This window comes from Shigella sp. FC1567, from assembly GCF_001743015.1.
Lineage (GTDB): Bacteria > Pseudomonadota > Gammaproteobacteria > Enterobacterales > Enterobacteriaceae > Escherichia > Escherichia coli.
In genome coordinates, this window is record NZ_MIIV01000444.1 from 1 (window position 1) to 57,671 (window position 57,671).

Here is a 57,671-nt window from a genome sequence, read left to right on the forward strand (position 1 = left end):
TAAAGCAACGTTATCATCCCTGGTGCCTGCGGTTAATTCCGCTACCTCTTCGATACCTTCATTGCTGAAGATTTCGGAGAATATGGTGCATCCGGGAGGATTCGAACCTCCGACCGCTCGGTTCGTAGCCGAGTACTCTATCCAGCTGAGCTACGGATGCATCGGGAAACTTACTTTACTGCAGATTTTTTGATACCGCTACTAAAGCCGTATCAAGTAAGAGATGGTGCATTCGGGAGGATTACTCGCCTTGCGGCTCGCCCTTCTGGCCGTTGCTAAAGCAACGTTATCCTCCCTGGTGCCTGCGGTTATACCGCCACCTCTTCCATACCTTCATCGCTGAAAGTACGTAGAATATGGTGCATCCGGGAGGATTCGAACCTCCGACCGCTCGGTTCGTAGCCGAGTACTCTATCCAGCTGAGCTACGGATGCAAATGGCGGTGAGGCGGGGATTCGAACCCCGGATGCAGCTTTTGACCGCATACTCCCTTAGCAGGGGAGCGCCTTCAGCCTCTCGGCCACCTCACCACACGCCTCTTACGAGTGCTTCGAAGAACTTGTTTATCGCTCATCGTCGCTGCGTGGCGCACATATTACTTTCTGAGACTTATAAGTCAAACAATTTTTCCCACACTTTTATCGTTTGCACACTTCACGCTCAATTAGTCTGTAAAAACGTCAAAAAGAGTGTTTTATCTACAGAAAAACGGAGGTCTGGCAGATAGCAGTAATGCAAAAAAATGGAGACTTAAGTTGAATGAACGGGAGTAAAGCGAAAAGACTATAGAGTGAAGGAGAAATTTTGAGGGTGCGTCTCACCGATAAAGATGAGACGCGGAAAGATTAGTAACTGGACTGCTGGGATTTTTCAGCCTGGATACGCTGGTAGATCTCTTCACGGTGAACAGAAACTTCCTTCGGGGCATTTACGCCAATACGTACCTGGTTGCCCTTCACCCCTAAAACTGTCACGGTGACCTCATCCCCAATCATGAGGGTCTCACCAACTCGACGAGTCAGAATCAGCATTCTTTGCTCCTTGAAAGATTAAAAGAGTCGGGTCTCTCTGTATCCCGGCATTATCCATCATATAACGCCAAAAAGTAAGCAATGACAAACACATTACATGTAAGCAGTCATGGCATTACATTCTGTTAAACCTAAGTTTAGCCGATATACACAACTTCAACCTGACTTTATCGTTGTCGATAGCGTTAATGCGAATGCCGTGAAGCGAGTCCACGGCATTGCCTGACGCTTATATTATTGCAATTTCGCGCTGACCCAGCCTTTCACACTGGCTAACGCTGCAGGTAAGGCCGCAGCATCCGTACCACCGGCTTGCGCCATGTCAGGACGTCCACCACCCTTGCCGCCCACCTGCTGAGCGACCATACCAATCAGTTCCCCTGCTTTCACACGATCTGTGACGTCCTTAGATACGCCTGCAATCAGAGAAACCTTACCTTCGGCTACCGTTGCCAGCACGATAATTGTCGACCCCAGCTGATTTTTTAAATCGTCAACCATGGTACGCAACATTTTCGGCTCAACACCGCTAAGCTCGCTAACCAACAGCTTAACACCATTAACATCAATTGCCTTACTGGAAATATTTGCGCTCTCCTGTGCGGCAGCTTGTTCTTTAAGCTGTTGTAGTTCTTTTTCTAACTGACGCGTACGTTCCAGTACTGAGCGCACTTTATCCGCCAGATTATTGCTATCGCCTTTCAGCAGATGCGCGACTTCGCTTAAGCGATCGCTGTCTGCATGAACGGTGGTGATAGCGCCTTCTCCGGTTACCGCTTCGATACGACGAACGCCTGCAGCAGTACCCGATTCAGAGATGATGCGGAACAGACCAATATCACCAGTGCGGCTGGCGTGAGTACCGCCACACAGCTCGGTGGAGAAATCGCCCATGCTCAGCACGCGTACACGCTCATCATACTTCTCGCCGAACAGCGCCATCGCACCTTTCGCTTTCGCCGCTTCGAGATCCATGATGTTGGTTTCGATCGGCAAATTGCGACGAATCTGTGCGTTCACCAGGTCTTCGACCGCACGAATCTCTTCCGGTTTCATCGCTTCGTTGTGTGAGAAGTCGAAGCGCAGCACCTTGTCGTTAACCAGTGAACCTTTCTGCGATACATGAGTCCCCAGAACCTGGCGCAGCGCAGCGTGCATCAGGTGCGTTGCGGAGTGATTCAGACGAATACGGGCGCGACGAGCCTCATCAACATCAGCCTGCACAGCGTCGCCCACTTTCAGAGAACCCGCAGCAAGTTTACCGATGTGACCAATCGCCTGGCCGTATTTCTGCGTATCTTCCACCGCGAAGGAGAAGTTAGCGTCTTTCAGTTCGCCTTTATCACCAACCTGACCGCCGGATTCCGCATAGAATGGTGTTTGATCTAGCACGACCACAGCTTCCTGGCCTGCATTGATGGCATCAACCGCTTTACCATCAACAAACAGCGCGGTCACTTTGCCGTTCAGTTCCAGATGGTCATAGCCTTTAAATTCAGATGCACTATCAACACGGATCATTGCGTTGTAATCGGCACCAAAGCCGCTGGCTTCGCGCGCGCGACGACGCTGCTCTTCCATTGCTGCTTCAAAACCAGCTTCGTCAACTTTGATGTTGCGCTCACGACAAACATCAGCCGTCAGGTCAACCGGGAAGCCATAGGTGTCGTACAGACGGAAAGCCGTTTCACCATCCAGCGTATCACCAGAAAGTTTTGCCAGCTCTTCATCCAGCAACGCCAGACCGCGCTCCAGAGTACGGGCAAACTGCTCTTCTTCAGTCTTCAGCACCTGCTCAACCTGCGCCTGCTGGCGTTTCAGGTCTTCACCCGCAGAGCCCATAACGTCGATCAGCGGACCAACCAGTTTGTAGAAGAAGGTTTCTTTCGCGCCGAGCATATTGCCGTGACGCACTGCGCGACGAATGATACGACGCAGTACATAACCACGGTTTTCATTGGACGGCATTACGCCATCCGCGATCAGGAACGCACAAGAACGAATGTGGTCAGCGATTACGCGCAGCGATTTATTGCTCAGATCGGTCGCGCCAGTGACTTTCGCTACCGCCTGGATCAACGTGCGGAACAGGTCGATGTCATAGTTAGAGTTAACGTGTTGCAGCACCGCAGCAATACGCTCCAGACCCATACCGGTATCTACAGACGGCTTCGGCAGCGGTTCCATCGTGCCATCTGCCTGGCGGTTGAACTGCATGAAGACGATGTTCCAGATCTCAATGTAGCGGTCGCCGTCTTCTTCCGGACTTCCCGGAGGGCCACCCCAAATGTGGTCGCCGTGATCGTAGAAGATTTCGGTGCACGGGCCGCACGGACCAGTGTCACCCATCTGCCAGAAGTTGTCAGATGCGTATGGCGCACCTTTGTTATCGCCGATGCGAATAATACGTTCGCGCGGGATCCCGACTTCTTTTTCCCAGATTTCGTAGGCTTCGTCGTCGCTTTCATAGACGGTAACCCACAGACGCTCTTTCGGCAGGGCAAACCATTTTTCGCTGGTCAGCAGTTCCCATGCAAACTGAATGGCATCGTGTTTGAAATAGTCGCCGAAGCTGAAGTTGCCCAGCATTTCGAAGAAGGTATGGTGACGCGCGGTGTAACCGACGTTTTCCAGGTCGTTGTGTTTACCACCCGCACGCACGCAGCGTTGGGAAGTGGTAGCGCGGGAATAATTACGCTTGTCGAGCCCAAGGAACACATCCTTGAACTGATTCATCCCGGCGTTGGTAAACAACAAAGTTGGGTCGTTATGGGGTACCAGGGAGCTGCTGGCAACTACCTGATGTCCCTTACTATGGAAAAAGTCGAGAAACGCCTGACGGATCTCAGCGGTGCTCTTGCTCATAATTATCCTGAAATCAAGCTAACGAAATATCGCCACCAGCTCCAGCGTGTCTTAACCGCCGGGCTGGTAACTGAAAAGTGGGAATAAGATAAGTTTTCTTGACTGGGAAGTAAAATACCGTATGCGTTCAGTCGGCAAAATTTCGCCAAATATCCTGGATATCTTCCATCAGATAGCCACGATAGAGCAGAAAACGCTGGATCTTAACTTTTTCTGAAAAGACAGTTGGCAAAGGTTCATCATATTTTCGCGTCGCCTGATCGCGCGCCAGTGCGCACCAGTCGATGTCACATTCACGCATCGCTTTTTCTGTCGCTTCGCGGGAAATACCTTTCTGATTCAGTTCCTGACGAATACGTGCAGGTCCATAACCTTTGCGGCTACGGCTGGCGATAAAGCGCGCAACAAATCGGCTGTCATCGAGATAGCCATGTTCATGGCACCATGCAATAACGCGCTCGTAATCTTCTGCCGTAGCATCAATCTCTTCTGGGCCATTTTTGCCCATAATCGGTGCCGCGAGTTTACGTCGCAGTTCTTGCTCACTGTGATCGCGCACCGCCAGAATGCGTACCGCACGATCCAACAGGCGAGCATATGCCGGGCGACGGGACGTTGATTCTGTCATGGCATATCCTTACAACTTAAAAAAGCAAAAGGGCCGCAGATGCGACCCAGGTTTTGCTGATAAACAGATTTAATAGTCAATGAGTGTGCAGAATGTTCCCGCAGGCCCAATTCGTTAGAGGATCGAGGTGAGAGTAATTTTTCACGCCAGTGCTGGCCTGTTCCCCTCACCCTAACCCTCTCCCCAAAGGGGCGAGGGGACCGTCCGTGCACACATTATCTATTATCATCAATAACGAACGATTAAAAATCTTCGTTAGTTTCTGCTACGCCTTCGCTGTCATCTACAGAGAAATCCGGCGTTGAGTTCGGGTTGCTCAGCAGCAACTCACGTACTTTCTTCTCGATCTCTTTCGCGGTTTCCGGGTTATCTTTCAGCCAGGCAGTTGCATTCGCTTTACCCTGACCGATCTTCTCACCTTTGTAGCTGTACCACGCGCCTGCTTTCTCGATCAGCTTCTCTTTTACGCCCAGGTCAACCAGTTCGCCGTAGAAGTTGATACCTTCGCCGTAGAGGATCTGAAATTCAGCCTGTTTAAACGGTGCAGCGATTTTGTTCTTCACCACTTTCACGCGGGTTTCGCTACCCACCACGTTTTCGCCCTCTTTCACCGCGCCGATACGACGGATGTCGAGACGAACAGAGGCGTAGAATTTCAGCGCGTTACCACCGGTAGTGGTTTCCGGGTTACCGAACATCACACCAATTTTCATACGGATCTGGTTGATGAAGATCAGCAGCGTGTTGGACTGCTTCAGGTTACCCGCCAGCTTACGCATCGCCTGGCTCATCATACGTGCCGCAAGGCCCATGTGAGAGTCGCCGATTTCGCCTTCGATTTCCGCTTTCGGCGTCAGTGCCGCCACGGAGTCAACGACGATAACGTCTACTGCACCAGAACGCGCCAGGGCGTCACAGATTTCCAGTGCCTGCTCGCCGGTGTCCGGCTGGGAGCACAGCAGGTTGTCGATATCGACGCCCAGTTTACGTGCGTAGATTGGGTCCAGCGCGTGTTCAGCATCGATAAACGCACAGGTTTTACCTTCACGCTGCGCTGCGGCGATCACCTGCAGCGTCAGCGTGGTTTTACCGGAAGATTCCGGTCCGTAGATTTCGACGATACGGCCCATCGGCAGACCACCTGCCCCAAGCGCGATATCCAGTGAAAGCGAACCGGTAGAGATGGTTTCCACATCCATGGAACGGTCTTCACCCAGGCGCATGATGGAGCCTTTACCAAATTGTTTCTCAATCTGGCCCAGTGCTGCCGCCAACGCTTTCTGTTTGTTTTCGTCGATAGCCATTTTTACTCCTGTCATGCCGGGTAATACCGGATAGTCAATATGTTCTGTTGAAGTAATTATACTGTATGTTCATACAGTATCAAGTGTTTTGTAGAAATTGTTGCCACAAGGTCTGCAATGCATACGCAGTAGCCTGACGACGCACCGCATCACGGTCGCCGCTGAAGCATTCCCGCCGGGTAATGCCTTCACCGCGGGCAGTGGCAAAAGCAAACCAGACGGTGCCGACAGGCTTCTCTTCACTGCCGCCATCCGGCCCGGCGATACCACTAATAGACACGGCATAATCAGCACGAGCCGCTTTCAGTGCGCCTATCACCATTTCCACCACGACGGGTTCACTCACCGCGCCATGCTGCGCCAGCGTCTCTTCGCGTACGCCGATCATCTGCGCTTTGGCTTCGTTACTGTAGGTGACAAATCCGCGTTCAAACCAGGCGGAGCTACCGGCAATATCGGTAATCACTTTCGCTACCCAACCACCGGTACAAGACTCGGCAGTTGTTACGGTTGCGCCACGGGCTTTCAGCGCCTGCCCAACCTGTTCACTTAACTGCATCAGTTCACTGTCAGTCATCACAACCTCTGTCAGTCAAAAATTTATGCCGGACAAGATAGCACTTTCGTCAGGAAGATGGTGTTGGCGTTGCAATTTTACGAGGAGGATTCAGAAAAAAGCTGATTAGCCAGAGGGAAGCTCACGCCCCCCTCTTGCAAATAGTTACTGCACGCGCGCCAGCGCCACGGCTTGTCCTAACTGCCAGACCGCCATTGCGTAATGGGTGCTGTGGTTATAACGGGTAATGGTGTAGAAGTTCGGCAGACCGTACCAGTACTGGTAACCGGTACCGACATCCAGACGCAGCAGGCTGGCTTGTTGATGGTTGCCCAGCGGCTGCTGTGGCGTTAAACCTGCCGTGGCAAGCTGCGAAATGCTGTACCTGGTTTTGAAGCCATTTGGCAAGCCTGGAGCCTGACCGTTTGCCATTACCGCGACCTGATCGCCTTTCACCCAGCCGTGCGCTTTGAAATAGTTCGCCACGCTACCGATCGCATCAACCGGATCCCACAGGTTGATATGCCCGTCGCCGCTGAAATCTACCGCATATTGTTTGTAAGACGACGGCATAAACTGTCCGTAGCCCATCGCCCCGGCAAAGGAACCTTTCAGATTGAGCGGATCGTCCTGCTCGTCGCGCGCCATCAGCAGGAAGGTTTCCAGCTCGCCAGAGAAATACTCCGCGCGGCGTGGGTAGTTAAATGACAGCGTTGCCAGCGCATCGAGGATGCGAGTTTTCCCCATCACGCGCCCCCAGCGGGTTTCAACGCCGATAATCCCGACGATAATTTCCGGCGGTACGCCATACACCTGCCACGCGCGATTCAACGCATCTTCATACTGATTCCAGAAAACCACACCGTTCTGCACGTTGTCCGGCGTAATAAATTTTTTGCGATAACGCAGCCATGCGCCGTTCGGACCTGATGGCGGTTTCACCGATGTGGTTGGTGCCTGGTTATCCATCAGCCGCAGTACCGAATCCAGACGCTTCGCCTGGGAGAGAATTTCCTGCAACTGCTGACGATCGAAACCGTGTTTGTTCACCATTTTGTCGATGAACTGCTGGGCATTCGGGTTATTAGCGAAATCGCCGCCCATCTGCATCACATTGTGCTGCGGCTCAAGCAGGAAGCCGCCAGACGGCGTTCCGGTGGTCGTTTCAGTCTCAGTAGGTTTTGGCTTGCTGCTACAGGCGGCAAGCAACACAAAAAGGGGAAGCAATGTTACATAACGACGCTTGAACATGAGGGGGCCATTTAACAGATTCAACCAGGGGCAAGTATGGTAAAGCATCACGCCCCGCACAAGGAAGCGGTAGTCACTGCCCGATACGGACTTTACATAACTCAACTCATTCCCCTCGCTATCCTTTTACTCAAACTTCCAAATTAAAATATTTATCTTTCATTTTTAGATTAAAATAACACTTTTAAATCTTTCAATCTGATTAGATTAGGTTGCCGTTTGGTAATAAAACAATAAATCCTGAAGGAGAGAACAATGATAGAAACCATTACTCATGGTGCAGAGTGGTTTATCGGGCTGTTCCAAAAGGGCGGAGAGGTGTTTACCGGGATGGTGACCGGCATTCTTCCGCTGTTGATTAGCCTGCTGGTTATCATGAACGCACTGATTAATTTTATCGGTCAGCATCGTATTGAACGTTTTGCTCAACGTTGCGCCGGTAACCCTGTTTCCCGTTACCTGCTGCTACCGTGCATTGGCACGTTTGTCTTTTGCAATCCGATGACCTTAAGCCAGGGTCGCTTTATGCCGGAAAAGTACAAACCCAGCTACTACGCGGCGGCCTCTTATAGCTGCCACTCAATGAATGGCCTCTTTCCCCATATCAACCCTGGCGAACTGTTTGTTTATCTTGGCATTGCCAGCGGTCTGACAACGCTGAACCTGCCACTTGGCCCACTGGCGGTGAGCTATCTGCTGGTTGGTCTGGTCACCAACTTCTTTCGCGGCTGGGTGACCGATCTGACCACCGCCATTTTTGAGAAAAAGATGGGCATTCAACTTGAACAAAAAGTTCACCTGGCAGGAGCAACATCATGACGCGTATTCGGATCGAAAAAGGAACGGGTGGCTGGGGCGGCCGCTTGAGCTGGAAGCCACGCCGGGCAAAAAAATCGTCTATATCACCGCCGGTACCCGGCCTGCGATTGTTGACAAACTGGCACAACTTACTGGCTGGCAGGCTATTGACGGATTTAAAGAAGGTGAACCCGCGGAGGCGGAAATTGGTGTCGCGGTAATCGACTGTGGCGGCACATTACGCTGCGGCATCTATCCGAAACGACGTATTCCCACCATTAATATCCACTCGACGGGCAAGTCCGGTCCGCTGGCGCAGTACATTGTGGAAGATATTTATGTCTCTGGCGTAAAAGAAGAAAACATCACTGTAGTGGGTGATGCGACACCACAACCCTCTTCCGTGGGCCGTGACTATGACACCAGTAAGAAAATCACCGAACAAAGCGATGGTTTACTGGCGAAGGTGGGAATGGGCATGGGCATGGGGTCCGCCGTTGCGGTGCTGTTTCAATCTGGTCGTGACACCATCGACACTGTATTAAAAACCATTCTGCCGTTTATGGCATTCGTCTCGGCGCTCATTGGCATCATTATGGCTTCTGGCCTTGGTGACTGGATTGCCCACGGTCTTGCTCCGCTGGCGAGCCATCCACTGGGTCTGGTCATGCTGGCGCTCATCTGCTCCTTCCCACTGCTTTCACCTTTCCTCGGCCCAGGCGCAGTTATCGCACAGGTTATCGGCGTATTGATTGGCGTGCAGATTGGTCTCGGCAATATTCCGCCGCATCTGGCTTTACCGGCACTGTTTGCCATCAACGCGCAGGCGGCCTGCGACTTCATCCCGGTCGGTTTGTCGCTGGCGGAAGCCCGTCAGGACACGGTTCGCGTCGGTGTCCCTTCTGTACTGGTGAGCCGCTTTTTAACCGGCGCACGACTGTACTGATCGCCTGGTTTGTCTCCGGTTTTATCTATCAATAGAGGCTGAAACATGACCGTTATTTATAAGACCACCATCACCCGTATCGGCGCGAGTGCCACTGACGCCCTCAGCGACCAGATGCTCATCACCTTTCGTGAAGGCGCGCCAGCGGACCTCGAAGAGTATTGCTTCATTCATTGCCACGGCGAGTTGAAAGGTGCACTCCATCCCGGTTTGCAATTTACGCTCGGGCAGCATCGCTATCCGGTGACCGCTGTTGGCAGCGTGGCGGAAGACAACCTTCGCGAACTGGGTCATGTCACCCTGCGCTTCGATGGTTTAAACGAAGCGGAATTTCCGGGCACTGTCCATGTGGCAGGCCCTGTACCCGACGATATCGCGCCGGGATCGGTTTTGAAGTTTGAATCTGTTAAGGAGTAAAAAATGAATCAGGTTGCCGTTGTCATCGGTGGTGGGCAAACCTTAGGCGCGTTCCTGTGCCACGGTCTGGTTGCCGAGGGGTATCGCGTCGCGGTTGTCGATATTCAGAGCGACAAAGCCGCAAATGTGGCACAAGAAATTAACGCCGAATATGGTGAAAGTATGGCGTACGGTTTTGGTGCTGACGCCACTAGCGAGCAAAGCGTTCTGGCGCTCTCTCGTGGGGTAGATGAAATCTTTGGTCGCGTGGATTTGCTGGTCTATAGCGCCGGAATAGCAAAAGCAGCCTTTATCAGCGACTTCCAGCTCGGCGATTTTGACCGTTCGCTACAAGTGAATCTGGTGGGTTATTTCCTGTGTGCCCGTGAATTTTCGCGTTTGATGATCCGCGACGGGATTCAGGGTCGCATTATTCAGATCAACTCGAAATCCGGCAAAGTGGGCAGCAAACACAACTCTGGCTACAGCGCAGCGAAATTTGGTGGCGTCGGGCTGACTCAATCACTGGCGCTGGATCTGGTGGAGTACGGCATTACGGTGCATTCACTGATGCTCGGTAACCTGCTGAAATCGCCGATGTTCCAGTCACTGTTGCCACAATACGCGACCAAGCTGGGTATCAAACCGGATCAAGTCGAGCAGTATTACATTGACAAAGTACCGCTCAAACGCGGCTGCGATTATCAAGATGTGCTGAATATGCTGCTGTTCTACGCCAGTCCTAAGGCGTCGTACTGCACCGGACAGTCGATCAATGTCACCGGCGGTCAGGTGATGTTCTGATCAACAGCGGAGATCCATTAAGGATCTCGTGAGACTATAGAATGCCTGATGCGCTACGCTCATCAGGCATACAGGACTTCCGCCACTACATTAAGGAAAAGTTATGGTATCCGCACTCATCACCGTCGCCGTTATCGCCTGGTGTGCGCAACTGGCCTTAGGCGGCTGGCAAATTTCTCGTTTTAACCGTGCCTTCGACACACTATGCCAGCAAGGGCGGGTTGGCGTGGGTCGTTCCAGCGGGCGCTTTAAACCGCGGGTCGTGGTCGCCATCGGCTGGACGATCAGCAGCGCATCGTCGACACCTTGTTTATGAAAGGACTGACCGTCTTCGCCCGACCGCAAAAAATTCCCGCAATTACCGGTATGCATGCGGGTGATTTACAGCCCGATGTGATCTTTCCCCATGATCCACTATCACAGAATGCTCTATCATTGGCGCTTAAACTGAAACGTGGATAATTTCGTTGTGAATGTTACTTGCTTGCGAAGTTATCATTTTGAAACCTAAATCAGGTAATCACGCCCATGAAACCTCGTCAGCGTCAGGCCGCCATTCTGGAGTATCTGCAAAAGCAGGGTAAATGCTCGGTTGAAGAATTGGCGCAATACTTTGACACCACAGGCACAACCATTCGCAAAGATCTGGTCATTCTGGAACATGCCGGAACCGTCATTCGTACTTATGGCGGAGTGGTGTTGAATAAAGAGGAATCCGATCCGCCTATCGATCATAAAACACTCATCAACACCCACAAGAAAGAGCTGATTGCAGAAGCTGCCGTTAGTTTTATCCATGATGGCGATTCGATCATTCTTGATGCTGGCAGTACCGTTTTGCAGATGGTTCCCCTGCTCTCGCGCTTTAATAACATCACGGTGATGACCAACAGCCTGCATATCGTCAATGCGCTATCCGAACTGGATAACGAACAAACTATCCTGATGCCAGGCGGAACGTTTCGTAAAAAATCGGCCTCATTTCACGGACAGCTGGCAGAGAATGCCTTCGAACATTTCAGTTTCGATAAATTGTTTATGGGCACCGACGGCATCGATCTCAATGCGGGCGTAACCACCTTCAACGAGGTTTATACCGTCAGTAAGGCAATGTGCAATGCCGCGCGCGAAGTGATTTTGATGGCGGACTCATCAAAGTTTGGCCGTAAAAGCCCCAACGTAGTTTGCAGTCTTGAAAGCGTCGATAAGCTGATTACCGACGCAGGTATCGATCCGGCGTTTCGTCAGGCGCTGGAAGAGAAAGGGATCGATGTGATCATAACCGGAGAGAGCAATGAGTGAAGCACTACTGAACGCGGGACGTCAGACGTTAATGCTGGAGTTGCAGGAAGCAAGCCGTTTACCGGAACGTCTGGGCGATGATTTTGTTCGCGCCGCCAATATCATCCTGCACTGCGAAGGCAAAGTGGTGGTTTCGGGAATTGGCAAATCGGGCCACATTGGTAAGAAAATCGCCGCAACACTTGCCAGTACCGGCACACCGGCTTTTTTTGTCCATCCGGCAGAAGCACTGCACGGCGATCTGGGGATGATTGAAAGCCGCGATGTGATGCTGTTTATCTCTTACTCCGGTGGCGCGAAGGAACTGGATCTGATTATTCCGCGTCTGGAAGATAAATCTATCGCGCTGCTGGCGATGACCGGCAAACCGACGTCACCGCTGGGCCTGGCGGCAAAAGCGGTGCTGGATATCTCCGTAGAACGCGAAGCCTGCCCGATGCACCTTGCGCCGACCTCCAGCACCGTCAATACCCTGATGATGGGTGACGCGCTGGCGATGGCGGTCATGCAGGCGCGCGGATTTAATGAAGAAGATTTTGCCCGCTCCCACCCAGCCGGGGCACTGGGCGCTCGCTTGCTGAATAAAGTGCATCATCTGATGCGCCGTGACGATGCCATCCCACAGGTGGCGTTAACCGCCAGCGTGATGGATGCGATGCTGGAACTCAGCCGCACCGGTCTGGGGCTGGTGGCGGTATGTGACGCTCAACAACAGGTACAAGGCGTCTTTACCGACGGCGATTTACGTCGCTGGCTGGTAGGCGGCGGCGCACTCACCACGCCAGTTAATGAAGCGATGACGACAGGCGGCACCACGTTACAGGCGCAAAGTCGCGCCATCGACGCCAAAGAGATCCTGATGAAGCGCAAAATCACTGCCGCACCGGTGGTGGATGAAAACGGCAAACTCACCGGCGCAATTAACCTGCAGGATTTCTATCAGGCCGGGATTATTTAATCCTTCATTCCCAGACGTTTCGCCAGCCGATGCAGGTTGGCGACGTCGGTTTCCAGCATCCGCGCGCAGGCAGCCCAGTTATGATGATTTTGTGCCAGTGCCTGGCGAATAGTTTCACGCTGGAACGCTTCTGTCGCTTCACGCAGGTTTTGCTTAACAACGGGCACCGCCGCCGCTTCTGGCGGCGGCAACGTCACCTCAGGAAAAGCAAAATGTTGCGCCTCAAGAATCACTTCATCGCCGTTGCGGGTGGCTCTCGCCAGCACTACCGCCCGATGAATAGCATGTTCCAGTTCGCGCACGTTCCCCGGAAAACGATAGTGTTGCAGTAAATTTCGCGCTCCGGCACTTAATACCACGCGGGAGAGCCCCAGCCGCAAACGACACTGTTCGCAGAAATACCCCGCCAGCAGAATGACATCATCGCCCCGCTCACGCAGCGGCGGCACCGAAAGTGGAAACACGCTCAGGCGATGAAACAAGTCAGCGCGAAATCGCCCTGCCAGCACCTCTTCGCGTAAGTCGCGGTTAGTCGCCGCCAGCACGCGCACATCGACCCGCAAACTACGGTCATCGCCAACGCGCTGAATATCGCCATACTGCAACACCCTCAGCAGCTTGGCCTGCAATGCCAACGACAACTCGCCGATCTCATCCAGAAACAGAGTGCCGTTATCCGCCATTTCAAACTTCCCGCTGCGGTTACTGATAGCGCCAGTAAACGCTCCTTTCACATGCCCGAACAACTCACTTTCCGCCACACTTTCCGGCAGTGCAGCACAGTTGAGATAGACCAGCGGATTCACCGCCCGTGGCGAGGCTTCATGAATCGCTTTCGCCACCAGCTCCTTACCGGTTCCCGTCTCACCGCTGATCAGGACGTTGAGATCGGACGCCGCCACAATCTCAATCTCTTTTTTCAGTTGCGTCATGCCAGGGGACAAGCCAATCATCTGCGTCTGTTTCACCGCTTCAAACGGCGTGGCATCGCCTGGCATCATATTCTGGCTTTCCAGTTGTTCAATCAGCAACGCATTGCTTAACGCTCCCGCCGCCAGCGCAGCAATCAGCCGTAGCTCTTCGTCGCTGAAAACATCGAACTGATCGGGCTGCATCCCGTCGAGCGTCAGTGCGCCGATCAGGTTTTGCCCGGCAAACAATGGCAGACCAACGCAGGCGTGAACCTTCAGACTCTCCTGCCCAGGAATCAAACCGTCATAGGGATCGGGCAATTCGCTGTCTGCGGGAAAGCGCACCACATCCCCGGCGCGGGCAATCGCTTCCAGCCGTGGATGCCCTTCCAGCGCAAAGCGTCTACCGAGTACACCCTTTGCCAGACCGTCGATGGCAAGCGGAATAAACTGCCGCGAATCGTAACGTAGCAACGCAGACGCATCGCACTCCAGCACCTGACGTAGCGTGGTGATCAGGCGCTGAAAACGATCCTGATGACCAATCCCACGCTGCAATTCGATGGCGATATTCGCCAGCACATCAACGGAAAAACTCATCTTTGCCTCACTGTCAATTTGACTATAGATATTGTCATATCGACCATTTGATTGATAGTCATTTTGACTACTCATTAATGAGCATAATTTTATTTATAGAGTAAAAACAATCAGATAAAAAACTGGCACGTAATCTGCAATTAGCAAGACATCTTTTTAGAACACGCTGAATAAATTGAGGTTGCTATGTCTATTGTGGTGAAAAATAACATTCATTGGGTTGGTCAACGTGACTGGGAAGTGCGTGATTTTCACGGTACGGAATATAAAACGCTGCGCGGCAGCAGTTACAACAGCTACCTCATCCGCGAAGAAAAAAACGTGCTGATCGACACCGTCGACCATAAATTCAGCCGCGAATTTGTGCAGAACCTGCGTAATGAAATCGATCTGGCGGATATCGATTACATCGTGATTAACCATGCAGAAGAGGACCACGCTGGGGCGCTGACCGAACTGATGGCGCAAATTCCCGATACGCCGATTTACTGTACTGCCAATGCTATCGACTCGATAAATGGTCATCACCATCATCCGGAGTGGAATTTTAATGTGGTGAAAACTGGTGACACGCTGGATATCGGCAACGGCAAACAGCTCATTTTTGTCGAAACGCCAATGCTGCACTGGCCGGACAGCATGATGACTTACCTGACAGGCGACGCGGTGCTGTTCAGTAACGATGCTTTCGGTCAGCACTACTGCGACGAGCATCTGTTCAACGATGAAGTGGATCAGACGGAGCTTTTCGAGCAGTGCCAGCGTTACTACGCCAATATCCTGACGCCGTTCAGCCGCCTGGTAACACCGAAAATTACCGAGATCCTGGGCTTTAACTTACCAGTCGATATGATAGCGACCTCTCACGGCGTGGTATGGCGCGATAACCCGACGCAAATTGTCGAGCTGTACCTGAAATGGGCGGCTGATTATCAGGAAGACAGAATCACCATTTTCTACGACACCATGTCGAATAACACCCGCATGATGGCTGACGCTATCGCCCAGGGGATTGCGGAAACCGACCCACGCGTGGCGGTGAAAATTTTCAACGTCGCCCGAAGCGATAAAAACGAAATCCTGACCAATGTCTTCCGCTCAAAAGGCGTGCTGGTCGGCACTTCGACGATGAATAACGTGATGATGCCGAAAATCGCCGGGCTGGTGGAGGAGATGACTGGTTTACGCTTCCGTAACAAACGCGCCAGTGCTTTCGGCTCTCACGGCTGGAGCGGCGGTGCGGTGGATCGTCTTTCCACGCGCCTGCAGGATGCGGGTTTCGAAATGTCGCTTAGCCTGAAAGCGAAATGGCGACCAGACCAGGACGCTCTGGAGTTATGCCGTGAACACGGTCGCGAAATCGCCCGTCAGTGGGCGCTCGCGCCGCTGCCGCAGAGCACGGTGAATAAGGTAGTCAAAGAAGAAACCTCTGCCACCACGACGGCTGACCTCGGCCCACGGATGCAGTGCAGCGTCTGCCAGTGGATTTACGATCCGGCAAAAGGCGAGCCAATGCAGGACGTTGCGCCAGGAACGCCGTGGAGTGAAGTCCCGGATAACTTCCTCTGCCCGGAATGCTCCCTCGGCAAAGACGTCTTTGAAGAACTGGCATCGGAGGCAAAATGAGTAACGGCATTGTGATCATCGGTTCGGGCTTCGCCGCCCGCCAACTGGTGAAAAATATTCGCAAACAGGACGCCACTATTCCATTAACCCTGATTGCCGCCGACAGCATGGATGAGTACAACAAACCTGACCTCAGCCATGTTATCAGTCAGGGGCAACGTGCCGATGACCTTACCCGCCAGACGGCGGGTGAATTTGCCGAGCAGTTTAATCTGCACCTGTTTCCACAAACCTGGGTGACGGATATCGATGCCGAAGCCCGTGTGGTGAAAAGCCAGAATAATCAGTGGCAATACGACAAGCTAGTACTGGCAACCGGTGCCAGTGCCTTTGTCCCGCCTGTGCCTGGGCGTGAGTTAATGCTGACGTTAAATAGTCAGCAAGAGTATCGCGCCTGTGAAACGCAACTGCGGGATGCCCGACGCGTGTTGATTGTTGGCGGTGGTTTGATTGGTAGCGAACTGGCGATGGATTTTTGTCGTGCAGGCAAAGCGGTCACGCTAATCGACAACGCTGCCAGTATTCTGGCGTCGTTAATGCCACCGGAAGTAAGCAGCCGCTTGCAGCATCGGTTGACGGAGATGGGCGTTCATCTGCTGTTGAAATCTCAGTTACAGGGGCTGGAAAAAACGGATTCTGGCATTCTGGCAACGCTGGACCACCAGCGTAGTATCGAAGTGGATGCGGTAATTGCCGCCACCGGACTGCGCCCGGAAACAGCCCTGGCACGACGCGCCGGGCTGACGATTAATCGCGGCGTTTGCGTCGATAGTTATCTGCAAACCAGTAATGACGATATTTATGCGCTGGGCGATTACGCGGAAATCAACGGTCAGGTACTGCCATTCCTGCAGCCGATTCAACTTAGCGCGATGGTGCTGGCAAAAAATCTTCTCGGCAATAACACGCCGCTGAAACTACCGACGATGCTGGTGAAAATCAAAACGCCGGAATTACCGCTGCATCTGGCAGGCGAAACCCAGCGTCAGGATTTACGCTGGCAAATTAATACCGAACGCTAGGGAATGGTGGCTCGCGGTGTTGACGATGCTGACCAGCTTCGCGCCTTTGTGGTCAGTGAGGATCGGATGAAAGAGGCATTTGGATTGTTGAAAACATTGCCGATGTAGGTGGGCTACTGTGCCTAAAATGTCGGATGCGACGCTAGCGCGTCTTATCCGACCTACGGGGACGCATGTGTAGGCCGGATAAGGCGTTTACGCCGCATCGGCAATGGTGTCCAAATGCAACACGTTTTATCCGTTCTGGACTTCACCCGCTAACCAACGCGCCGCAGCAATAACCCCCTGCCCCAGAGACAAACCGCCATCACCCGCCGGTAAACTCTGTGGAAAGAGCAATGTGAAATCAGCGAGATAATGCGCCAGACGTGCACGCAGCAAACGGTTATGAATAACCCCGCCGCTAAATACCAGCGTAGTGATACCACGCATCGTGGCCTGCTCACGCATCAACGCGGCAAAACCCTGCGCCAGCGCATCATGAAACGCCCACGCGCGTTGATTAACCTGTGCCTGCCAGTTCAGCCACTGCTGCCAGAAAGCGGCGAGATCCAGTTGATTGTCCACCAGCGGCATCGTCACCGGATGCGTCACTCCGTGGCATGAGGCTGCGAGCGCCTCCAGAGCACAAGCCGCTTCACCTTCATAACTTAACGTGGCTGGCGCACAGCCCAGTGCCGCCGCCACTGCATCGAACAACCGCCCACACGATGACGCCAGCGGCGCGTTAATTCCACGCTCAATGGCCCGCGCCAGCACGCTCCAGTTTTGCTGTTGCACACTTGCTGTTTCAGGGTAATTCTGCCACTCCGGCACAAAGCGCAGGCACTGCGCCAGCAGGTTTCGCCACGGCTGCTTCGCTGCCAAATCGCCACCCGGAAGCGCCACTGCAGGCAAGCCGCCCAGGTGCTCACATTCGCGATAGTTCACCCGCAGGCACTCGCCGCCCCACAAAGCGCCGTTCTCCCCCATACCGATACCGTCGAGCGTCAAAGCAATGACATCACCGCCATCCAGCGGCCACTGATGCTCTGCCAGACACGCCGCTGCATGGGCATGATGATGCAGTACCGTTTGCGTCGGCAGATTCATTTCACGCGCCCACTGGCTGGAGACATAGCCCGGATGCGCGTCATGCACAACGTATTTCGGGGTAAAATCGTAGATGTTTTGCATCAGGCGTAACGCTTCGCGCCACTGCATCTGGATGCCATCGTCACTTAAATCGCCCAGATGCTGACTCAACACCGCTTGTTCACCGCGCACCAGGCAGAAGGTATTTTTCAGATCCGCTCCGAGACACAGCACAGGCGGAACATTTTTAAAGCCCGGAGGCAAAGCCAGCGCATCCGGCACATACCCCCGCGAACGGCGCAGCATTTCGCCGCTTTCGCGCACCACCGAATCATCCATCCGCTGCACGATGTCGCGGTTATGTATCAAGAATCCGTCGGCAATGCCCTGCAAATCCGCCAGCGCCTGTTCGTTGCTGATAGCTGGTGGTTTACCGCTCAGGTTGCCGGAGGTCATCACCAGCGGGCATTGCAGTTCCTGTAACAGCAAATGCTGGAGCGGGTTCGCAGGCAACATTACCCCGACTTCGTTAAGGTCAGGGGCGATATCATCACAAAGCTCAGGAACGTATTTTTTATCCACCAGCACAATCGGCGCGGCGGGCGTGGTAAGCAACTGGCGCGCAGCGTCTGGTAAACCGTCAGCCACTGGCAACATGACCGCCAGCGGTTTCGCCGGGCGATGTTTGCGCGCCCGAAGTGTCGCCACCGCGTTACTGTTACGTGCATCGCAGGCAAGATGAAATCCGCCAATCCCTTTGATGGCGACAATGTTGCCCATTTTTAACTGTGCGATAGCCGCCTGTAATGCCGCCTCTTGTTCTGCATGTTCACCATGACTTACCCATTCAAGATGCGGGCCACACTCCGGGCAGGCCACCGGCTGGGCGTGGAAGCGACGATCGAGCGGGTCGCGGTACTCTTTGTCACAAGCCGGACACAACGGAAACGCCGCCATCACGGTAAACGGGCGGTCGTAAGGCATGGCGCGAATAATGGTGAAACGCGGGCCGCAGTGGGTACAGTTGATAAACGGATAACGATAACGCCGTTCGCCTGGGGTATTCATTTCGGCAAGGCAAGCAGGGCAAGTAGCGGCATCCGGGACAATTTGCGTATTCATGGCACCTCCCGCGCTCTGGCGGATGGTGAACTCAGTGGGCAGTTGTGACCAGATGTACGGCTCACGCTCGACGCTATCAATACGCGCCAGCGGCGGGCAGTGCTGATGCAATTGAACAAGAAACGTTTCCGGGTCTTCCCGCAGCCGGACTTCTACGCCATCGCCGTCATTACAGACATCGCCGTGAAGATTTAATTGCTGTGCCAGCTGCCAGACAAACGGACGAAAACCGACGCCCTGCACTTTGCCACGAATACGCAGTTGGACACCGCAAGATGTGTTTTTTGCCATTGAGTTATTCCCGCCATCATGAATTGCGTAACCCGCCCAGCCGGACACGACAGCGTCGCATCCGGCAGTCACAGGTCGGCGATACCGCCTGCTCCGTATTCTACGAATATTTCCGGGAATTCCTTTGATGCCAGAACAGTTCTGTAAGATTTTTAGAACATCAGCGCCGTACGGCGGCGTTTTTCTGCACTCAGTTGTTCAAGTTTATTACGATCGACACAAATCAGCGCATGAGTCGGGCAAGCCGCCATACACGCCGGGCCGTCTTCACGATGGTTGCACAGGTCACATTTATTGGCTTCGGCTTTGTCAGCCCGTACATTCAGCCCCGCGCCGCTGTTGCGAATCACCGGACGTACCACCACTTCCATCGCGCCATACGGGCAAGCCACAACGCAGGTTTTGCAACCAATGCAACGTTCCTGCATCACATGAACAAACCCTTTATCACGGCTGATAGCACCATTCGGGCAGACGTTAGCGCACGGTGCATCTTCACACTGACGGCAAACTGTCGCCGTGGAAATGTTCACACCTTTAATGACATGGATACGCGGTAAAAATGTTTCCGGGGTCAGCGATGCACAGTCCTGATTTTCCTGATGAGAAACCACGCACGCCACTTCACAGGTACGGCAACCAATACATTTACTCGCGTCAGCAATGATGAAACGGTTCATCAAATTCTCCAGCAATGACAGTTAATGCGCCGATACATTCACAAATCATGCCAGTTTTTAATTCACTGTTATTTAAGGAAATTAATTTCTGTAATGCAGGAAAAAAGATGTCATCGACACTAGTGACGATGACATGTGATGACAATGTTTATCGCGAAAGAGCAATGAGTGAGTCGCGGTGGATCAGTTTTCCGCTGAAGGTTTTCGGCGGTGAGAAATCCCCGCCATCGAGCATAAAAATCAGCCGTCCAATAATTTCCTGAATCATCTCAGTCACCGGAATTTTTACGCTGGAGAGCGCCGGAACGATATAGGGGGCAATTGCGATATCATCGAATCCGATAACTGACACCTGCTCTGGCACCGCTACGCCGCGCTCGTGCAACGCTTTCATCGCACCTATCGCCATATCGTCGTTACTGGCAACTAACGCGCTAAATTTAGCCCCACGTTCGAGCAACGTTTCTACCCCTTCGGCCCCGCTGGCGGGCGTCCATTTACCGTTAGCGATAAGTTTTTCATTGAGCGCAATACCATGCTGCGCCAGCGCGTCTTTATACCCAGCAAGACGTTCAATGCTGGTGGGGGAATCCATCGAGCCGGTAAGGAAAGCAATCTCCTGATGTCCGGCGTTTATCAACTCTGCCACGGCATTAAAGCTGGTCTGTTTATGATCGCACCAGACGCTATGGCTGCTGTTTTTGCGCAGGCGGCGATTAAGCACCATTATCGGCTGACTGTGCGCGTCAATGATGTCATCGATCTCATCCACGCTTAAAAAACGCGGGTAAATCATAATGGCGTTGCAGCGCAAATCCAGCAGATACTGAATCGCCTGGCGCTCTTCTTCGGCGCTGTGTTTACCATCTGCCAATAGCAACTGCCGCCCTTTCTCTTCCGCCATTCGCGCGGCATGAAAGAGTAATTCACTAAAATAAATGCCGTGGTAAAGCGTGTTGGTCACTACCAGCCCCAGCGTCTGAGTACTCTTCGCCGACAGATTGCGCGCCAGCAAGTTTGGGCGGTAACCGCTCTCTTCTACCGCCTGAAACACGCGATCTTTAGTCTCCTGGCTGACGTAGCCATTACCTGAAAGCACGCGGGAAACGGTCGCTTTTGAAACCCCGGCGCGCTTCGCCACTTCCAGCATCGTCGTCATCATTTTCATCCCTTTACACGCAATCAACGCAGTGTACTGCACCGTTTGCCGATTGTCCTTGCGCAATCGGCGGGAAAAATATTCAGGTGACCGGTTTCACAAATATAAAAAATGAATAATTAACTCTCTTGCTTATTTAGTGACAACTATTCATGATTTTGTGAAACCGGTTTCCTAATTCCGTTTCAGCATCGGCATTTTTCCGTTACGTCGACTGATAACAACTACATCTACCCTACTGATAACAGGATAAAATCCGATGGCCAAAAATTATGCGGCGCTGGCACGCTCGGAGATAGCGGCACTGGGCGGCGTTGATAACATCTCGGCGGTCACGCACTGTATGACGCGTTTGCGCTTTGTTATCAAAGATGACCAGCTTATCGACAGCCCGACGTTAAAAACCATCCCCGGCGTGCTCGGCGTGGTACGTAGTGACAACCAGTGTCAGGTGATTATCGGCAATACCGTTTCACAAGCCTTTCAGGAAGTCGTCAGCCTGCTGCCGGGAGATATGCAGCCCGCACAGCCCGTGGGTAAACCCAAACTCACGCCGCGTCGCATTGGTGTGGGGATCCTCGATGCGCTGATCGGCACCATGTCACCGCTGATCCCGGCGATTATCGGCGGATCGATGGTCAAACTGCTGGCGATGATCCTCGAGATGAGCGGCGTGCTGACAAAAGGATCGCCGACCTTAACCATTCTGAATGTGATTGGTGACGGTGCTTTCTTCTTCCTGCCGCTGATGGTCGCGGCATCTGCCGACATCAAATTTAAAACCAATATGTCGCTGGCGATTGCCATCGCGGGTGTGCTGGTACATCCGAGTTTTATTGAACTGATGGCGAAAGCGGCCCAGGGTGAACATGTCGAATTTGCCCTGATTCCGGTCACCGCGGTGAAATACACCTACACAGTGATCCCGGCGCTGGTGATGACCTGGTGCCTGTCATATATCGAACGCTGGGTGGATCGCATTACACCGGCGGTGACCAAAAACTTCCTCAAGCCAATGCTGATTGTGTTGATTGCCGCACCGCTGGCAATCCTGCTGATTGGCCCGATTGGTATCTGGATCGGTAGCGCCATTTCGGCGCTGGTTTACAGCATTCATGGTTATCTGGGCTGGCTTTCAGTCGCCATTATGGGCGCGCTGTGGCCTCTGCTGGTAATGACCGGGATGCACCGCGTCTTTACGCCAACCATCATTCAGACCATTGCCGAAACCGGCAAAGAAGGGATGGTCATGCCGTCAGAGATCGGCGCTAACCTGTCGCTGGGCGGTTCATCACTGGCGGTGGCGTGGAAAACGAAAAACCCGGAACTGCGCCAGACGGCGCTGGCTGCGGCGGCATCAGCCATTATGGCGGGGATTTCCGAACCGGCGTTATACGGCGTGGCGATCCGCCTGAAACGTCCGCTTATCGCCAGTCTTATCAGCGGTTTTATTTGCGGCGCGGTTGCCGGTATGGCGGGGCTTGCCAGCCACTCAATGGCAGCGCCGGGGCTATTTACCAGCGTGCAATTCTTCGATCCGGCGAATCCAATGAGCATCGTCTGGGTGTTCGCGGTCATGGCGCTGGCGGTGGTGCTGTCGTTTATCCTCACACTGTTGCTCGGCTTTGAGGATATTCCTGTTGAGGAAGCGGCTGCCCAGGCGCGAAAGCATCAGAGCGTACAACCGACCGTCGCCAAAGAAGTAAGTCTTAATTGAGGATGAAAATGTCAGTATTTCCAGAAGGTTTTTTATGGGGCGGCGCGCTTGCCGCCAACCAGTCTGAAGGTGCGTTCCGTGAAGGCGGAAAAGGGCTGACCACCGTCGATATGATCCCACACGGCGAGCATCGAATGGCGGTGAAACTGGGGCTGGAAAAACGTTTTCAGTTGCGCGATGACGAGTTTTATCCCAGCCATGAGGCGACGGATTTTTATCATCGTTATAAAGAAGATATCGCCCTGATGGCAGAGATGGGATTCAAGGTTTTCCGTACCTCAATTGCCTGGAGCCGTCTCTTTCCGCAGGGCGATGAAATCACGCCCAATCAGCAGGGCATTGCTTTTTATCGTTCTGTCTTTGAAGAGTGTAAAAAGTACGGTATCGAACCGCTGGTCACGTTGTGCCACTTCGATGTGCCGATGCATCTGGTCACCGAATATGGCTCCTGGCGTAACCGCAAGCTGGTGGAGTTTTTCAGCCGCTACGCCAGAACCTGCTTTGAAGCATTTGATGGTCTGGTGAAATACTGGCTAACCTTCAATGAAATCAACATTATGTTGCATAGCCCGTTCTCCGGCGCGGGTCTGGTGTTTGAAGAAGGTGAAAATCAGGATCAGGTGAAATATCAGGCCGCGCATCACCAGCTGGTTGCCAGTGCGCTAGCCGCCAAAATCGCCCATGAGGTTAACCCGCAAAATCAGGTGGGCTGTATGCTGGCGGGCGGCAACTTCTACCCTTACAGCTGCAAACCGGAAGATGTCTGGGCGGCGCTGGAGAAAGATCGGGAAAACCTGTTTTTTATCGATGTGCAGGCGCGCGGCGCGTATCCGGCTTACTCTGCCCGCGTATTTCGCGAAAAAGGGGTAACCATAGATAAAGCGCTGGGCGATGATGAGATCCTGAAAAACACCGTCGATTTTGTCTCTTTCAGCTATTACGCCTCGCGCTGCGCCTCGGCGGAGATGAACGCCAACAACAGCAGTGCGGCGAACGTGGTGAAATCGCTGCGTAACCCGTATCTGCAAGTGAGCGACTGGGGCTGGGGAATTGATCCACTCGGTCTGCGTATCACCATGAATATGATGTACGATCGTTATCAGAAGCCGCTGTTTCTGGTGGAAAACGGCCTCGGCGCAAAAGATGAACTTGCTGCCAATGGCGAGATTAACGATGACTATCGCATCAGCTATTTACGCGAACATATCCGCGCAATGGGCGAAGCGATTGCAGATGGCATTCCGCTGATGGGCTACACCACATGGGGCTGTATTGATTTAGTTTCCGCCTCTACGGGTGAAATGAGCAAACGCTACGGTTTTGTCTACGTAGACCGTGACGACGCAGGCAACGGCACGCTGACGCGCACACGTAAGAAATCGTTCTGGTGGTATAAAAAAGTGATTGCCAGTAATGGGGAAGATTTAGAGTAAGTAACAGTGCCGGATGCGGCGTGAACGCCTTATCCGGCCTACATGTCGCACGAACCAGGAAGGCCCGATAAGCGCAGCGCATCGGGCAATTTAGCATTTGGCATCAGAGCTGGTTCACCCCATCAAGAACATCCCTGTCCTGATTCCTTAATGAAAAACTACTCTTCTTCCACCGCTAACTGCGCGAAGCCGCCATTCCCTTCCCAGCCTTCCAGTCGTTGATAAACGGTTTCTACCGCATCTTTAATCGGCTGGGTCATCGGGTAGTAAAAGCCGACGATATCCGGCTGTATGCCGAGGAAAATCACTTCGCCAATATCTTCTTTCAACTGGTCGATAAGATAGTTCAGAGGCATGTTATGGGTAGTCATCATAAACATCTCGGCGATATCATCCGGGTCGATGATGCGGATCTCGCCGGGGTTTAGCCCCATATCCGTGGCGTCGACAATCAGTAACCGCGTAGGGCGCAGTTCACGGATGGCGACGATGTCGTTTTCCGGTGCACTACCGCCGTCAATCACCACCCAGTTACCTTTCGGCGCGGCGGCGCACTTTTCCGCCAGCAGCGGACCTGCGCCATCATCGCCCATCATGCTATTGCCAACACAGAGTAAAACGTCAGTCACGCAATCTCCTCACCATCAAATAGATGGCGTTTTCCTGATGAATATCATGCAGCATACTTAACAGCATTGTACTCCATTCCTGCTGCTGCGAAGTTTGCGCTGCCCGGGCTTTATCGAATGCGTTGGCCAGCATCGGCACATGGTTAATGTCGATGACGATCTCACCGTACTTCGGTACGCCTTCCATTTTGCGGCGGGCTTCACTGCCCGCCTCCAGAGTGGCAATCCATGCCAGATATTCATCCCACGGGCAGGTGAGCGCCGCTTCCAGGCAATCGATAACCCCAAGGTGGTGACCAATCGCCAGGCTGTAATAGACCACCTGCTGCGCCTCGGCGGGCGTGGCATCGTTCTCATCAATAAATTTACGGCTCAGTTGACTGAACACCACCTTTTCACTCATCGGATACGCACCTCTTCTACAACATGATTCAGATGGCTGACAATCTCGTTCAGACGCGGATCGTTTTCCGCTTCCAGCCAGCGTGCAACCTGTTCTTCGCCCTGCCCTAACTGTGTCAGGAAGTCATCGGCAATCTGACGACCGTAACGATAACCCGCCAGGCGGCGTGCTTCGCGATCCACTTTCACGCGCAGCGGCTGCACCATATCGCCATGCAGGATCTCCGCCGGTTGTTCATCCAGTTCACCCGGCCCACGGGCGTGAATTTTCTGCTCCAGCAGGCCGAGCGCCATTGCAAAGCCGTACAGCGTGGCGGCAGGCGTTGGCGGGCAGCCAGGGATATAAACATCCACAGGGACAATTTTATCCGTACCGCCCCACACGCAGTAGAGATCGTGGAAGATCCCGCCGCTGTTACCGCAGGCACCGTAGGAGATACAAATTTTCGGGTCCGGCGCGGACTGCCACGCACGCAGCGCAGGGGATCGCATTGCACGGGTGACCGCGCCGGTAAACAGTAAAATATCCGCATGACGCGGTGAAGGAACGACTTTAATGCCGAAGCGTTCTGCATCAAACAGCGGCGATAAAGTGGCGAAAATTTCGATTTCGCAGCCGTTGCAGCCGCCGCAGTCCACGCGGTAAACATAGGCAGAACGTTTGATTTTTTTCAGTAACGACGCCTTCATGCTGGCGATGGATTCATCCACCGTCATCGGGACCGGAATGCCGTTGGCGTCACGGGGGCCTAATAAATTGCTCATCAGATGGCCTCTTTCATATGGCGAGTCAGTTCAATACGGTCGGACGGCACCAGGCATTTCTGGCGCTTACATTCCGGGCAAGTCTCAAAGCTTTCGCGGTGGTTTTCCGCGCGGCTGTCGCCGTTGTGCTTAAGCAGCGCAATGGCGTAGTCGATCTCTTTCTGGACGGCGAAAGGACGATTGCAGACGCGACAGTTGCACAGCGCGAAGCGAGACTGTTGCAGGAAGTCTTCTTTCTTCCACACCGCCAGTTCGTACTCTTGCGACAGCTTAATCGCCGCCGTCGGGCAAACTTCTTCGCAGCGTCCACAGAAGATGCAGCGCCCGAGATTAAACTCCCAGGCCAGCTCTCCTGTGGCGAGGTCAGTTTCAACCGTTAAGGCGTTTGACGGGCAGGCATTGACGCAGGCCGCGCAGCCGATGCACTGCTGCGGGTTCTGCTCTGGCTTACCACGGAAGTTTTTATCAACCGCAATCGGCTCCAGCGGATAAGACGAGGTCGCCGTACCGGTTTTGATAACTTTTTTGATAAAGGTAAACATGGCGATTCCTTATTTCAGCGGCGAGTTTTTACGCTCAATGCTGTAGCGCTCGAGTTCTTTGTACGGCACCACTTTGCTCTTCTTCTTACGTACATCGACCACAGTCATGCGGTCGGTACAGGAGTAGCAAGGGTCCAGGCTACCGATAATCAGCGGCGCATCGGAAACAGTGTTGCCACGCAGCATGTAGCGCAGGGTCGGCCAGTTCGCGTAGGTCGCGGCACGGCAGCGCCAGCGGTACAGCTTCTGGTTGTCGCCAGTCATGCTCCAGTGGATATCATCACCGCGCGGCGCTTCGGCAAAGCCCAGCGCGAAACGGTGCGGAATGTAGGTAAAGCCTTCCACCATCAGCGGGCCACCCGGCAGGTTATCCAGACCGTAGTCGATCATGTTCAGCGCGGTATAGACTTCGTTGATACGCACTTTCAGACGCGAAATAACGTCGCAGCCCTGCTCGCTGTGGACTTCCATTGGCAGCAGGCCATAACCAACAAACGGGTGATCAGCGCGGGTATCGCGAGCGTGTCCGCTGGCGCGGACCATCGGGCCAACGTTACTGAAATCGCGGGCAATTTCCGGGTCCAGACGACCAATGCCGACGGTGCGCTGTTCCATGTTCGGTGTGCTCAGCAGCACATCCACCAGCTCCTGCACTTCACGACGCATCTGTTGCGCCAGCTGGCGGGTCTGGATCATGTCATCTTTCAACAGATCGCGACGAATCCCGCCGATCAGGTTCAGGCCGTAGGTTTTACGCGCACCGGTGAGGATCTCGGCCATTTTCATGGAGGTTTCACGCACGCGGAAGAATTGCATAAAGCCGGAGTCGAAGCCGGTAAAGTGGCAGGCGAGGCCGAGGTTGAGCAGATGCGAGTGCAGGCGTTCCACCTCCAGCAGAATGGCGCGGATCATCTGCGCACGTTCTGGCACCTGAATACCCATCGCGTTTTCCACCGACGTGGTGTAGGCGGTGCTGTGGGCGAAGCCGCAGATCCCGCACACACGGTCAGAGAGGAAGGTCACTTCGTTATAACCCATGCGGGTTTCCGCCAGTTTTTCCATACCGCGATGGACATAGAACAAGCGGTAGTCTGCGTCGATAATGTTTTCGCCATCGACGAACAGACGGAAGTGGCCCGGTTCGTCAGAAGTGACGTGCAGCGGACCAATCGGCACGACGTTGTTTTTCTTGTCGCCCAGTTCGTTGATGAACTCGTAGGTTTCAGCATCGGTGGTCGGTGCCGGACGCTGACGATAATCCATGCTGTCTTTACGCAGCGGATAAAGTTCATCCGGCCAGTCATCCGGCAGCACCAGACGGCGTTCATCCGGCAGACCAACCGGAATCAAACCGTACATATCGCGCACTTCGCGCTCGCCCCACACCGCCGCCGGAACGCGCGGCGTCACGGACGGATACTCCGGTTTGTTGGCATCAACTTCGACGCGAACCGTTACCCAGCACTTAGTCCCCTTCTCCATCGACAGCACGTAATAAACGGCGTAATGACCATTCAGTTTGCGTTCGTCGTTACCAAAAAGCACCGACAGCCAGCCCCCCTGCTTGTAGTAGAGAAACTCCACCACTTCCGGCAGATAGTTCACCTTTACGGTGACAGTCAGCTGATCTTTGGTCTGCCAGGCGTGGTCCAGCACGACGCCCGGAAATGCCTCATTCAGCGCGGCGAGATAATGTTGACCTAATTTTTCTTCAGACATGCTCAAACTCTCTTTAATCACGCCGCCAGCAAGGAGACGAACGCTAAAAATGCAAAGCCAAACCCAGCCCAGGTAATGCGCGGAGTAATATCAAGACGCAGACGGGCCATGCTGTTTTCGAACAGCGCGATAACCAGGACGCCGACCACCAGTTTTACGATCGCAATCACCAGCGCCAGCAGCAGTCCACCGGCGGTGAAGGTTTCCATTTGTCCCCACGGAATAAACACCCCGACGAACATCTGCAACACCACCAGCTGTTTCAGGCTGATACCCCATTTCATGACGCCAAAGCCGCTGCCGCTATACTCAGAGAGCGGACCTTCCTGCAACTCCTGCTCGGCTTCCGCCAGGTCGAACGGCAGTTTGCCCATTTCGATAAAAGTGGCGAACGCACAGGCGCAGAGCGCCAGCACCAGCGGGATGCTTTGGCTCAGCGGCCAGTGATAAACGGTGTCGGTAATGTTGCTGATGTTGGTGGAACCGGCAACCTGTGCGGCAACCCACAGACCAAGCAGCAACATCGGTTCGACCAGCACGCCAAGCATCGCTTCACGGCTCGCACCGATAGCGGTAAACGGGCTACCGGTATCCAGACCGGAAATGGCAAAGAAGAAACGCGCGATGGCGAAGAGATACAGTAAGGTGATCAAATCGCCCAGTTGCGGCAGCGGAGAACCGACGGTCACCACCGGCAGCGCAGTAGCGATAGTCAGCATGACGCCCACCATCACATACGGCGTCAGGCGGAACACCCAGCCAGAGGCATCCGGGCCAACGCTCTGGCGGCCCAGCAGTTTGATAATGTCGCGATACTCCTGCAACACGCCCGGCCCGCGACGGTTATGCAGACGGGCGCGCGCCACGCGGGTAATACCGGAGAGCAGCGGCGCAACGGCAAATAACACCAGCGCCTGAATTAACGGATATAAAACACTCATTCTCAGGCTCCTCGTGAAACAATAATCACCACCAGTACCGCCAGTTCAACCAGCGCCATCCGGCGGAACAGCAACGCACTACCTTCGCACTGCCAGCCCGGCACCAGCGACACCGGATTCAGCCATTTGCGCAGTTTCAGCACTGGCGCAAACGCCTGTTTAACCGGCATGGCAAAACCGTGAGCGGTAATCACCATTGATTTTTCATGGTCGTAGCCGCACACCCAGGCCGCACCGCGGGAACGTGACGGCAGGCGGTCGCCTTTGCAAATCGCCATAATGATGAATGGCAGCAGCGGGCAGGCAATCAGCAGCAATGTGATCATTGGTTGAGAAACGGTGGTGTTAGCAGGCTCCAGAGGCAGAGGTACGGCAGCAGAGAGCATCGGCAGCAGCCACGGCGCAGCAACACCGCCAATTACGCAGCAAATCGCCAGTGCCACTACGCTTACGCTCATCAGGAGCGGCGCACAGGTGGCGTTTTCGGCTTCTTTGGTACGCGGCGCGCCGAGGAACGTGACGCCATAGACTTCGCCATACACATCACCGCCAGCGCACCGGTAATTGCCAGACCCACAGCGAGCAGCGGCCCCAGCAGACGGGCAACAAACGCGCCACTATTGCTCAGTTTGAAAAAGGATTGATAGATAACCCATTCCCCGGCAAACCCGTTCAGCGGCGGCAGCGCAGCCATTGCCATCAACCCGACTAACATGGCGATGGAGATAACCGGCATTTTCTTGCCAATACCACCGAGTTTTTCGATATCGCGATGACCGGTACGGAACCAGACGCTCCCCGCCCCGAGGAACAGTACGCTTTTGAACAGGCTATGGTTAAGCAGATGGTACAGACCACCGACCAGGCCAAGAGCAATCAGCGCCGGTTGTTCGAGCGCGATACCCGTTACGCCAGCGCCCAGCCCCAGCAGGATAATGCCGATATTTTCCAGGGTGTGGTAAGCCAGCAGGCGCTGGATGTTGTGCTCCATCAGCGCATACAGACCACCGACAAACGCGGTGATCATGCCGAGCACCAGCAGCACGATCCCCCACCACAGCGGTGCATTACCGCCCAGCAGTGACAGGGTTAAAATGCCCAGCAGGCCAATTTTCATGACTACCGTAGAAAACAACGCGGCAGCTGGCGCAGAGGCGTTAGCATGTGCCTGCGGCACCCAGCCGTGCAGCGGAATAATCCCGGCGAGCAGGCCAAAGCCAATCACACCGAGCAGCCAGATATCGGAACCGAGCGGCAGCTGTTGCATACGCATATCCAGCAGGCGCAGATCCAGCGTGCCATAACGCTGCCACAGCAGCCAGCAAGCAATCGCCAGCAGCAGAGTGCCAAGACGCCCCAGCGCAAACCACAGTTTGCCCTCTTTTGTTTCGACGTAATACTCGATGGTGTGGCTGTTAAAGCCATCCGCCAGGGTGACGTAAATACGAAAATGTTCAAAAAGGACGAAACAGAGTTCTTTGTCCGGCGCGCAGCTCATGGCGTGATGCAGGCGCGCTTTCGATAACGTGATCCCCTGAACCAGCGAATTGCAGTAGATGTGCCACTGGTCCTGTAGGCGACGATGCCGCTGTGCGATGTAATCGGCTTTCTCGCTTATTTCCCAAATAGTCATTGTCAGGTTACCCGTTTAACAGAGATGCCAGCTTTAAGCATTTTCTGTGCCAATTTTTAATTTATTGTTATTAAAACGATTTTTAAGCTAAAGATGAATTTCGTCGCCGTGTCGACGTGTCATTTCGACATCATCGACATTATTCACCGCAGGGATAATCAACACTGGCACAATTATTGCTTGTAGCTGGCAATAGTTAATGGGAGGCGATATGCACGAAATAACCCTCTGCCAACGGGCACTGGAATTGATCGAACAGCAGGCCGCAAAACACGGCGCAAAACGCGTAACTGGGGTCTGGCTCAAAATTGGCGCATTTTCTTGTGTCGAAACCAGCTCTCTTGCCTTTTGTTTTGATCTGGTTTGCCGCGGCAGCGTGGCGGAAGGTTGTAAACTGCACCTCGAAGAACAAGAGGTCGAATGCTGGTGTGAAACATGCCAACAGTATGTGACGCTATTGACCCAGCGCGTCCGCCGCTGTCCACAGTGTCATGGTGACATGCTACAGATTGTGGCAGACGACGGTTTACAGATTCGGCGGATAGAAATAGACCAGGAGTGAGCGATGTGTACAACATGCGGTTGCGGTGAAGGCAACCTGTATATCGAGGGTGATGAACATAACCCTCATTCCGCGTTTCGTAGCGCGCCATTTGCCCCGGCGGCACGCCCGAAGATGAAAATCACCGGCATTAAAGCGCCTGAATTTACCCCCAGCCAGACTGAAGAAGGCGACCTGCATTACGGTCATGGCGAAGCGGGCACTCACGCACCGGGCATGAGCCAGCGTCGGATGCTGGAAGTCGAAATTGACGTGCTGGACAAAAACAACCGTCTGGCTGAACGCAACCGCGCGCGCTTTGCTGCCCGCAAGCAACTGGTGCTCAACCTGGTTTCCAGCCCAGGTTCCGGTAAAACCACCCTGCTGACGGAAACCCTAATGCGCCTGAAAGACAGCGTTCCGTGCGCGGTTATTGAAGGTGACCAGCAAACCGTGAACGATGCCGCACGCATTCGCGCTACCGGCACACCAGCGATTCAGGTGAACACAGGTAAAGGCTGCCATCTTGACGCACAGATGATTGCCGACGCCGCACCGCGTCTGCCACTGGACGATAACGGTATTCTGTTTATCGAAAACGTTGGCAACCTCGTATGCCCGGCCAGCTTCGATCTCGGTGAAAAACACAAAGTGGCGGTGCTTTCCGTTACCGAAGGTGAAGACAAACCGCTGAAATATCCGCATATGTTTGCCGCCGCCTCGCTGATGCTGCTCAACAAAGTTGACCTGTTGCCGTATCTCAACTTTGACGTTGAGAAGTGCATCGCCTGCGCCCGCGAAGTCAATCCAGAAATTGAAATCATCCTTATTTCCGCCACCAGCGGTGAAGGGATGGACCAGTGGCTGAACTGGCTGGAGACACAGCGATGTGCATAGGCGTTCCCGGCCAGATCCGCACCATTGACGGCAACCAGGCAAAAGTCGACGTCTGCGGCATTCAGCGCGATGTCGATTTAACGTTAGTCGGCAGCTGCGATGAAAACGGTCAGCCGCGCGTGGGCCAGTGGGTACTGGTACACGTTGGCTTTGCCATGAGCGTAATTACTGAAGCCGAAGCACGCGACACTCTCGACGCCTTACAAAACATGTTTGACGTTGAGCCGGATGTCGGCGCGCTGTTGTATGGCGAGGAAAAATAATGCGTTTTGTTGATGAATATCGCGCGCCGGAACAGGTGATGCAGTTAATTGAGCATCTGCGCGAACGTGCTTCACATCTCTCTTACACCGCCGAACGCCCTCTGCGGATTATGGAAGTGTGCGGTGGTCATACCCACGCTATTTTTAAATTCGGCCTCGACCAGTTACTGCCTGAAAACGTTGAGTTTATCCACGGTCCGGGTTGCCCTGTGTGCGTACTGCCGATGGGTAGAATCGACACCTGCGTGGAGATTGCCAGCCATCCGGAAGTCATCTTCTGTACCTTTGGCGATGCCATGCGCGTACCAGGGAAACAGGGATCGCTGTTGCAGGCAAAAGCACGCGGTGCCGATGTGCGCATCGTTTACTCGCCGATGGATGCGTTGAAACTGGCGCAGGAGAATCCAACCCGCAAAGTGGTGTTCTTCGGCTTAGGTTTTGAAACCACCATGCCGACCACCGCCATCACTCTGCAACAGGCGAAAGCGCGTGATGTGCAGAATTTTTACTTCTTCTGCCAGCACATTACGCTTATCCCGACGCTGCGCAGTTTGCTGGAACAGCCGGATAACGGTATCGACGCGTTCCTCGCGCCGGGCCACGTTAGTATGGTTATCGGCACTGATGCCTATAATTTTATCGCCAGCGATTTTCATCGTCCGCTGGTGGTCGCTGGTTTCGAACCCCTTGATCTACTGCAAGGCGTGGTGATGCTGGTGGAGCAGAAAATAGCGGCCCACAGCAAGGTAGAGAATCAGTATCGTCGGGTGGTACCGGATGCCGGTAACCTGCTGGCGCAACAGGCGATTGCCGATGTGTTCTGTGTCAACGGCGACAGCGAATGGCGCGGCTTAGGCGTGATTGAATCTTCTGGCGTGCACCTGACGCCGGATTATCAACGATTCGATGCCGAAGCACATTTCCGCCCGGCACCGCAGCAGGTCTGCGATGACCCGCGCGCGCGTTGTGGTGAGGTATTAACGGGCAAATGTAAGCCGCATCAATGCCCGCTGTTTGGTAACACCTGTAATCCTCAAACCGCATTTGGTGCACTGATGGTCTCCTCCGAAGGAGCGTGCGCCGCGTGGTATCAGTATCGTCAGCAGGAGAGTGAAGCGTGAATAATATCCAACTCGCCCACGGCAGCGGTGGCCAGGCGATGCAGCAATTAATCAACAGCCTGTTTATGGAAGCCTTTGCCAACCCGTGGCTGGCAGAGCAGGAAGACCAGGCACGTCTTGATCTGGCGCAGCTGGTAGCAGAAGGCGATCGTCTGGCGTTCTCCACCGACAGTTACGTCATTGACCCGCTGTTCTTTCCTGGCGGTAATATCGGCAAGCTGGCGATTTGCGGCACCGCGAATGACGTTGCGGTCAGTGGCGCTATTCCGTGCTATCTCTCCTGTGGCTTTATCCTCGAAGAAGGATTGCCGATGGAGACACTGAAAGCCGTAGTGACCAGCATGGCAGAAACCGCCCGCACGGCAGGCATTGCCATCGTTACTGGCGATACTAAAGTGGTGCAGCGCGGCGCGGCAGATAAACTGTTTATCAACACCGCTGGCATGGGCGCAATTCCGGCGAATATTCACTGGGGCGCACAGACGCTAACCGCAGGCGATGTATTGCTGGTTAGCGGTACACTCGGCGACCACGGGGCGACTATCCTTAACCTGCGTGAACAACTGGGGCTGGATGGTGAACTGGTCAGCGACTGCGCGGTGCTGACGCCGCTTATTCAGACGCTGCGTGACATTCCCGGCGTGAAAGCGCTGCGTGATGCCACCCGTGGTGGTGTAAACGCGGTGGTTCATGAGTTCGCGGCAGCCTGCGGTTGTGGTATTGAAATTTCTGAATCAGCACTGCCGGTTAAACCTGCTGTGCGCGGCGTTTGCGAACTGCTGGGACTGGACGCCCTTAACTTTGCCAACGAAGGCAAACTAGTAATAGCTGTTGAACGCAACGCAGCAGAGCAAGTGCTGGCAGCGTTACATTCCCATCCACTGGGGAAAGACGCGGCGCTAATTGGTGAAGTGGTGGAACGTAAAGGTGTTCGTCTTGCCGGTCTGTATGGTGTGAAACGAACCCTCGATTTACCACACGCCGAACCGCTTCCGCGTATATGCTAATAAAATTCTAAATCTCCTATAGTTAGTCAATGACCTTTTGCACCGCTTTGCGGTGCTTTCCTGGAAGAACAAAATGTCATATACACCGATGAGTGATCTCGGACAGCAAGGGTTGTTCGACATCACTCGGACACTATTGCAGCAGCCCGATCTGGCCTCGCTGTGTGAGGCTCTTTCGCAACTGGTAAAGCGTTCTGCGCTCGCCGACAACGCGGCTATTGTGTTGTGGCAAGCGCAGACTCAACGTGCGTCTTATTACGCATCGCGTGAAAAAGACACCCCCATTAAATATGAAGACGAAACTGTTCTGGCACACGGTCCGGTACGCCGCATTTTGTCGCGCCCTGATACGCTGCATTGCAGTTACGAAGAATTTTGTGAAACCTGGCCGCAGCTGGTCGCTGGTGGGCTATACCCCAAATTTGGTCACTATTGCCTGATGCCACTGGCGGCGGAAGGGCATATTTTTGGTGGCTGTGAATTTATTCGTTATGACGATCGTCCCTGGAGCGAAAAAGAGTTCAATCGTCTGCAAACATTTACGCAGATCGTTTCTGTCGTCACCGAACAAATCCAGAGCCGCGTCGTCAACAATGTCGACTATGAGTTGTTATGCCGGGAGCGCGATAACTTCCGCATCCTGGTTGCCATTACCAACGCGGTGCTTTCCCGCCTGGATATGGACGAACTGGTCAGCGAAGTCGCCAAAGAAATCCATTACTATTTCGACATTGACGATATCAGTATCGTCTTACGCAGCCACCGTAAAAACAAACTCAACATCTACTCCACTCACTATCTTGATAAACAACATCCCGCCCACGAACAGAGCGAAGTCGATGAAGCCGGAACCCTCACCGAACGCGTGTTCAAAAGTAAAGAGATGCTGCTGATCAATCTCCACGAGCGGGACGATTTAGCCCCCTATGAACGCATGTTGTTCGACACCTGGGGCAACCAGATTCAAACCTTGTGCCTGTTACCGCTGATGTCTGGCGACACCATGCTGGGCGTGCTGAAACTGGCGCAATGCGAAGAGAAAGTGTTTACCACTACCAATCTGAATTTGCTGCGCCAGATTGCCGAACGTGTGGCAATCGCTGTCGATAACGCCCTCGCCTATCAGGAAATCCATCGTCTGAAAGAACGGCTGGTTGATGAAAACCTCGCCCTGACCGAGCAGCTCAACAATGTTGATAGTGAATTTGGCGAGATTATTGGCCGCAGCGAAGCCATGTACAGCGTGCTTAAACAAGTTGAAATGGTGGCGCAAAGTGACAGTACCGTGCTGATCCTCGGTGAAACTGGCACGGGTAAAGAGCTGATTGCCCGCGCGATCCATAATCTCAGTGGGCGTAATAATCGCCGCATGGTCAAAATGAACTGCGCGGCGATGCCTGCCGGATTGCTGGAAAGCGATCTGTTTGGTCATGAGCGTGGGGCTTTTACCGGTGCCAGCGCCCAGCGCATTGGTCGTTTTGAACTGGCGGATAAAAGCTCCCTGTTCCTCGACGAAGTGGGCGATATGCCACTGGAGTTACAGCCGAAGTTGCTGCGTGTATTGCAGGAACAGGAGTTTGAACGTCTCGGCAGCAACAAAATCATTCAGACGGACGTACGTTTAATTGCCGCGACTAACCGCGATCTGAAAAAAATGGTCGCCGACCGAGAGTTCCGTAGCGATCTCTATTACCGCCTGAACGTATTCCCGATTCACCTGCCGCCACTACGCGAGCGTCCGGAAGATATTCCGCTGCTGGCGAAAGCCTTTACCTTCAAAATTGCCCGTCGTCTGGGGCGCAATATCGACAGCATTCCAGCCGAGACGCTGCGCACCTTGAGCAACATGGAGTGGCCGGGTAACGTACGCGAACTGGAAAACGTCATTGAGCGCGCAGTATTGCTAACACGCGGCAACGTGCTGCAGCTGTCATTGCCAGATATTGCTTTACCGGAGCCTGAAACGCCGCCTGCCGCAACGGTTGTCGCTCAGGAGGGCGAAGATGAATATCAGTTGATTGTTCGCGTGCTGAAAGAAACCAACGGCGTGGTTGCCGGGCCTAAAGGCGCTGCGCAACGTCTGGGGCTGAAACGCACGACCCTGCTGTCACGGATGAAGCGGCTGGGAATTGATAAATCGGCATTGATTTAACTGCAAATTGCCGGACAGATCTGCCTGTCCGGCATACTATTCACGAGGTTTTTTCGGACGATATTTTTCCGGCAGTTCTGGCACCGGACGCTTGTCATCGATGAGATGACGCACGGTTAAGATCGGATGACGCCACAGCATTCTCGGCCCGGCCCAACGCATAATCTGTTTCATCTCTTCACGCTTTGCAGGCTGGTAACAGTGCACCGGACACTGCTTACAGGCTGGTTTCTCTTCGCCGAACACACATTTATCCAGCCGCTTTTGCGCGTAAACAAACAACGCCTCGTAATGCTCCGGCTCCGCTGACGCCTGCGGGCATTTCGCTTGATAAAGATCGATCATTTTTTTAATCGTCAGTTTTTCACGAGAGATACGCTTGCCGGACATGCTGCCTCCATACTCTTAAGGTGTATTTATATTACAACTTAATTTGAAAGGGGACTATGGCTCTGAAGGAGGAGGTTTATTCAACCGACGCAATTTTGCGTACTTGCTTCATAAGCATCACGCAAAAGCTGCAAAACAGCATCTTTCCCGGAACCAGCATCAAGAACTCGCCGTTCGCTTCTTCCCCTGAAATGATTAACTCCGGTATCATGTGCGCCTTATGTGATTACAACGAAAATAAAAACCATCACACCCCATTTAATATCAGGGAACCGGACATAACCCCATGAGTGCAATAGAAAATTTCGACGCCCATACGCCCATGATGCAGCAGTATCTCAGGCTGAAAGCCCAGCATCCCGAGATCCTGCTGTTTTACCGGATGGGTGATTTTTATGAACTGTTTTATGACGACGCAAAACGCGCGTCGCAACTGCTGGATATTTCACTGACCAAACGCGGTGCTTCGGCGGGAGAGCCGATCCCGATGGCGGGGATTCCCTACCATGCGGTGGAAAACTATCTCGCCAAACTGGTGAATCAGGGAGAGTCCGTTGCCATCTGCGAACAAATTGGCGATCCGGCGACCAGCAAAGGTCCGGTTGAGCGCAAAGTTGTGCGTATCGTTACGCCAGGCACCATCAGCGATGAAGCCCTGTTACAGGAGCGTCAGGACAACCTGCTGGCGGCTATCTGGCAGGACAGCAAAGGTTTCGGCTACGCGACGCTGGATATCAGCTCCGGGCGTTTTCGCCTGAGCGAACCGGCCGACCGCGAAACGATGGCGGCAGAGCTGCAACGCACTAATCCGGCGGAACTGCTGTATGCAGAAGATTTCGCCGAGATGTCGCTGATTGAAGGCCGTCGCGGCCTGCGCCGTCGCCCGCTGTGGGAGTTTGAAATCGACACCGCGCGCCAGCAGTTGAATCTGCAATTTGGCACCCGCGATCTGGTCGGTTTTGGCGTCGAGAACGCGCCGCGCGGACTTTGTGCTGCCGGTTGTCTGTTGCAGTATGCGAAAGATACCCAACGCACGACCCTGCCGCATATTCGTTCTATCACCATGGAACGTGAGCAGGACAGCATCATTATGGATGCCGCGACACGTCGTAACCTGGAAATTACTCAGAACCTGGCGGGCGGTGCGGAAAATACGCTGGCTTCTGTGCTCGACTGCACCGTCACGCGATGGGTAGTCGTATGCTGAAACGCTGGCTGCATATGCCAGTGCGCGATACCCGCGTGTTGCTTGAGCGCCAGCAAACTATTGGCGCATTGCAGGATTTCACCGCCGGGCTACAGCCGGTACTGCGTCAGGTCGGCGACCTTGAACGTATTCTGGCACGTCTGGCTTTACGAACTGCTCGCCCACGCGATCTGGCCCGTATGCGCCACGCTTTCCAGCAACTGCCGGAGCTGCGTGCACAGTTAGAAACTGTCGATAGTGCACCGGTACAGGCGCTACGTGAGAAGATGGGCGAGTTTGCCGAGCTGCGCGATCTGCTGGAGCGAGCAATCATCGACACACCGCCGGTGCTGGTACGCGACGGTGGTGTTATCGCATCGGGCTATAACGAAGAGCTGGATGAGTGGCGCGCGCTGGCTGACGGCGCGACCGATTATCTGGAGCGTCTGGAAGTCCGCGAGCGTGAACGTACCGGCCTGGACACGCTGAAAGTTGGCTTTAATGCGGTGCACGGCTACTACATTCAAATCAGCCGTGGGCAAAGCCATCTGGCACCCATCAACTACATGCGTCGCCAGACGCTGAAAAACGCCGAGCGCTACATCATTCCAGAGCTAAAAGAGTACGAAGATAAAGTTCTCACCTCAAAAGGCAAAGCACTGGCACTGGAAAAACAGCTTTATGAAGAGCTGTTCGACCTGCTGTTGCCGCATCTGGAAGCGTTGCAACAGAGCGCGAGCGCGCTGGCGGAACTCGACGTGCTGGTTAACCTGGCGGAACGGGCCTATACCCTGAACTACACCTGCCCGACCTTCATTGATAAACCGGGCATTCGCATTACCGAAGGTCGCCATCCGGTAGTTGAACAAGTACTGAATGAGCCATTTATCGCTAACCCGCTGAATCTGTCGCCGCAGCGCCGTATGTTGATTATTACCGGCCCGAACATGGGCGGTAAAAGTACCTATATGCGCCAGACCGCACTGATTGCGCTGATGGCCTACATTGGCAGCTATGTACCGGCACAAAAAGTCGAGATTGGACCTATCGATCGCATCTTTACCCGCGTAGGCGCGGCAGATGACCTGGCTTCCGGGCGCTCAACCTTTATGGTGGAGATGACTGAAACCGCCAATATTTTACATAACGCCACCGAATACAGTCTGGTGTTAATGGATGAGATCGGGCGTGGAACGTCCACCTACGATGGTCTGTCGCTGGCGTGGGCGTGCGCAGAAAATCTGGCGAATAAGATTAAGGCATTGACGCTGTTTGCCACCCACTATTTCGAGCTGACCCAGCTACCGGAGAAAATGGAAGACGTCGCCAACGTGCATCTCGATGCGCTGGAGCACGGAGACACCATTGCCTTTATGCATAGCGTGCAGGATGGCGCGGCGAGCAAAAGCTACGGCCTGGCGGTTGCAGCTCTGGCAGGCGTGCCAAAAGAGGTGATTAAGCGCGCACGGCAAAAACTGCGTGAGCTGGAAAGCATTTCGCCGAACGCCGCCGCTACGCAAGTGGATGGTACGCAAATGTCTTTGCTGTCAGTACCGGAAGAAACCTCGCCAGCGGTCGAAGCTCTGGAAAACCTGGACCCGGATTCACTGACTCCGCGTCAGGCGCTGGAATGGATTTATCGCTTGAAGAGCCTGGTGTAATAACAATTCCCGATAGTCTTTTGCTATCGGGAATATTAACGACAACTGACGAATAAAATAAAAACCCCCTGTATAATAGGAAAGCTTATTTTACAGGGTAAAACCATGCCATCTACACGCTATCAAAAAATTAATGCCCATCACTATCGCCATATATGGGTCGTTGGTGATATACATGGTGAATATCAATTATTACAATCCCGCTTACATCAACTCTCTTTTTGCCCTGAAACCGACTTACTTATTTCTGTCGGCGATAATATTGATCGTGGGCCGGAGAGTCTTGACGTCCTGCGCCTGCTAAACCAGCCCTGGTTTATCTCCGTTAAAGGCAACCACGAAGCAATGGAGCTGGATGCGTTCGCGACCGGCGATGGCAATATGTGGCTTGCCAGCGGTGGTGACTGGTTTTTCGATTTAAATGATTCAGAGCAACAAGAGGCAATAGATCTGTTGCTGAAATTCCATCACCTTCCACATATTATTGAAATCACTAACGACATAATAAAATATGTCATCGCACATGCAGATTATCCGGGTGATGAATATCTCTTTGGCAAAGAAATAGCGGAGAGCGAATTACTCTGGCCTGTTTATCGTGTGCAGAAATCGCTTAATGGCGAGTTACAACAAATAAACGGCGCTGATTATTTTATATTTGGACATATGATGTTTGATAACATTCAGACGTTCGCTAACCAGATTTATATTGATACCGGATCGCCGAAAAGTGGGCGGCTGTCATTTTATAAAATAAGGTAGTCTCATGCTTCTTCTGTGAAGCATGAGTAACCAGATGTTATTGCAGGCCATTATTCATTTTTCGCTACCAGCAAAGAGAGATCCTGCTTCGCCAGCGCGCGACTGGCACTCTCCGGCAAACCGTCGTCTGTAATAATCTGATCAAACTCGCTTAATGGTAACGCCAGCCATGTCGCCACCTGACCATATTTCGTCGCATCACAGACCAAAACTCGCTGGCGGCTGGCACTAGCAATCGCCCGTTTCACCGTGACTTTATCTTCCGCTGGCGTAGAAATCCCCCGCACACTCCATGACGATGCAGAAATAAAAGCCTGATCAATCATCAGGCTGCGCAGCATGGTCGCAGCGGCTTCCCCGACACAGGAACGGTTTTCCCGACACACTGCACCGCCAGTGTGAATAATTGTGCAATTACTGTTGTCGAGCAAGTAGTTCGCAATAACGAAATCGTTTGTGACCACAGTCAGTGACTCCATGTGAATCAGATGCTGTGCTATCGCTAACGTGGTCGTTCCTGCATCCAGATAGATACAACTTCCCGGCTGAACAAGACTTGCCGCCAGCTTGCCAATAGCCGCTTTTTGCGTCATTGCTAGCGCAGTTTTTACCTGATGAGAAGGTTCATGCGCCACGCGTCCCGGAGACTGGACGCCTCCGGACACCAGCACAACGGCTCCCTGCTGCTCCAGTTTTTGTAAATCCCGACGAATGGTCATATGTGATACATTCATTCTGTCCGTTAGTTCAGCAATACTGACAATGCCTTTTTCAGCTACCATCTCAAGGATGATTTGGCGACGCTCTACGGGTATCAACTTTTGCTCCTTCCTTTGTCCTGCTGACATTCTACGCTATTTGCCTGCGAAACGTGCGCGGCGCAACTAACGCTTAGTTCACATAAAATAACACACAATGTTAATTTATGTGAATCGGCTCACCATATCGTTATCTTCCAGCGCTTATATTCACAATATCAAACAAAATATCACTTAAATTAACAAGGAGAGCAGATGAAAACGGGATCTGAGTTTCATGTCGGTATCGTTGGCTTAGGGTCAATGGGAATGGGAGCAGCACTGTCATGTGTCCGCGCAGGTCTTTCTACCTGGGGCGCAGACCTGAACAGCAATGCCTGCGCTACGTTGAAAGAGGCAGGTGCTTGCGGGGTTTCTGATAACGCCGCGACGTTTGCCGAAAAACTGGACGCTCTGCTGGTGCTGGTGGTCAATGCGGCCCAGGTTAAACAGGTGCTGTTTGGTGAAACAGGCGTTGCACAACATCTGAAACCCGGTACGGCAGTAATGGTTTCTTCCACTATCGCTAGTGCTGATGCGCAAGAAATTGCTACCGCTCTGGCTGGATTCGATCTGGAAATGCTGGATGCGCCAGTTTCTGGTGATGCAGTAAAAGCCGCTAACGGTGAAATGACTGTCATGGCCTCCGGTAGCGATATTGCCTTTGAACGACTGGCACCCGTGCTGGAAGCCGTTGCCGGAAAAGTTTATCGCATAGGTGCAGAACCGGGACTAGGTTCGACCGTAAAAATTATTCACCAGTTGTTAGCGGGCGTACATATTGCTGCCGGAGCCGAAGCGATGGCACTTGCAGCCCGTGCGGGGATCCCGCTGGATGTGATGTATGACGTCGTGACCAATGCCGCCGGAAATTCCTGGATGTTCGAAAACCGGATGCGTCATGTGGTGGATGGCGATTACACCCCGCATTCAGCCGTCGATATTTTTGTTAAGGATCTTGGTCTGGTTGCCGATACAGCCAAAGCCCTGCACTTCCCGCTGCCATTGGCCTCAACAGCATTGAATATGTTCACCAGCGCCAGTAACGCAGGTTACGGGAAAGAAGACGATAGCGCAGTTATCAAGATTTTCTCTGGCATCACTCTACCGGGAGCGAAATCATGATCAAGATTGGCGTTATCGCCGATGATTTTACCGGCGCGACGGATATCGCCAGTTTTCTGGTGGAAAACGGTCTACCAACGGTACAAATTAACGGTGTTCCAACAGGTAAAATGCCGGAAGCAATCGACGCACTGGTGATCAGCCTGAAAACGCGCTCCTGTCCGGTGGTTGAAGCCACACAGCAATCGCTGGCGGCTCTGAGCTGGTTGCAACAGCAAGGTTGCAAACAGATCTATTTCAAATACTGCTCTACTTTCGACAGTACGGCGAAAGGTAATATCGGCCCGGTTACCGATGCATTAATGGATGCTCTCGACACGCCGTTTACGGTCTTCTCTCCGGCCCTGTCGGTCAACGGACGTACGGTTTATCAGGGGTATTTGTTCGTAATGAATCAACTGCTGGCCGAATCCGGGATGCGCCATCACCCGGTAAATCCCATGACCGACAGCTATCTTCCCCGTCTGGTTGAAGCGCAATCCACAGGGCGCTGCGGCGTCGTTTCGGCACATGTTTTCGAACAAGGTGTGGATGCCGTTCGTCAAGAGCTGGCTCGCTTACAGCAAGAGGGCTACCGCTACGCGGTGCTTGATGCGCTGACCGAACACCATCTGGAAATTCAGGGAGAAGCCTTGCGCGATGCCCCACTGGTAACGGGCGGTTCTGGTCTGGCGATTGGCCTGGCCCGGCAGTGGGCGCAAGAAAACGGTAACCAGGCTCGCGAAGCAGGGCATCCGCTCGCTGGGCGCGGCGTAGTGCTCTCCGGTTCATGCTCTCAAATGACCAACCGCCAGGTGGCACATTACCGTCAAATTGCACCAGCCCGTGAAGTTGATGTGGCACGCTGCCTCTCAACCGAAACTCTGGCCGCTTATGCACACGAACTGGCAGAGTGGGTTCTGGGCCAGGAAAGTGTACTTGCTCCACTGGTTTTTGCCACCGCCAGCACTGACGCATTGGCAGCAATTCAACAGCAATACGGTGCACAAAAAGCCAGTCAGGCAGTAGAAACTCTGTTTTCTCAACTAGCGGCGCGGTTAGCAGCGGAAGGCGTGACACGCTTTATTGTCGCAGGCGGTGAGACCTCCGGCGTAGTCACACAGAGCCTGGGCATAAAAGGGTTTCATATTGGCCCAACCATTTCCCCCGGCGTGCCGTGGGTAAACGCACTGGATAAGCCTGTCTCACTCGCCCTTAAATCTGGCAACTTCGGTGATGAAGCCTTTTTTTCACGAGCCCAAAGAGAGTTTTTATCATGAGCGATTTCGCAAAAGTAGAGCAGTCTTTGCGAGAGGAGATGACGCGGATTGCCAGTTCATTCTTTCAGCGCGGCTATGCAACCGGTTCGGCTGGCAATCTGTCGCTGCTTTTACCTGACGGGAATTTACTGGCGACACCGACAGGTTCATGCCTGGGCAATCTCGATCCGCAGCGGCTTTCCAAAGTCGCCGCGGATGGCGAATGGTTAAGTGGTGACAAACCCTCGAAAGAGGTGCTCTTTCATCTGGCGCTGTATCGCAACAATCCGCGCTGTAAAGCGGTGGTGCATTTGCACAGCACATGGTCGACGGCGCTTTCCTGCCTGCAAGGGCTGGACAGCAGCAACGTTATTCGTCCGTTCACACCATACGTGGTGATGCGGATGGGAAATGTCCCGCTGGTGCCCTATTACCGACCGGGCGATAAACGCATCGCACAGGATCTGGCGGAACTGGCAGCAGACAATCAGGCTTTTTTACTGGCAAATCATGGCCCAGTGGTTTGCGGTGAAAGCCTGCAAGAAGCCGCCAACAATATGGAAGAGCTGGAGGAAACGGCAAAGCTGATTTTTATTCTCGGTGACCGCCCGATCCGTTATCTGACCGCAGGTGAAATTGCGGAATTAAGGAGTTAATGCAATGCCTCGTTTTGCAGCTAATTTATCCATGATGTTCACCGAAGTGCCTTTTATTGAACGCTTCGCCGCAGCGCGAAAAGCCGGGTTCGATGCTATGGAATTTCTGTTTCCCTATGACTACTCCACCCTGCAAATCCAAAAGCAACTGGAGCAAAACCATCTGACACTGGCGCTGTTCAATACCGCTCCCGGAGATATTAATGCGGGGGAATGGGGATTATCCGCCCTTCCCGGACGTGAGCACGAAGCACACGCAGACATCGACCTGGCACTGGAATATGCATTGGCGCTCAATTGTGAACAAGTCCATGTGATGGCAGGCGTCGTGCCCGCTGGCGAAGATGCTGAACGGTACCGGGCAGTATTTATCGATAATCTCCGCTACGCTGCCGACCGCTTTGCGCCACACGGCAAGCGAATATTAGTTGAAGCACTCAGCCCCGACGTTAAGCCTCATTATCTCTTCTCCAGCCAGTATCAGGCACTGGCTATTGTTGAAGAGGTTGCGCGAGATAACGTGTTTATTCAACTAGATACTTTTCATGCGCAAAAAGTAGATGGCAACCTGACGCATTTAATCCGCGACTACGCTGGGAAATATGCGCACGTACAAATTGCCGGACTACCTGATCGACATGAACCGGACGATGGAGAAATCAACTATCCGTGGCTGTTCCGCCTGTTCGATGAGGTGGGATATCAGGGCTGGATCGTTGTGAATATAAACCTCGTGGCCTCACCGAAGAAGGGCTTGGCTGGTTTGACGCCTGGCGCTAATTCGTTAAATCCCTAATTACAACGTACCCATACATCCCCCCATCTACGGATGGGGTAGGTTAACTATAACTTTCAGACAGGGTTTCCCATGTCCACAATTACATTGTTATGCATTGCGTTAGCTGGCGTAATCATGCTGTTGCTGCTGGTCATCAAGGCAAAGGTACAACCATTCGTTGCTCTGCTCCTCGTCAGCCTGTTAGTCGCACTTGCGGCGGGTATACCGGCGGGCGAAGTGGGTAAAGTGATGATCGCCGGGATGGGCGGTGTGCTTGGTTCCGTCACTATTATTATTGGTCTGGGCGCTATGCTGGGGCGTATGATCGAACACTCTGGTGGTGCAGAGTCACTGGCTAATTATTTCAGTCGCAAGTTAGGTGACAAACGAACTATCGCTGCGCTGACTCTGGCAGCGTTCTTCCTCGGTATTCCCGTCTTCTTTGATGTCAGCTTTATTATTCTTGCGCCAATCATTTACGGTTTTGCCAAGGTTGCCAAAATATCGCCACTCAAATTTGGCCTGCCTGTCGCTGGAATCATGCTAACTGTTCATGTGGCAGTACCGCCGCATCCAGGCCCTGTCGCCACAGCGGGGTTACTCCACGCAGACATCGGCTGGCTAACCATCATCGGTATTGCGATTTCTATTCCCGTAGGGATTGTTGGCTACTTTGCAGCGAAAATAATCAATAAGCGCCAATATGCGATGTCAGTAGAAGTACTGGAACAGATGCAACTGGCTCCGGCCAGTGAGGAAGGCGCGACAAAATTAAGCGATAAAATAAATCCACCGGGCGTCGCGCTGGTCACCTCGCTAATTGTTATTCCTATCGCGATTATCATGACGGGTACGGTTTCCGCAACACTGATGCCGCCTTCGCATCCCCTGCTTGGTACGCTACAGCTGATCGGCTCACCAATGGTAGCTCTAATGATTGCGCTGGTGCTGGCATTCTGGTTATTGGCTTTACGTCGCGGCTGGAGCTTACAACACACCAGCGACATTATGGGCTCAGCCCTTCCCACTGCGGCGGTAGTGATTTTGGTTACTGGTGCTGGAGGGGTATTTGGCAAAGTGCTGGTGGAATCGGGCGTCGGCAAAGCCCTTGCCAATATGCTACAAATGATTGACCTGCCTCTGTTACCAGCCGCATTTATTATTTCACTGGCTCTGCGTGCATCGCAGGGGTCAGCAACCGTAGCAATCCTGACAACCGGCGGGTTACTCTCAGAAGCGGTGATGGGATTGAATCCGATTCAGTGCGTATTGGTGACGCTGGCAGCCTGCTTTGGTGGGCTTGGCGCGTCACATATTAATGACTCAGGGTTCTGGATTGTGACCAAATATCTGGGGTTGTCGGTAGCAGACGGTCTGAAAACCTGGACAGTGTTAACGACCATTCTCGGTTTTACCGGATTCTTAATTACCTGGTGCGTATGGGCGGTAATTTGACCTTAATAAAAAGGTCCGATGGGCATCGGACCTTTTATTGTGCACAGAAAAGGCCAGCCTCGCTTGAGACTGGCCTTTCTGACAGATGCTTACTTACTCGCGGAACAGCGCTTCGATATTCAGCCCCTGCGTTTGCAGGATTTCACGCAAACGGCGCAGGCCTTCAACCTGAATCTGGCGAACACGTTCACGGGTGAGGCCAATTTCACGACCTACATCTTCCAGTGTTGCCGCTTCGTACCCCAGCAAACCGAATCGACGTGCCAGCACTTCACGCTGTTTGGCGTTCAGCTCGAACAGCCATTTGACGATGCTCTGCTTCATATCGTCATCTTGCGTGGTATCTTCCGGACCGTTCTCTTTTTCATCGGCCAGGATGTCCAGCAACGCTTTTTCGGAATCACCACCCAGCGGGGTGTCTACCGAGGTAATGCGCTCGTTAAGACGAAGCATACGGCTGACGTCATCAACTGGCTTATCCAGTTGCTCTGCGATCTCTTCCGCACTTGGTTCATGGTCCAGCTTATGGGACAACTCACGTGCGGTTCGCAGGTAAACGTTCAGCTCCTTTACGATGTGAATCGGCAAACGAATAGTACGGGTTTGGTTCATAATCGCCCGTTCAATCGTCTGGCGAATTCACCAGGTTGCGTATGTTGAGAAGCGGAAACCACGTTCCGGGTCAAACTTCTCTACCGCGCGGATCAGCCCCAGGTTGCCCTCTTCGATAAGGTCCAGCAACGCCAGACCACGATTGCCATAACGGCGGGCAATTTTTACCACCAGACGCAAGTTACTCTCGATCATCCGGCGGCGAGAGGCGACATCTCCACGCAGTGCGCGACGCGCAAAATAAACTTCTTCTTCGGCCGTTAACAGTGGTGAATAACCAATCTCACCAAGGTAAAGCTGAGTCGCGTCCAACACTCGCTGTGTGGCTCCCTGCGATAACAGTTCCTCTTCGGCCAAATCGTTATCACTGGGTTCCTCTTCTACTAAGGCCTTTTCGTCAAAAACCTCAACTCCGTTCTCATCAAATTCCGCATCTTCATTTAAATCATGAACTTTCAGCGTATTCTGACTCATAAGGTGGCTCCTACCCGTGATCCCTTGACGGAACATTCAAGCAAAAGCCTGGTTCCGCCGATTTATCGCTGCGGCAAATAACGCAGCGGGTTTACGGATTTCCCCTTGTAACGAATTTCAAAATGCAAGCGTGTTGAACTGGTTCCGGTGCTACCCATGGTTGCTATTTTTTGCCCCGCCTTCACTTCTTGTTGTTCCCGGACCAGCATTGTGTCGTTATGGGCGTAGGCACTCAGGTAATCATCATTATGTTTGATGATAATCAGATTACCGTAGCCGCGCAGCGCGTTACCGGCATAAACAACGCGGCCATCTGCGGTCGCGATAATTGCCTGTCCTTTGCTGCCTGCGATATCAATCCCCTTGTTGCCCCCCTCAGAAGCGCCAAAGGTTTCGATCACTTTGCCCTCAGTCGGCCAGCGCCAGGTGGAGATAGGCGTACTGGTTGATGTACTGCTGACAGTTGGCTCGGTTGTGCTTGCTGTTGGTACCGTTACAGGCGCTGTGACCGTGGTCGCAGCTGGCTTGTTGTTCGGCAACATTTTGTTAGCACTCTGTTCACCCGAAGATTCAGAATACGTAATTGTCGGTTGCGACGCAACAGCAACGGTGGAATTTTGTGCAGGCTTGATCACAACTCCTTGCTCTGCTGCGTCGGCCTGGGTAATGGCATTTCCGCCAGTGATTGGCGTACCGGAAGCATTACCCACCTGCAAGGTCTGACCAACGTTCAGCGCGTATGGTGCCTGAATATTGTTGCGCTGAGCAAGGTCACGGAAATCGTTGCCAGTAATCCAGGCGATATAGAAAAGTGTGTCGCCTTTTTTCACGGTATAGGTACTGCCGCTATAACTGCCTTTCGGAATGTTCCCATACTGACGGTTATAGACGATGCGTCCGTTTTCCATCTGTACCGGCTGCTGAGCTACTGGCTGCACTGGCTGGATTTGCGGTTGCTGGGCTGTAGACGTCGTCCCCATTTTCGGCGGCGGCGTAATCAACATACCAGAATTGGTATTTGCAGGCGCATTGCCATTAACGGAGCTGACCGGTGCCGGTGGATTTGAAGTGTCAGAACAGCCTGCCAGCCATAGCGAAACCAGTGACAAAGCCGCAATGCGGCGAACGGTGAATTTTGGGCTTCCCGCGCTCATTTATCCCCCAGGAAAAATTGGTTAATAACCAGTGACATAATTACCGTGCAAGGCACCCTACTGAACACTGGAAAAGATGTTCACGATACGCTGACCTGCGGCAAAATAACCAGGAAAAATCCAGGTATTTCCTCACGTTTTAAGCCAGCTCCCCCTTCACTAAAGGGACAAAGCGCACGGCCTCCACGGTATCGATAATAAATTCGCCTCCCCGACGACGCACCCGTTTCAAATACTGGTGCTCCTCCCCTACGGGTAAGACGAGAATCCCGCCTTCGTCCAGCTGCGTCATTAGCGCAGTTGGAATTTCCGGCGGTGCCGCCGTAACAATGATAGCGTCAAACGGCGCGCGTGCCTGCCAACCTTGCCATCCATCGCCATGACGGGTTGAAACATTATGTAAATCAAGATTTTTCAGGCGGCGACGCGCCTGCCACTGCAAACCTTTAATCCGTTCGACCGAGCAAACATGCTGGACAAGATGCGCCAGGATTGCCGTTTGATATCCCGAACCGGTGCCAATTTCCAGCACCCGCGACTGCGGCGTCAGCTCGAGTAATTCGGTCATTCGCGCCACCATATACGGCTGCGAAATTGTCTGCCCCTGACCTATCGGCAAGGCGATATTGTCCCAGGCTTTTTGTTCAAACGCTTCATCAACGAATTTTTCACGCGGCACGGCAGCAAGTGCATTCAGCACCTGCTCATCCTGAATACCTTGCGCACGTAATTGATCCAGAAGTGCTTGTACGCGTCTGCTTACCATTGCGTGCCAACTCCCACGCTGTTTAACCAGTCTGAAACCACATCTTGCGCGCTATGCGCAGTTAAATCCACATGCAGCGGCGTGATGGAGACATAGCCCTCATCTACCGCAGCAAAATCGGTCCCCGGACCGGCATCACATTTACCGCCCGGCGGGCCAATCCAGTACAGCGTATTGCCGCGCGGATCTTGCTGCGGGATCACCTGATCTGCCGGATGTCGTGTACCGCAGCGCGTCACGCGAATACCTTTGATTTGATCCAAGGGTAAATCCGGAACGTTAATATTAAGAATACGTCCGGTGCGCAGCGGCTCTTTACACAGTGCGCGCAAAATTGAACAGGTTACCGCCGCGGCAGTGTCGTAATGTTTATGCCCGTCAAGCGAGACGGCCAGCGCCGGAAAACCTAAATGACGGCCTTCCATCGCGGCGGCTACCGTACCGGAATAAATAACGTCATCCCCCAGATTCGGCCCGGCGTTAATGCCGGACACAACAATGTCCGGGCGCGGACGCATCAGAGCATTCACGCCAAGATAGACGCAATCGGTCGGGGTTCCCATTTGCACAGCAATATCACCATTTTCAAAGGTAAACGTGCGCAGGGAGGATTCCAGTGTCAGAGAATTTGAAGCGCCGCTGCGGTTACGATCGGGGGCGACCACCTGAACGTCAGCAAACTCACGCAAGGCTTTCGCCAGCGTTTGTATACCGGGTGCATGTACCCCGTCATCATTACTCAGCAATATGCGCATAATCACCTGTTGTGTTGATAAGTTCCCTGACAACGCTGGTTGCAAAACTACCCGCCGGAAGCCAGAAACGGATCTCTACGGTGACGTCATCCCACCAATTCCAGCTTAATTGTTGCGGATACAGCAGCATCGCTCTGCGCGCGGCTTCAACTTTTTCGCGCACCAGTAAAGCTTGTAATTCAGTTTCTGCGGCGACAGCTGCTTGTTCGAATGCCAGCGCTTTACGCTGAGTTCCCCATTCGCCACTGCCCGGCAATGCGGCGGTTATCATCAGCTCTTTATCGTTGACGCGATGCTGTAATTCCGCCAGTTCTTCGGTGGTTGCTACAAACCAGCTACCACGTCCGGCTAATTGTAGCGCATCGCCGTCAACAACTTGATTAACGTCTGCTTTTTTGAGGCGCTCAGCAACAATCTGATTAAACAACGCACTGCGGGCTGCCGACAACCAAAAACTCCGTTTATTGCGATCGCGCACCGGAGTATTGGTTTGCGCCCAGCGCAGCGCGCCCTGCAAGTTGCTACCGCCAATCCCAAAACGTTGGGCACCGAAGTAGTTCGGTACACCTTTTACGCAAATATCGATCAGACGTTGTTCAACGTCATCGCGATTGCTCACTTCGCGCAGAACCAGGGTAAAGGCGTTACCTTTCAGCGCGCCTAAACGCAGCTTGCGCTTGTGCCGCGCATACTCCAGCACCTGGCAGCCTTCCAGTTGAAAGGCGCTCAGATCGGGCATTTCCTTGCCTGGCACGCGAGCGCATAACCACTGTTCCGTAACAGCATGTTTGTCTTTTTGCCCAGCGAAGCTGACTTCACGGGCATGAATTTTCAGGAATTTCGCCAGTGCATCCGCCACAAAACGGGTATTGCAGCCGTTTTTGAGGATTCTAACCAGAATATGCTCACCTTCACCATCAGGCTCAAAGCCCAAATCTTCCACCACCACAAAGTCTTCCGGATTGGCTTTCAGCAGCCCGGTGCCTTGCGGTTTACCGTGGAGGTAAGTGAGATTATCAAACTCAATCATTTTGTTGCCTTAATGAGTAGCGCCACCGCTTCACAGGCAATCCCTTCCCCACGTCCGGTAAATCCAAGTTTTTCCGTAGTAGTGGCTTTCACGTTAACATCATCCATATGGCAGCCGAGATCTTCGGCAATAAACACGCGCATTTGTGGAATGTGCGGCAACATCTTCGGTGCCTGAGCGATGATAGTGACATCGACGTTGCCCAGGGTATAACCCTTCGCCTGAATACGACGCCAGGCTTCGCGTAGCAGCTCGCGGCTGTCGGCACCTTTAAATGCCGGATCGGTATCCGGGAACAGCTTGCCGATATCCCCCAGCGCCGCCGCGCCAAGCAATGCATCGGTCAACGCATGGAGCGCCACGTCGCCATCAGAATGCGCCAGCAATCCTTTTTCGTAAGGAATGCGTACGCCACCAATGATAATTGGGCCTTCACCGCCAAAGGCATGTACGTCAAAACCGTGTCCAATTCGCATTATGTATTCTCCTGATGGATGGTTCGGGTGAGGTAAAACTCGGCCAGTGCCAAATCTTCCGGGCGCGTGACTTTAATGTTATCCGCACGGCCTTCGACCAACTGAGGATGGAATCCGCAATATTCCAGCGCCGAGGCTTCGTCGGTAATAGTCGCGCCTTCATTTAGAGCGCGCGTCAGACAGTCATGTAACAGCTCACGAGGGAAAAATTGCGGCGTCAGCGCGTGCCATAAGCCGTTGCGATCAACGGTATGAGCAATGGCATTTTTGCCCGGTTCGGCACGTTTCATCGTATCGCGCACTGGTGCGGCTAGGATCCCTCCCGTGCGGCTGGTTTCGCTCAACGCCAACAATCGCGCGAGGTCATCCTGATGCAGACAAGGACGAGCGGCGTCATGCACCAATACCCACTGCGCGTCGCCAGCGGCTTTCAAACCTGCCAGCACGGAATCGGCACGCTCATCACCGCCATCTACAACGGTGATTTGCGGATGATTCGCCAGAGGAAGTTGTGCAAAACGGCTATCGCCAGGACTTATGGCAATGACGACACGTTTCACCCGGGGATGCGCCAGCAGCGCATGCACCGAGTGTTCAAGAATGGTTTGATTACCGATTGAGAGATATTGCTTAGGACATTCCGTTTGCATTCGACGGCCAAATCCGGCCGCCGGAACCACGGCGCAAACATCCAAATGAGTGGTTGCCATGTTAATTCCCGGGCTGATTTATCGATTGTTTTGCCCCGCAGACTGTGCGCGCTTCGACGCGTCAGGCACCAGACGATAAAAAGTTTCGCCCGGCCTGGTCATGCTGAGTTCATTACGCGCACGCTCTTCGAGCGCCTCCTGGCCGCCATTGAGATCGTCAATTTCGGCAAAAAGTTGATCGTTTCGCGCTTTAAGTTTCGCGTTTGTAGCTTGCTGTGCCGCCACATCATCATTGACGCGGGTATAGTCATGTATACCGTTCTTACCGAACCACAGCGAATACTGTAGCCAGACCAGAATAGCCAGCAACAGCAGCGTTAGTTTACCCATCCTGCCCCCTGAAAAACGGCATCATCATCCCATGCATCCGAAGACGACTCTACATCCTCTGTTGGGGATACCGCGACAACGCGGGCAAATGTACCACATTTGTCCATTGTTACGTATACCTAGGGCGTGCAGAACATAATCTCATTATTAGTTACGGTTTGAATTATGAACAGAGGAGACAAGAAAGTACAAATTAGCCCAGTAGCCACATAAACAGTGCGCCAAACATAATGCCTACTGTCACCAGGGTGAAAACAATACTGTAGCGTAGCTTTCCGTCCATCAATGAATGCAGCGCAATCCCCACCACTACCGCGACAGGCATCAGTGCCAGAAAGAAAGGCCAGGTGTAGATAAAGAAGAACAGCGTGTTAGAGCCATAAATCAACATCGGCATCGCCAGCGCAAATAACCAGGAGATAAAACCGACCACGGCACCAGGTAGTGACCATGTGGTTTCTTCATCCTCAGTAAGGCTGTCGTTATTTGTTAGTGTAATGTTATGGCTATTACGCATATTTGATCCTGTTACTTTGACGAACCGGGCATGGAAACCCGGTGGTGTCTCAGGATCTGATAATATCGTTCTGTCTCAACAGATCTAATAATTGCTGTACCAAATTTGTTACTAATTGTTCACCATTGAGATGAATTTCTGCCGATTCAGGCGCTTCGTAAACGGAATCTATTCCCGTAAAGTTGCGCAGTTCACCGGCACGCGCTTTCTTATATAAGCCTTTGGGATCGCGGGCTTCGCAAATCGCCAGCGGCGTATCGACAAACACTTCGATAAAGCGCCCTTCTCCTACGCGTTCGCGAACCATCTGGCGTTCGGCGCGGTGTGGCGAGATAAATGCGGTCAGCACCACCAGTCCGGCTTCAACCATCAAATTCGCCACTTCACCGACGCGACGGATATTCTCTTTACGATCGGCATCGCTAAAACCGAGATCGCTGCATAATCCGTGGCGAACATTGTCGCCATCCAGCAGATACGTACTGACGCCGAGTTTATGTAACGCCTCCTCCAGCGCCCCGGCGACCGTTGATTTACCGGACCCAGAGAGGCCGGTAAACCACAGCACTACACCACGATGACCGTGGTGTAGCTCGCGTTGTTGCACAGTGACCGGATGGCTATGCCAGACGACGTTTTCGTCATGCAGCGCCATTATTTATCCCCCAGCAAATCGCGCGCGCCCCAGTGCGGAAAGTGGCGACGAACCAGGGCATTCAATTCCAGTTCGAATGCACTGAATTCAGATGACGCAACGGCGGCCTCGTTTTTCGGCTCATGCACCATACCGGCACCAACAGTCACGTTGCTCAGGCGATCGATAAAAATCAGCCCACCCGTCACCGGATTTTGTTGATAACGATCTAACACCAGCGGCTCGTCAAAAGTGAGATCCACGAGGCCGATCCCATTCAGTGGCAGGTTTTCAACTTCACGCTGGGTAAGGTTATTAATATCAACCGGATAGCGAATGCCATCAACACGCGCGCGCGTCTTCTTACCGGCAATTTTGATGTCGTAACTCTGGCCCGGGGAAAGCGGCTGTTCCGCCATCCATACCACATCCACCGACGCGCTCGGCACCGCCGGTAACGCTTCGTCTGCCGCCAGCAGCAGATCGCCACGGCTGATGTCGATCTCATCCGTCAGCACCAGGGTGATCGCTTCTCCGGCAAAGGCTTCTTCGCGATCACCATCAAAAGTCACGATCCGCGCGACGTTTGATTCCACACCAGAGGGCAGCGCTTTGACACGTTGCCCGACTTCCACGCGACCGGATGCCAGCGTTCCGGCGTAGCCACGAAAATCGAGATTCGGGCGATTAACGTACTGCACCGGGAAGCGCATTGGCTGGGCATCCACCACTCGCTGGATCTCCACGGTTTCCAGCACTTCGAGCAGTGTCGGACCGCTGTACCACGACATACTTTCACTTTGCGATGCCACGTTGTCGCCTTCCAGTGCAGAGAGCGGCACAAAGCGGATATCCAGATTACCCGGCAGCTGCCCGGCAAAGGTCAAATAATCTTCACGAATATGGGTGAACGTCTCTTCACTGTAATCCACCAGATCCATTTTGTTGATCGCCACGACCAGATGTTTGATCCCCAACAGTGTGGAGATAAAACTGTGACGACGGGTTTGATCGAGCACGCCTTTACGGGCATCGATCAGTAAGATCGCCAGTTCACATGTCGATGCGCCAGTTGCCATATTGCGAGTGTACTGCTCGTGCCCTGGGGTGTCGGCGATAATAAATTTACGCTTCTCGGTAGAGAAATAACGGTAAGCCACGTCAATGGTGATGCCCTGTTCGCGCTCAGCTTGCAGGCCGTCCACCAGCAGTGCCAGATCCAGCTTTTCGCCCTGGGTGCCGTGACGCTTACTGTCGTTATGCAGCGATGAGAGCTGATCTTCGTAGATTTGGCGGGTATCATGCAGCAGGCGACCAATCAGGGTACTTTTGCCGTCATCGACGCTACCACAGGTCAGAAAACGCAGCAGGCTTTTATGTTGTTGCGCAATCATCCAGGCTTCGACGCCGCCTTCATTGGCGATTTGTTGTGCAAGTGCGGTGTTCATCTTAAAAATACCCCTGACGTTTTTTCAGCTCCATAGACCCCGCCTGGTCGCGGTCAATCACGCGGCCCTGACGTTCACTGGTGGTAGAAACCAGCATCTCTTCGATGATCTCCGGCAGTGTTTGTGCATTTGACTCCACCGCACCGGTCAGCGGCCAGCAGCCCAGCGTACGGAAACGCACCATCCGTTTTTTAATCACTTCGCCCGGTTGCAGGTCGATACGGTTGTCATCAATCATCATCAACATACCGTCGCGTTCCAGAACCGGACGTTCCGCAGCGAGATACAGTGGCACAATGTCGATATTTTCCAGCCAGATGTATTGCCAGATATCCTGCTCGGTCCAGTTAGAGAGCGGGAAGACGCGGATGCTTTCACCTTTGTTAATTTGCCCGTTGTAGTTGTGCCACAGCTCCGGGCGCTGATTTTTCGGATCCCAGCGATGGAAGCGGTCACGGAAAGAGTAGATTCGCTCTTTAGCGCGGGATTTCTCTTCATCACGGCGCGCACCACCGAAGGCGGCATCAAAACCGTATTTGTTCAGCGCCTGTTTCAGGCCTTCAGTTTTCATAATATCGGTATGTTTCGCGCTGCCGTGTACGAATGGATTAATCCCCATCGCCACGCCTTCCGGGTTTTTATGCACCAGCAGCTCGCAGCCGTAGGCTTTAGCAGTACGATCGCGGAACTCATACATCTCGCGGAATTTCCAGCCGGTATCGACATGCAGCAACGGGAAAGGCAGCGTACCTGGATAAAACGCCTTGCGCGCCAGATGCAGCATGACGCTGGAATCTTTACCGATAGAGTAGAGCATCACCGGATTTGAGAATTCTGCCGCCACCTCGCGAATAATGTGGATGCTTTCCGCCTCCAGTTGCCGCAGGTGAGTAAGTCGTTTTTGAGCCATAACCGTTCCTTTGCAATACCGCTATTTTCTTGCCATCAGATGTTTCGACTATAGGGAGCGTAAGAGAACGAATGAAATTACCAATTAGAATGAGTAGTTCCTTAACGGAATAACGATTTGGCAAAGCTAATATCAAAAAGTGCTTAAGGCACCGGATTTCGGGCGTTTAGGAAGATTTGAAATTGTTTTAGCGCAGCGGCAGTTTCATACTATGGCGGTAAAAAAATTTGCATGGTATTTAAGGACTCACTATGTTTTCCGCATTGCGCCACCGTACCGCTGCCCTGGCGCTCGGCGTATGCTTTATTCTCCCCGTACACGCCTCGTCACCTAAACCTGGCGATTTTGCTAATACTCAGGCACGACATATTGCTACTTTCTTTCCGGGACGCATGACCGGAACTCCTGCAGAAATGTTATCTGCCGATTATATTCGCCAACAGTTTCAGCAAATGGGTTATCGCAGTGATATTCGGACATTTAATAGTCGGTATATTTATACCGCCCGCGATAATCGTAAGAGCTGGCATAACGTGACGGGAAGTACGGTGATTGCCGCTCATGAAGGCAAAGCGCCGCAGCAGATCATCATTATGGCGCATCTGGATACTTACGCCCCGCTGAGCGATGCTGACGCCGATGCCAATCTCGGCGGGCTGACGTTACAAGGAATGGATGATAACGCCGCAGGTTTAGGTGTCATGCTGGAATTGGCAGAACG

The 57,671-nt window shown here is 53.2% G+C and carries 50 protein-coding genes, 3 tRNA genes and 8 pseudogenes (1 of these 61 running past the window's edge); 25 read left to right on the forward strand and 36 right to left on the reverse strand.

The genetic code is table 11. The features are described from left to right. Nucleotides 1–83 precede the first annotated feature (83 nt). The 9 genes from BHE85_RS19525 to mltB form a co-directional block, all read right to left on the reverse strand. Nucleotides 84–160, reverse strand: a tRNA-Arg gene (locus BHE85_RS19525). A gap of 197 nt (nucleotides 161–357) precedes the next feature. Continuing rightward, nucleotides 358–434: transfer RNA gene (locus BHE85_RS19530), tRNA-Arg, on the reverse strand. Between the two features lie 3 nt (nucleotides 435–437). Beyond that, nucleotides 438–530: transfer RNA gene (locus tag BHE85_RS19535), tRNA-Ser, on the reverse strand. Between the two features lie 315 nt (nucleotides 531–845). Beyond that, entirely contained in the window at nucleotides 846–1,031 is a 186-nt protein-coding gene (csrA, locus tag BHE85_RS19540; RefSeq protein WP_000906486.1) for a carbon storage regulator CsrA, read from the reverse strand. A 234-nt stretch (nucleotides 1,032–1,265) separates the two neighbouring features. After that, complete coding sequence (alaS, locus tag BHE85_RS19545) at nucleotides 1,266–3,896, reverse strand: alanine--tRNA ligase (protein ID WP_039064238.1); 2,631 nt, start codon at nucleotides 3,894–3,896, stop codon at nucleotides 1,266–1,268. 127 nt (nucleotides 3,897–4,023) lie between these two features. Beyond that, on the reverse strand, nucleotides 4,024–4,524 hold the full coding sequence (gene recX / locus BHE85_RS19550) for a recombination regulator RecX (protein WP_000140504.1): 501 nt from the start codon (nucleotides 4,522–4,524) through the stop codon (nucleotides 4,024–4,026). Between the two features lie 242 nt (nucleotides 4,525–4,766). Beyond that, a complete protein-coding gene (recA, locus tag BHE85_RS19555; protein WP_000963143.1) occupies nucleotides 4,767–5,828 on the reverse strand; it encodes a recombinase RecA in 1,062 nt (353 codons plus the stop codon). A 79-nt stretch (nucleotides 5,829–5,907) separates the two neighbouring features. Then, complete coding sequence (gene pncC, locus BHE85_RS19560) at nucleotides 5,908–6,405, reverse strand: nicotinamide-nucleotide amidase (protein ID WP_000132235.1); 498 nt, start codon at nucleotides 6,403–6,405, stop codon at nucleotides 5,908–5,910. A gap of 144 nt (nucleotides 6,406–6,549) precedes the next feature. Next, complete coding sequence (mltB, locus tag BHE85_RS19565) at nucleotides 6,550–7,635, reverse strand: lytic murein transglycosylase B (protein ID WP_001299653.1); 1,086 nt, start codon at nucleotides 7,633–7,635, stop codon at nucleotides 6,550–6,552. A gap of 255 nt (nucleotides 7,636–7,890) precedes the next feature. On the opposite strand from mltB, the gene srlA reads away from it, so the two are divergent. The 7 genes and pseudogenes from srlA (at nucleotide 7,891) to gutQ (ending at nucleotide 12,839) form a co-directional block, all read left to right on the forward strand. Then, nucleotides 7,891–8,454 carry a PTS glucitol/sorbitol transporter subunit IIC gene (gene srlA / locus BHE85_RS19570; RefSeq protein WP_000573328.1) on the forward strand — a complete coding sequence of 188 codons (564 nt, stop codon included), beginning with the start codon at nucleotides 7,891–7,893 and terminating at the stop codon, nucleotides 8,452–8,454. Next, a pseudogene (srlE, locus tag BHE85_RS19575) lies at nucleotides 8,451–9,414 on the forward strand (PTS glucitol/sorbitol transporter subunit IIB). The gene srlA and the pseudogene srlE overlap by 4 nt, the downstream one beginning before the upstream one ends. A 10-nt stretch (nucleotides 9,415–9,424) precedes the next feature. Beyond that, the gene (srlB, locus tag BHE85_RS19580) at nucleotides 9,425–9,796 is read left to right on the forward strand and encodes a PTS glucitol/sorbitol transporter subunit IIA (protein ID WP_000216190.1); all 372 of its coding nucleotides are present in this window, start codon (nucleotides 9,425–9,427) and stop codon (nucleotides 9,794–9,796) included. Between the two features lie 3 nt (nucleotides 9,797–9,799). Continuing rightward, on the forward strand, nucleotides 9,800–10,579 hold the full coding sequence (gene srlD / locus BHE85_RS19585) for a sorbitol-6-phosphate dehydrogenase (RefSeq protein ID WP_001077366.1): 780 nt from the start codon (nucleotides 9,800–9,802) through the stop codon (nucleotides 10,577–10,579). Nucleotides 10,580–10,682: 103 nt separating this feature from the next. Beyond that, a pseudogene (gene gutM / locus BHE85_RS19590) lies at nucleotides 10,683–11,041 on the forward strand (transcriptional regulator GutM). A gap of 66 nt (nucleotides 11,042–11,107) precedes the next feature. Continuing rightward, nucleotides 11,108–11,881, forward strand: a complete 774-nt coding sequence (srlR, locus tag BHE85_RS19595) for a glucitol operon DNA-binding transcriptional repressor SrlR (protein ID WP_000804546.1) — start codon at nucleotides 11,108–11,110, stop codon at nucleotides 11,879–11,881. Then, entirely contained in the window at nucleotides 11,874–12,839 is a 966-nt protein-coding gene (gene gutQ / locus BHE85_RS19600) for an arabinose-5-phosphate isomerase GutQ (RefSeq protein WP_001287415.1), read from the forward strand. Before srlR ends, gutQ begins: the two co-directional genes overlap by 8 nt. Here the strand turns inward: gutQ and norR are convergent. Beyond that, nucleotides 12,836–14,350 (reverse strand): nitric oxide reductase transcriptional regulator NorR, encoded by a 1,515-nt coding sequence (norR, locus tag BHE85_RS19605; protein ID WP_000010791.1) that lies wholly within the window; start codon nucleotides 14,348–14,350, stop codon nucleotides 12,836–12,838. The genes gutQ and norR overlap by 4 nt on opposite strands. 186 nt (nucleotides 14,351–14,536) lie before the next feature. Between norR and norV the strand changes: the two genes are divergently transcribed. Together norV and norW are read left to right on the forward strand one after the other, a co-directional pair. After that, the gene (norV, locus tag BHE85_RS19610; protein ID WP_000029610.1) at nucleotides 14,537–15,976 is read left to right on the forward strand and encodes an anaerobic nitric oxide reductase flavorubredoxin; all 1,440 of its coding nucleotides are present in this window, start codon (nucleotides 14,537–14,539) and stop codon (nucleotides 15,974–15,976) included. Next, nucleotides 15,973–17,106 (forward strand): annotated as a pseudogene (gene norW, locus BHE85_RS19615) (NADH:flavorubredoxin reductase NorW). Before norV ends, norW begins: the two are co-directional and overlap by 4 nt. 126 nt (nucleotides 17,107–17,232) lie before the next feature. Here the strand turns inward: norW and hypF are convergent. The 3 genes from hypF to ascG all read right to left on the reverse strand — a co-directional run bounded on the left by hypF (nucleotide 17,233) and on the right by ascG (nucleotide 21,324). Beyond that, nucleotides 17,233–19,485, reverse strand: a complete 2,253-nt coding sequence (hypF, locus tag BHE85_RS19620; protein WP_001107695.1) for a carbamoyltransferase HypF — start codon at nucleotides 19,483–19,485, stop codon at nucleotides 17,233–17,235. 152 nt (nucleotides 19,486–19,637) lie between these two features. Then, entirely contained in the window at nucleotides 19,638–20,165 is a 528-nt protein-coding gene (gene hydN / locus BHE85_RS19625; RefSeq protein WP_001078777.1) for an electron transport protein HydN, read from the reverse strand. Nucleotides 20,166–20,313: 148 nt separating this feature from the next. Then, nucleotides 20,314–21,324, reverse strand: a complete 1,011-nt coding sequence (gene ascG, locus BHE85_RS19630; protein ID WP_005008249.1) for a DNA-binding transcriptional regulator AscG — start codon at nucleotides 21,322–21,324, stop codon at nucleotides 20,314–20,316. A gap of 259 nt (nucleotides 21,325–21,583) precedes the next feature. On the opposite strand from ascG, the gene ascF reads away from it, so the two are divergent. After that, nucleotides 21,584–23,041 carry a PTS cellobiose/arbutin/salicin transporter subunit IIBC gene (ascF, locus tag BHE85_RS19635; protein ID WP_039064235.1) on the forward strand — a complete coding sequence of 486 codons (1,458 nt, stop codon included), beginning with the start codon at nucleotides 21,584–21,586 and terminating at the stop codon, nucleotides 23,039–23,041. Nucleotides 23,042–23,049: 8 nt separating this feature from the next. Beyond that, a complete protein-coding gene (gene ascB, locus BHE85_RS19640) occupies nucleotides 23,050–24,474 on the forward strand; it encodes a 6-phospho-beta-glucosidase AscB (protein WP_000110311.1) in 1,425 nt (474 codons plus the stop codon). Between the two features lie 158 nt (nucleotides 24,475–24,632). On the opposite strand, the gene hycI is transcribed toward ascB, so the two are convergent. The 8 genes and pseudogenes from hycI to BHE85_RS26875 all read right to left on the reverse strand — a co-directional run. Further along, nucleotides 24,633–25,103 carry a hydrogenase maturation peptidase HycI gene (hycI, locus tag BHE85_RS19645; RefSeq protein WP_000132961.1) on the reverse strand — a complete coding sequence of 157 codons (471 nt, stop codon included), beginning with the start codon at nucleotides 25,101–25,103 and terminating at the stop codon, nucleotides 24,633–24,635. Next, complete coding sequence (gene hycH, locus BHE85_RS19650; RefSeq protein ID WP_001291921.1) at nucleotides 25,096–25,506, reverse strand: formate hydrogenlyase assembly protein HycH; 411 nt, start codon at nucleotides 25,504–25,506, stop codon at nucleotides 25,096–25,098. The genes hycI and hycH overlap by 8 nt, the downstream gene beginning before the upstream one ends. After that, complete coding sequence (gene hycG / locus BHE85_RS19655) at nucleotides 25,503–26,270, reverse strand: formate hydrogenlyase subunit HycG (protein WP_000067391.1); 768 nt, start codon at nucleotides 26,268–26,270, stop codon at nucleotides 25,503–25,505. Before hycG ends, hycH begins: the two co-directional genes overlap by 4 nt. Further along, nucleotides 26,270–26,812 (reverse strand): formate hydrogenlyase subunit HycF, encoded by a 543-nt coding sequence (gene hycF / locus BHE85_RS19660; protein ID WP_000493785.1) that lies wholly within the window; start codon nucleotides 26,810–26,812, stop codon nucleotides 26,270–26,272. Before hycF ends, hycG begins: the two co-directional genes overlap by 1 nt. 9 nt (nucleotides 26,813–26,821) lie before the next feature. Further along, a complete protein-coding gene (gene hycE, locus BHE85_RS19665; RefSeq protein WP_001288134.1) occupies nucleotides 26,822–28,531 on the reverse strand; it encodes a formate hydrogenlyase subunit HycE in 1,710 nt (569 codons plus the stop codon). A 17-nt stretch (nucleotides 28,532–28,548) separates the two neighbouring features. Next, a complete protein-coding gene (gene hycD / locus BHE85_RS19670; RefSeq protein ID WP_000115224.1) occupies nucleotides 28,549–29,472 on the reverse strand; it encodes a formate hydrogenlyase subunit HycD in 924 nt (307 codons plus the stop codon). Between the two features lie 2 nt (nucleotides 29,473–29,474). Continuing rightward, nucleotides 29,475–30,859: pseudogene (gene hycC, locus BHE85_RS26980) on the reverse strand (formate hydrogenlyase subunit 3); the annotation flags it as partial. Then, a pseudogene (locus tag BHE85_RS26875) lies at nucleotides 30,845–31,105 on the reverse strand (formate hydrogenlyase regulator HycA); the annotation flags it as partial. The pseudogenes BHE85_RS26875 and hycC, both read right to left, overlap by 15 nt. A gap of 211 nt (nucleotides 31,106–31,316) precedes the next feature. Between BHE85_RS26875 and hypA the strand changes: the two are divergent. From hypA to flhA, 6 genes are all read left to right on the forward strand, one after another. Next, on the forward strand, nucleotides 31,317–31,667 hold the full coding sequence (hypA, locus tag BHE85_RS19685; RefSeq protein WP_004986240.1) for a hydrogenase maturation nickel metallochaperone HypA: 351 nt from the start codon (nucleotides 31,317–31,319) through the stop codon (nucleotides 31,665–31,667). A 3-nt stretch (nucleotides 31,668–31,670) separates the two neighbouring features. Next, a complete protein-coding gene (hypB, locus tag BHE85_RS19690) occupies nucleotides 31,671–32,543 on the forward strand; it encodes a hydrogenase nickel incorporation protein HypB (RefSeq protein ID WP_000337665.1) in 873 nt (290 codons plus the stop codon). Continuing rightward, complete coding sequence (gene hypC, locus BHE85_RS19695; protein ID WP_000334884.1) at nucleotides 32,534–32,806, forward strand: hydrogenase 3 maturation protein HypC; 273 nt, start codon at nucleotides 32,534–32,536, stop codon at nucleotides 32,804–32,806. Before hypB ends, hypC begins: the two co-directional genes overlap by 10 nt. Further along, nucleotides 32,806–33,927: a hydrogenase formation protein HypD gene (hypD, locus tag BHE85_RS19700; protein ID WP_001212982.1), complete on the forward strand. Its 1,122-nt coding sequence runs from the start codon at nucleotides 32,806–32,808 to the stop codon at nucleotides 33,925–33,927. Before hypC ends, hypD begins: the two co-directional genes overlap by 1 nt. Then, nucleotides 33,924–34,934 carry a hydrogenase maturation carbamoyl dehydratase HypE gene (gene hypE / locus BHE85_RS19705; protein ID WP_001059906.1) on the forward strand — a complete coding sequence of 337 codons (1,011 nt, stop codon included), beginning with the start codon at nucleotides 33,924–33,926 and terminating at the stop codon, nucleotides 34,932–34,934. Before hypD ends, hypE begins: the two co-directional genes overlap by 4 nt. Nucleotides 34,935–35,007: 73 nt before the next feature. Continuing rightward, the gene (gene flhA, locus BHE85_RS19710) at nucleotides 35,008–37,086 is read left to right on the forward strand and encodes a formate hydrogenlyase transcriptional activator FlhA (RefSeq protein WP_001368717.1); all 2,079 of its coding nucleotides are present in this window, start codon (nucleotides 35,008–35,010) and stop codon (nucleotides 37,084–37,086) included. 36 nt (nucleotides 37,087–37,122) lie between these two features. Here the strand turns inward: flhA and BHE85_RS19715 are convergent, their stop codons facing one another. Beyond that, entirely contained in the window at nucleotides 37,123–37,476 is a 354-nt protein-coding gene (locus BHE85_RS19715; protein WP_000015498.1) for a nitrous oxide-stimulated promoter family protein, read from the reverse strand. A 76-nt stretch (nucleotides 37,477–37,552) separates the two neighbouring features. After that, nucleotides 37,553–37,687, reverse strand: coding sequence for a hypothetical protein (locus BHE85_RS26880; RefSeq protein WP_000611926.1), 135 nt, complete (start codon nucleotides 37,685–37,687; stop codon nucleotides 37,553–37,555). Between the two features lie 75 nt (nucleotides 37,688–37,762). Between BHE85_RS26880 and mutS the strand changes: the two are divergent. Together mutS and pphB are read left to right on the forward strand one after the other, a co-directional pair. Further along, a pseudogene (gene mutS / locus BHE85_RS19720) lies at nucleotides 37,763–40,323 on the forward strand (DNA mismatch repair protein MutS). Between the two features lie 105 nt (nucleotides 40,324–40,428). Continuing rightward, nucleotides 40,429–41,085, forward strand: a complete 657-nt coding sequence (gene pphB, locus BHE85_RS19725) for a protein-serine/threonine phosphatase (RefSeq protein ID WP_001141317.1) — start codon at nucleotides 40,429–40,431, stop codon at nucleotides 41,083–41,085. A 50-nt stretch (nucleotides 41,086–41,135) separates the two neighbouring features. Here pphB and ygbI read toward each other — a convergent pair whose 3' ends face one another. Beyond that, nucleotides 41,136–41,903 carry a DNA-binding transcriptional repressor YgbI gene (gene ygbI, locus BHE85_RS19730; RefSeq protein ID WP_001297141.1) on the reverse strand — a complete coding sequence of 256 codons (768 nt, stop codon included), beginning with the start codon at nucleotides 41,901–41,903 and terminating at the stop codon, nucleotides 41,136–41,138. A 195-nt stretch (nucleotides 41,904–42,098) separates the two neighbouring features. On the opposite strand from ygbI, the gene ltnD reads away from it, so the two are divergent. From ltnD to BHE85_RS19755, 5 genes and pseudogenes are all read left to right on the forward strand, one after another. After that, complete coding sequence (gene ltnD, locus BHE85_RS19735) at nucleotides 42,099–43,007, forward strand: L-threonate dehydrogenase (protein ID WP_000847976.1); 909 nt, start codon at nucleotides 42,099–42,101, stop codon at nucleotides 43,005–43,007. Further along, nucleotides 43,004–44,266, forward strand: coding sequence for a 3-oxo-tetronate kinase (gene otnK, locus BHE85_RS19740; protein WP_000590422.1), 1,263 nt, complete (start codon nucleotides 43,004–43,006; stop codon nucleotides 44,264–44,266). The genes ltnD and otnK overlap by 4 nt, the downstream gene beginning before the upstream one ends. Next, complete coding sequence (gene otnC / locus BHE85_RS19745) at nucleotides 44,263–44,901, forward strand: 3-oxo-tetronate 4-phosphate decarboxylase (protein WP_001278994.1); 639 nt, start codon at nucleotides 44,263–44,265, stop codon at nucleotides 44,899–44,901. Before otnK ends, otnC begins: the two co-directional genes overlap by 4 nt. 4 nt (nucleotides 44,902–44,905) lie before the next feature. Beyond that, nucleotides 44,906–45,681: pseudogene (locus BHE85_RS19750) on the forward strand (HPr family phosphocarrier protein). Nucleotides 45,682–45,769: 88 nt separating this feature from the next. Then, nucleotides 45,770–47,134, forward strand: coding sequence for a GntP family transporter (locus BHE85_RS19755; protein ID WP_000104446.1), 1,365 nt, complete (start codon nucleotides 45,770–45,772; stop codon nucleotides 47,132–47,134). Nucleotides 47,135–47,227: 93 nt separating this feature from the next. Here BHE85_RS19755 and rpoS read toward each other — a convergent pair. The 12 genes and pseudogenes from rpoS to cysD all read right to left on the reverse strand — a co-directional run bounded on the left by rpoS (nucleotide 47,228) and on the right by cysD (nucleotide 56,950). Beyond that, nucleotides 47,228–48,220: pseudogene (rpoS, locus tag BHE85_RS19760) on the reverse strand (RNA polymerase sigma factor RpoS). Nucleotides 48,221–48,282: 62 nt separating this feature from the next. Next, nucleotides 48,283–49,329 (reverse strand): murein hydrolase activator NlpD, encoded by a 1,047-nt coding sequence (nlpD, locus tag BHE85_RS19765; protein WP_306308696.1) that lies wholly within the window; start codon nucleotides 49,327–49,329, stop codon nucleotides 48,283–48,285. 184 nt (nucleotides 49,330–49,513) lie between these two features. Beyond that, the gene (pcm, locus tag BHE85_RS19770; protein ID WP_000254708.1) at nucleotides 49,514–50,140 is read right to left on the reverse strand and encodes a protein-L-isoaspartate O-methyltransferase; all 627 of its coding nucleotides are present in this window, start codon (nucleotides 50,138–50,140) and stop codon (nucleotides 49,514–49,516) included. Beyond that, on the reverse strand, nucleotides 50,134–50,895 hold the full coding sequence (gene surE, locus BHE85_RS19775) for a 5'/3'-nucleotidase SurE (RefSeq protein ID WP_001295182.1): 762 nt from the start codon (nucleotides 50,893–50,895) through the stop codon (nucleotides 50,134–50,136). The genes pcm and surE overlap by 7 nt, the downstream gene beginning before the upstream one ends. Next, on the reverse strand, nucleotides 50,876–51,925 hold the full coding sequence (truD, locus tag BHE85_RS19780) for a tRNA pseudouridine(13) synthase TruD (RefSeq protein ID WP_000568919.1): 1,050 nt from the start codon (nucleotides 51,923–51,925) through the stop codon (nucleotides 50,876–50,878). The genes surE and truD overlap by 20 nt, the downstream gene beginning before the upstream one ends. Then, entirely contained in the window at nucleotides 51,922–52,401 is a 480-nt protein-coding gene (ispF, locus tag BHE85_RS19785) for a 2-C-methyl-D-erythritol 2,4-cyclodiphosphate synthase (protein WP_001219242.1), read from the reverse strand. Before ispF ends, truD begins: the two co-directional genes overlap by 4 nt. Then, complete coding sequence (gene ispD / locus BHE85_RS19790; protein ID WP_000246138.1) at nucleotides 52,401–53,111, reverse strand: 2-C-methyl-D-erythritol 4-phosphate cytidylyltransferase; 711 nt, start codon at nucleotides 53,109–53,111, stop codon at nucleotides 52,401–52,403. The genes ispF and ispD overlap by 1 nt, the downstream gene beginning before the upstream one ends. Nucleotides 53,112–53,129: 18 nt before the next feature. After that, nucleotides 53,130–53,441 carry a cell division protein FtsB gene (ftsB, locus tag BHE85_RS19795; protein WP_000517476.1) on the reverse strand — a complete coding sequence of 104 codons (312 nt, stop codon included), beginning with the start codon at nucleotides 53,439–53,441 and terminating at the stop codon, nucleotides 53,130–53,132. 193 nt (nucleotides 53,442–53,634) lie between these two features. Further along, the gene (locus BHE85_RS19800; protein ID WP_001246104.1) at nucleotides 53,635–53,958 is read right to left on the reverse strand and encodes a DUF3561 family protein; all 324 of its coding nucleotides are present in this window, start codon (nucleotides 53,956–53,958) and stop codon (nucleotides 53,635–53,637) included. 49 nt (nucleotides 53,959–54,007) lie between these two features. Further along, nucleotides 54,008–54,613, reverse strand: a complete 606-nt coding sequence (gene cysC, locus BHE85_RS19805; RefSeq protein ID WP_001173673.1) for an adenylyl-sulfate kinase — start codon at nucleotides 54,611–54,613, stop codon at nucleotides 54,008–54,010. Beyond that, entirely contained in the window at nucleotides 54,613–56,040 is a 1,428-nt protein-coding gene (cysN, locus tag BHE85_RS19810; protein WP_001090342.1) for a sulfate adenylyltransferase subunit CysN, read from the reverse strand. Before cysN ends, cysC begins: the two co-directional genes overlap by 1 nt. A 1-nt stretch (nucleotide 56,041) precedes the next feature. After that, the gene (gene cysD, locus BHE85_RS19815) at nucleotides 56,042–56,950 is read right to left on the reverse strand and encodes a sulfate adenylyltransferase subunit CysD (RefSeq protein WP_000057623.1); all 909 of its coding nucleotides are present in this window, start codon (nucleotides 56,948–56,950) and stop codon (nucleotides 56,042–56,044) included. A gap of 251 nt (nucleotides 56,951–57,201) precedes the next feature. On the opposite strand from cysD, the gene iap reads away from it, so the two are divergent. Then, a protein-coding gene (gene iap / locus BHE85_RS19820; RefSeq protein ID WP_000490426.1) for an alkaline phosphatase isozyme conversion aminopeptidase crosses the window boundary here: on the forward strand, nucleotides 57,202–57,671 show its start. It continues 568 nt past the right edge of the window; the window shows 470 of its 1,038 coding nt (coding positions 1–470); the start codon lies at nucleotides 57,202–57,204; its stop codon lies beyond the right edge, outside the window.

Bases quoted from the DNA above. Each gene is read 5' to 3' on its own strand.
- csrA (WP_000906486.1), bottom strand. From the start codon at position 1,031: ATGCTGATTCTGACTCGTCGAGTTGGTGAGACCCTCATGATTGGGGAT.
- alaS (WP_039064238.1), bottom strand. From the start codon at position 3,896: ATGAGCAAGAGCACCGCTGAGATCCGTCAGGCGTTTCTCGACTTTTTC.
- recX (WP_000140504.1), bottom strand. From the start codon at position 4,524: ATGACAGAATCAACGTCCCGTCGCCCGGCATATGCTCGCCTGTTGGAT.
- recA (WP_000963143.1), bottom strand. From the start codon at position 5,828: ATGGCTATCGACGAAAACAAACAGAAAGCGTTGGCGGCAGCACTGGGC.
- pncC (WP_000132235.1), bottom strand. From the start codon at position 6,405: ATGACTGACAGTGAACTGATGCAGTTAAGTGAACAGGTTGGGCAGGCG.
- mltB (WP_001299653.1), bottom strand. From the start codon at position 7,635: ATGTTCAAGCGTCGTTATGTAACATTGCTTCCCCTTTTTGTGTTGCTT.
- srlA (WP_000573328.1), top strand. From the start codon at position 7,891: ATGATAGAAACCATTACTCATGGTGCAGAGTGGTTTATCGGGCTGTTC.
- srlB (WP_000216190.1), top strand. From the start codon at position 9,425: ATGACCGTTATTTATAAGACCACCATCACCCGTATCGGCGCGAGTGCC.
- srlD (WP_001077366.1), top strand. From the start codon at position 9,800: ATGAATCAGGTTGCCGTTGTCATCGGTGGTGGGCAAACCTTAGGCGCG.
- srlR (WP_000804546.1), top strand. From the start codon at position 11,108: ATGAAACCTCGTCAGCGTCAGGCCGCCATTCTGGAGTATCTGCAAAAG.
- gutQ (WP_001287415.1), top strand. From the start codon at position 11,874: ATGAGTGAAGCACTACTGAACGCGGGACGTCAGACGTTAATGCTGGAG.
- norR (WP_000010791.1), bottom strand. From the start codon at position 14,350: ATGAGTTTTTCCGTTGATGTGCTGGCGAATATCGCCATCGAATTGCAG.
- norV (WP_000029610.1), top strand. From the start codon at position 14,537: ATGTCTATTGTGGTGAAAAATAACATTCATTGGGTTGGTCAACGTGAC.
- hypF (WP_001107695.1), bottom strand. From the start codon at position 19,485: ATGGCAAAAAACACATCTTGCGGTGTCCAACTGCGTATTCGTGGCAAA.
- hydN (WP_001078777.1), bottom strand. From the start codon at position 20,165: ATGAACCGTTTCATCATTGCTGACGCGAGTAAATGTATTGGTTGCCGT.
- ascG (WP_005008249.1), bottom strand. From the start codon at position 21,324: ATGACGACGATGCTGGAAGTGGCGAAGCGCGCCGGGGTTTCAAAAGCG.
- ascF (WP_039064235.1), top strand. From the start codon at position 21,584: ATGGCCAAAAATTATGCGGCGCTGGCACGCTCGGAGATAGCGGCACTG.
- ascB (WP_000110311.1), top strand. From the start codon at position 23,050: ATGTCAGTATTTCCAGAAGGTTTTTTATGGGGCGGCGCGCTTGCCGCC.
- hycH (WP_001291921.1), bottom strand. From the start codon at position 25,506: ATGAGTGAAAAGGTGGTGTTCAGTCAACTGAGCCGTAAATTTATTGAT.
- hycG (WP_000067391.1), bottom strand. From the start codon at position 26,270: ATGAGCAATTTATTAGGCCCCCGTGACGCCAACGGCATTCCGGTCCCG.
- hycF (WP_000493785.1), bottom strand. From the start codon at position 26,812: ATGTTTACCTTTATCAAAAAAGTTATCAAAACCGGTACGGCGACCTCG.
- hycE (WP_001288134.1), bottom strand. From the start codon at position 28,531: ATGTCTGAAGAAAAATTAGGTCAACATTATCTCGCCGCGCTGAATGAG.
- hycD (WP_000115224.1), bottom strand. From the start codon at position 29,472: ATGAGTGTTTTATATCCGTTAATTCAGGCGCTGGTGTTATTTGCCGTT.
- hypA (WP_004986240.1), top strand. From the start codon at position 31,317: ATGCACGAAATAACCCTCTGCCAACGGGCACTGGAATTGATCGAACAG.
- hypB (WP_000337665.1), top strand. From the start codon at position 31,671: ATGTGTACAACATGCGGTTGCGGTGAAGGCAACCTGTATATCGAGGGT.
- hypC (WP_000334884.1), top strand. From the start codon at position 32,534: ATGTGCATAGGCGTTCCCGGCCAGATCCGCACCATTGACGGCAACCAG.
- hypD (WP_001212982.1), top strand. From the start codon at position 32,806: ATGCGTTTTGTTGATGAATATCGCGCGCCGGAACAGGTGATGCAGTTA.
- flhA (WP_001368717.1), top strand. From the start codon at position 35,008: ATGTCATATACACCGATGAGTGATCTCGGACAGCAAGGGTTGTTCGAC.
- BHE85_RS19715 (WP_000015498.1), bottom strand. From the start codon at position 37,476: ATGTCCGGCAAGCGTATCTCTCGTGAAAAACTGACGATTAAAAAAATG.
- BHE85_RS26880 (WP_000611926.1), bottom strand. From the start codon at position 37,687: ATGATACCGGAGTTAATCATTTCAGGGGAAGAAGCGAACGGCGAGTTC.
- pphB (WP_001141317.1), top strand. From the start codon at position 40,429: ATGCCATCTACACGCTATCAAAAAATTAATGCCCATCACTATCGCCAT.
- ltnD (WP_000847976.1), top strand. From the start codon at position 42,099: ATGAAAACGGGATCTGAGTTTCATGTCGGTATCGTTGGCTTAGGGTCA.
- otnK (WP_000590422.1), top strand. From the start codon at position 43,004: ATGATCAAGATTGGCGTTATCGCCGATGATTTTACCGGCGCGACGGAT.
- otnC (WP_001278994.1), top strand. From the start codon at position 44,263: ATGAGCGATTTCGCAAAAGTAGAGCAGTCTTTGCGAGAGGAGATGACG.
- BHE85_RS19755 (WP_000104446.1), top strand. From the start codon at position 45,770: ATGTCCACAATTACATTGTTATGCATTGCGTTAGCTGGCGTAATCATG.
- pcm (WP_000254708.1), bottom strand. From the start codon at position 50,140: ATGGTAAGCAGACGCGTACAAGCACTTCTGGATCAATTACGTGCGCAA.
- surE (WP_001295182.1), bottom strand. From the start codon at position 50,895: ATGCGCATATTGCTGAGTAATGATGACGGGGTACATGCACCCGGTATA.
- truD (WP_000568919.1), bottom strand. From the start codon at position 51,925: ATGATTGAGTTTGATAATCTCACTTACCTCCACGGTAAACCGCAAGGC.
- ispF (WP_001219242.1), bottom strand. From the start codon at position 52,401: ATGCGAATTGGACACGGTTTTGACGTACATGCCTTTGGCGGTGAAGGC.
- ispD (WP_000246138.1), bottom strand. From the start codon at position 53,111: ATGGCAACCACTCATTTGGATGTTTGCGCCGTGGTTCCGGCGGCCGGA.
- ftsB (WP_000517476.1), bottom strand. From the start codon at position 53,441: ATGGGTAAACTAACGCTGCTGTTGCTGGCTATTCTGGTCTGGCTACAG.
- BHE85_RS19800 (WP_001246104.1), bottom strand. From the start codon at position 53,958: ATGCGTAATAGCCATAACATTACACTAACAAATAACGACAGCCTTACT.
- cysC (WP_001173673.1), bottom strand. From the start codon at position 54,613: ATGGCGCTGCATGACGAAAACGTCGTCTGGCATAGCCATCCGGTCACT.
- cysN (WP_001090342.1), bottom strand. From the start codon at position 56,040: ATGAACACCGCACTTGCACAACAAATCGCCAATGAAGGCGGCGTCGAA.
- cysD (WP_000057623.1), bottom strand. From the start codon at position 56,950: ATGGCTCAAAAACGACTTACTCACCTGCGGCAACTGGAGGCGGAAAGC.